The organism is Rhizobium etli 8C-3 (assembly GCF_001908375.1).
Lineage (GTDB): Bacteria > Pseudomonadota > Alphaproteobacteria > Rhizobiales > Rhizobiaceae > Rhizobium > Rhizobium etli_B.
The window spans coordinates 1-57,671 of sequence record NZ_CP017243.1 but is presented as its reverse complement, the minus strand read 5'-3'; the positions used below and the strand labels follow the sequence as shown (position 1 = coordinate 57,671).

Here is a 57,671-nt window from a genome sequence, read left to right as displayed (position 1 = left end):
TGGACTTCTCTGCGCTGGTGCCATCGGCCGGCACGCTTCTCGGAGAAAAATTCCACGGCGACGGCTTGTCCGGCACACCTTCCAGCGGTGACGGTCCAATGACGGGAAAGACAAAAAATGAGCGAGAGAATGAACAGCGTCGTTGCTCCTGGCCGCGTTGCGGTCATCACGGGAGCTGCGAAGGGCATCGGCTTGGCAATCGCGAGGGCTCTCGCGGCCCGCGGCATGAAGCTCGCGCTGCTGGATCTCGACGCCGACGCACTTGAGGATGTTACTTCGACACTCGACACGGACATCCTGATCGTGAGCGGCGACGTATCAGATTTGTCGGCACTGACCAGGTTGCGGGACGAAACGATTTCGCGGTTTGGCGACGTGGCCGTCCTAGTAAACAACGCGGGCATAACGCAAGGAGCCGGCCCTTGGGACAATCCTGCAAAGTGGCGACGCCAGATCGATGTAAACTTCGGAGGTGTTCTGGCCGCGCAACACGTCTTCGTGCCCTACATGATCGAAGCCGGTCGCCAGTCGGCCGTTGTCAACCTCGGCTCCAAGGAAGGTATTACGACTCCTCCAGGTAACGCCGCATATTCGGTGGCAAAGGCAGCTGTCAAAGTCCTGACCGAACAGCTGTCGCACGAGCTTCTGAAGGAGACGGGAGGTCGTGTTTCGGCTCATCTCCTCGTCCCTGGCTACACGTGGACACCCATGAACATCGCACTCAAGCCGCAGGGCATTGCGAAACCCGATGAGGCATGGACCGCAGAGCAACTGGTGGAATACTTCCTGGTCCGTCTGCTCGACGAGAATTTTTACATCATCTGTCCGGATAACGCGGTTACGTCTGCGATAGATGCCAGACGGATCCGCTGGGCGGCCGATGACATGATTCTGAACCGACCCGCGCTTTCACGTTGGCACCCCGACTGGATGGATAAATTCGCAGCCTGGTTGAAGGCAGGCCACTGACGGTGGAATGTTTGTAGAGGAGAGTAATCCAATGCCCAGACCCTATGTAATCTGTCACATGATGTCGCCGCTGGATGGCCGATTGATCGTCAATGATTGGGCCGAGGCAACCGGCCATTCGGTCGATGAGCTCGTGAAGATCTATGACGGCCTGCATGAGAAGATCGGTGCCGACGCCTGGCTTTCGGGAAGAGCGACGGGAGAAGAGTTCGCGGACGCCGTCGACCGCCCCTATCAAGCAACCGGCACAGCCGCGCGACCGATCCATATCGCCAACCCGGACGCCGGCGAGTTCGCTGTCATCGTGGATAAGGACGGTCGGCTACGCTGGGACAAGAGCGACATTGAGGGAGCTCACCTTGTGGTCCTGACAGGATCTGACGTGGATGATGCTTACCTGGCGGGCCTCACCCAGGCTGGCGTTTCCTATATCGTCTCGGAGAAAGATGGCGTCGATCTGAAAAACGCGCTTGACCTTCTTGGAACCGAGTTCGGTGTGAAGCGCTTGATGCTGGAAGGCGGGGCGCAAACCAATGGCCATTTCTTGAAGGCGGGTCTTGTTGACGAGGTCAGCCTGGTCATCTTCCCTGCGATCGGAGGCAAGTCGAATACACCGGCCATATTCGAGGGCGGCGAGGATGGGCTTGCCGGCAGGGCGAGGCTCACGTTTATCAGCGCCGAAGCCGCTGGCCTCGGCTCCGTGCATCTGAGATATCGCGTTGGACGTCCATAAGAGACGTCCGTAGGAGAAGATTGTGGAAGGGCTCCCTCCTGCCGTCGTCGAAATGATCGTCGAGGAGCAGGGCGCGATACTCCTGAGCAAGCAACCTTGTTTCGAGATCATCGCGCAGCGCAGAGAGCCGGAAGAACTGGCGTAGTCTGCCCGTGGTGTCTCTCCGATTAGGCGGTGTGATGAACGGTATGTGACGCCGACATTAATGCCCGCGGCGGTGACCGCGATATGAGCGTCAAGGCGTTGCTCGAGTGCAGCTCGACAAACAAACAAGGTGAGACGCGTATTGCCGCACGTAACGATGCTCCCCACAAAAATGTCGGGCCTACTACACCTGCTGTCAGGTTTGTCAGGTGCGCGCCATGGTGCTGTTCCGCCCGACTTCCTACCGCGCTCTCGTGGAAGTCCTTGAAGCATAGGCACAAGATTCCTTCTGAGGCTCGATCCGGCCAGAGTGGCATGAGTCTTGAAACTTTCTCGTCGCGCGGCGGCAGCTGTCTTCTCCCGAGAAAGCGCGCGAGTCAAAGTCGAATTGCAGGTGAACGCATGGTGACGCAGTAGAACTTTGTGGATGCGGTTCGACCCGGGGAGAACAAAACTCCGGGCAGAGGTTTGGGAGGGTTGTTTGTCTGTGTCTGACAAAATTGCGATCTTCGGTATGGCGAGCGTTTTTTCGGTCACCCATGCGCTATTCGCAGTCGCTCAAGAGGCCAGGGCCGTGACTAACCCCCTGGCCTATATGCTGCAACCTATCACAAAATCCCAGGGGATGCTGAAAACCTTCGAACAAAGCCGGGAGACATTTCCGGGCGAGGTTCTGCTCGATATGAACGCTACCTATCTCGACCGACAGATCTACAATCCGGCCACGGCGCGCTACGACCACGTTAAACTGCGCGGCTATCAAGACGCCCGCCAGACCGGCTTATCCGGTGCCGACACGCCATTGGTTGGACCGACCATCGATCTACGGCCCGGTCAGACGGTGCGGGTAACGCTTCACAACCTGTTCCCTCAGGATTCCACCTGCGGCATCGGCGGTGGCAGTGCCAATACCCCCCATTGCTTCAACGGTACCAACCTGCATTCGCACGGTCTCTGGGTAAATCCGTCTGGCAATGGCGATAATGTGCTGATCTCAATCCGTCCCGGCGTTTCGTTCCAATATGAATACAACATCGCCGTTGAGCATCCCGCCGGCACCTTCTGGTATCACCCACACCTACACGGATCAACCGCATTGCAGGTGTCGAGTGGCATGTCCGGGGCGTTGATCATCCGTGGCGATCGCATGCCGACACCGACCGAGACTGGCGATATCGACCGCCTATTGAAGCAGCCGGGCGGCTCCGATATCGCCGAACGGGTTTTGGTGCTACAGCAGATTCAATATGCTTGCACCGATAACAATGGCGACATCACTTATGATTGCCAGCCAGGACAGGTGGGCGGCATCGAAAGCTACGATCAGTTCGGACCTGGCAGTTGGCCGGCTTCGGGCCGCTTCACCAGCGTCAACGGCCAGGTGCTTGGTCAGTTGGCATTAGCGGAGGCTGGCTCGGTCGAGCGGTGGCGGATGATACACGCCGGGGTTCGCGACACCATCAATTTCGAAATCCGGCGCAAGACCGGGACGACCGCGTTCCGCACGCTTGCGGCAGCGGACACCGACAGATGGATCGATCAGAATTGCGGCAAGGATACTATTCCGTATGGGGTGGTGGCCCAGGACGGGCTGACAATGGCGCAGGTGCAGATGCGGCAGCAAGCGATCCTGCAACCGGGCTACCGCGTTGACGCGCTGGTGGTGTTGCCAGGAGCGGGTGACTACTGCATCATCGATGGCGCCGCACCGGCAGCGGCCAGCGTCAACCAGGAGGCTCCAAGCCGACGGCTTCTCGGCATAGTCACTGCAGTAGGCGGCCATGCCGTCAATGGCGAGATCGGCACCTATCTGCAGGATTGGCTGATTTCGGCGGCTGAGCGCACGATGTCACAGAATGTCGCCGGCAAGGTTATCGATGACCTCAAGAACGAGATGTCGCTCTCAAGCTTTATTCCCCATCCGGACATCGACGCGGGCGAGGTCACCGGCGAGCAGCAACTGGTGTTTAACATCGATGTGAAACAGCCGGGTGCCACCTTCTTCGAGGTTGACGGCAAACCTTATGATCCCAACCGCATCGACCGGACGTTGCCGCTGAGCGGAGTCGACGAATGGACGCTCCGCTCGGATTTCGTCAGCCACCCATTCCATATCCATGTCAATCCGTTTCAGATCATCAAAATTGTCGATGCGGCCGGCAACGATGTCAGCGCGCTTGGCGCCGATGACGACGGCGATCCGCAATATCCAGGCTTGAAAAATGTCTGGAAGGACACGCTGTGGATCAAGAATCCCGGCACCGATCCGTCGGCGCGCTACACGATCACCGTGCGGACGCACTACCAGCGCTATATCGGCGAGTTCGTTCTGCATTGCCACATCCTCGATCATGAGGACCAGGGCATGATGCAGAACATCAGGATCACCCTGCCGGACGGCCAGGGTGGCACCGTTTCCGGCCATCATTAGGGCGTCGATCGCCATTGGGAGGAACTATGAGCTTCACTGGCACTTGGAGTTATCGCAGCCTGATCAACAATCCCGATTTATCGGTTGATTTCAATGCACTGGAATTTGGCCAGGGAACGCTGGTGCTGACCGAGTTGGCTCGGCGCAAGGTCGGCGGAACCATTGGTGGGCCCGGGTGGTCGCTGGAATTGACCGGTACGGTGCGTCCGGGAGACCCTGTCGAGCTGCAATTCACTGGAAAGGGCGATGTGGCCGGCGAGACCTGGATCTACAGCTATCGCGGCTACATCGTGCCGAACTGGCCGAATGGCGTCGATCAAAGGGACGCCATTGTCGGTAGCATCGTCCGCGACGTCCCGCATTCGCATGGGGTCGCCGCAGCCGGCTACGTTGCCTCCTGGTATGCCGTGCGACAGTGATGCTCCAGCATTTGCCGCAGCTCGAAGACATTCGGATCAACATTCACCGGCCAGGGTCTGGGTCGACGGACCGATGCCTCACATTTGAACCGCGTGCTCTGGCGGTTCAGCGGGATGTGCTGCCCGAACTTGTCGAACACGATCGTCGCCAGCAACTGAGGGCCGATGAAGCCGCGCGGGCGTCGCATGGAACGGTGCGGGAGCCTGACTGATCGCCTCGCAATCGCGGCAGGTAAATTTCTCGCGCACCGTCTCGATCACCTTGAATCGGCGCGGGATATCCTCCAGCGTTTCCGTCACGTCCTCGCCCAGCTTCGACAGCCGCGAGCCGCCACAGCAGGCACATGCCGTCGGCGCTTCGATGACGATGCGTGCGCGCTCGACGTCTTTGGGCCACGCCTTGCGCACTGGACGCTTGCGGGCGAAGGCGCGCACGGACTGCGTTCTGGCCGCGGCCTCTTGGACGCTCAGTTCGTCCTCGGCGGCCTACGCCACGAGCTCTTCGAGCTGCAAATTCCAACTGATCGATCAGCCGCTGCGTGCGCTCGCGGCGCGGCCCGTGCTTCTCGCGCTCCAGCTTGCCGATCAGCAACTGCAAATGCACGTTGAGCGCCTCAATGTTCGACAGCCGCGCCTTCGCGTTGGCCGCTTCCGCCTCAGCTTGCAGCCGCGCAGCAGGTTCGGCCAGCAGCGCCGGATGAGCGCTGGCAAGGTCCGATGGCAGGGTAAGCGGCGGCAATGTCATAACGACATTGAATCAGATTTCTCAACAATCTCAATGTAAAAATTCAGTCAAACCCGGCTGGGGCGCCAGGTTTCCTGCCGTGCGCGCCAGTCAATTCCCTCCAGCGACAACGGATGTTGATGCCCCTCCTGGTGAGGCTGAATGATTCTCAGATCGAGTTGATGAATGGTACGGTTGCGAAGGTCGCGAACCGCGTTGACGACCGCCGGGGAATTTTGGAACAAATATGCTCCGGTTGATTGCTGGTCGATGAGCAGGCGCTTCCGCCTGATTTGAACGTAAATCCAATTGACGGGAATATCGAGCCTGGCGGCAAGTTGTACGGCGCTGAGCAAACTAGGTTCGTGTGTCCATCTGTTGCGCTGTGCCTTTACCTAGATGCCCGCTGCAAGGCGGAGGCGTTGCACAGTGATTGGCAAAACCTTCTCCTCACAATTGGGCGAATGGTGTCCTTTGCGCGTCAGTATTTCAGGCTTCGACATATCCCTGTGTCGCAGACACGGGTATCAGCAAGGTCGATCCACCACGATGTTCAACCTCATACGACGGCGCGAAGTTGCCGCCTCTACGTCCCACCTCACGGATCACATTAAAGGAGCGTCCAAATAACGGATGGCTCGGATCCAGCACCTCGATCTTGTCCGGTGATGATTCGTCAGACTCACAAGCAGGGATATTTCTGTAGACCTTCGAGCAGATAACCGAGCTGCGCCGGTGTGATCACCACCGTGCCGTCAGCGGCTGACGGCCAGATGAAGCGGCCGCGCTCCAGCTTCTTCGTGAACAGACAAGCGCCCTGGCCGTCACGCTAGATAAACCTTCCTCGCTCCAATTTTTTCGTGAACAGGCAGGCCCCCTGGCCATCGTGCCAAACGACCTTGATCAGATCGCCGCGTTTGCCCCAAGGCGGCGCATCCTCGGATGCTTACTTTTGTCCGGAAAGCTTGCCGTTTTGGCCGCATTGAACTCATCAAATAAGGATTTGCGCCGCGCGGACGAGCACGCGGCGCTTTTATTCGGCAGGGAAAGCAGCTTCGTCTAAGCCTTTGGCCATATTCGATGAATTCTTGCTCCACAATCTCTGACGGGCCAGCGCCGGCAGGGCAGAGGAGATTAATCCTTCAAGAGGCTTTTGTTCTCAGTCGTCGGCACGTACTGGAAAGTGTCTTGTCCTTGCTCAATGGCCGGACCGGAGCCGCCTTCGTAAGCGAGGTTCCAGCTCGTGACTATCTCAGTGTTGTTGCCGTTGACCTGTGCGTAGCCGGTCCATCCGGTTGCGGAATTGCAGTTCTCCGTCGAATTGTTCCAGCCGACCGAAAATGCGATGAACGTCCCGTTTACCCTTCCTGTTAGCGGATAGGGCGAGTTCTGGCATCCGGTGCCCTGGGCTCTGTTTACATATTGGCCGGAGACGTTTCCGAACGAGTCGACTTGAATGATCATCGTCGAGCCGGACTGGTTCTGCCAACTGCTGGAAGCCGATGCGATGCTTGAAAAATCCTTGAAGTTGCTTGCATCGAAAGCAAGAGCTGAGGTTGCTACAGCAAACACAAGTGCTGCAACTGCATTAGTACGGATCATGGTTTTTCCTCCTGATGTGCGCCGACCGTCGGCGATCGTACCGAAGGTTGCATATAAACTCGTAATAATCAATCAATCCGAGTAGCAATTTCCCGGGTTGAGAAAACCGAAAGACGGGCCGCGCGTTGCGTGGCGCGGCCCGAGAACGAGCATCAGGAGTGAAGACTTACACGATGCAAATTACGAACGGGATAGCGCAACGCTAATATCTTGACCATCATTGGAACGGACAAACTGCATGGCCGCAACCCCGAGAGCTACCTCACGGACGTCCTAACCCAGATCAAAGATTAACCGGTAGATAGGCTTGAAGACCTGTTGCCGTGGAATATGCTTCCGACGGTCTCCACTGCGCAAAAGGCCGCCTGATGGCTCGTTCGATGCATATCTGCACGATCGAAGACGTGGCCACCATGACCGGCGAGAACCTCGAACTGCTCAGAGAGATCGTATCCATCCGAGCAGGGCCGCGGGATTTTGGGCGCCGCGCGTAGTAACTTCGGTTCATGGAGATCGGATCGAACTGCACGGAGATCGGGTGAGAATCGGCGCCGACGGTACGCCATCACATGACCGCGACAGACCCGATCATCCGCCAACACTTGCCGATCGTGCATGAGGCGATGCATCACGTCACCCATATGACCGTGCGCAACCGCGGCACCTTCGGCGGCAGCGTCGCGCATGCGGATCCAGCGACCGAGATGCCGATGATGACACGGTTCCTCGGTGGGACGGTCATCGCCTCCTCTCAGCGCGGCAGACGCGAAATACCTGCAGCCGATTTTTTTGTCGGATCGCTGGTCAACTCGTTGGAACCGGACGAGTTTGTAATTCGCGTCGAGCTCGACGCGATGAGACCGGATGCCGGATGGGGATTTGAGGAGTTTGCAAAACGCCACGGGGACTTCGCACTCGCTTGCTTTGCGACGACGCTGCATTGTGTAGATGGCAGGGCGTCTGACGTTCGCGTTGGCATGATGGGCGTTGGTGAAACCCCGCTGCGGCTTGAAGAGATCGAGGGCATCATCGAGGGGACGGATGTTTCCGAGCCGGTTCTCGATACGGTGGCGGATCGCCTGGCTGGAATCCTCACGCCCAACACGGATATCCATGCCTCTGCAGATTACCGCAGGCATCTCTCAGGCGTCCTTGCCAAACGGGCCCTTCGCGCCGCCTGGAGCCGCGCGAACCACGAAAGGCTTCAAGCAAGATGAGTGAGAAGACGATCACCGTCAGCGTCAACGAAGCGTATATGACGCGCACGATCGAAGCACGAACGCTGCTGAGCCACTTCCTGCGCCAGGATCCTTTGCCTGACCGGAACCCATGTCGGGTGCGAACATGGCGTTTGCGGTGCCTGCACCGTCATTCTCGATGGAAGGAGCGCACGCTCCTGTCTGATGCTTGCAGTGCAGGCAGACGGGAGCGAAATCGAAACCATGGCCAGGGAAGCGTCGATACTCGGACGAATCCAAGAAGCGTTCCGCCAGCATCATGGCCTGCAATGCGAATTTGTAGGCCCAGTTTCATCGTTGGCGATCATCGACCTTCTTCGCCACCATCCGCTGGAAACCGATGATAAGATCAGGGAAGCGCTCTCAGGAAACATCTGTCGTTGTACGGGCTATGAAAACATCGTCAACGCCGTCCGCGAACTGGCTAGCAAGAGAGGACCTTTAAGATGAAGATGCATTTTCTCGAGGCCGGCCGGCTTCGTATGCGCCGGTCCATTTACGTCCCTGGGGCGCTGAAGGAAGAAGCGATTGAATTGCCGGTTCACGCCACCCTGATGCGCCATCCCCAAGGCAACGCGCTGTTCGATAGCGGATGCAATCCAGAGGCCGCCATCGATCCAGGCGCGCGATGGGGTGGGTTAAGCAAGGTTATGACCCCGATCTTTTCGCCAGAGCGGACGGTCGTTCATCAGTTGAAGACTCTTGCTCTCGATCCCGAGGACATAGATGTTGTGATCTGTTCACATCTGCATCCCGATCATTGCGGCTGCAACGCGTACTTTCGGCGCGCAACGATCCTCTGCCACGAAGCGGAGGCGCAGGCCGCCACGGCAAGCGGTGCAGAAAATCAAGGCTATCTTCGAGGAGAATGGGACCAGCCCCAGGGTTTCCAGACCTTCAATGCCGAGCATGACGTCTTTGGCGACGGGCGCATCGTCTTGCTGCCCATGCCGGGTCATACCCCCGGAATGACCGTCGCCCGTGTCGAGCTGGAAAAAGATGGTTCATTTATACTCGCTTCAGATGCTGCCCCGCTCCAGGCGAGCGTCGACACCGGTATCGCTCCGAGAAATACTTGGAACATCGAACTCGCCGCAGAGGCACTCGCTCGCCTGAAAGCTCTTCGGGAGCGGGGAGCTTCTATCATTTTCGGCCACGACGACGCGCAATGGCAAGAGTTGCGAAAGGGTGTGGAGTTCTACGAATGAGCCAGCAGGACCATTCCGTCGAGCTGCGGCCCAAACTTGTCGGCAAGCGGGACAAGCGCACCGAAGATCCACGTCTGCTGACGGGTGTTGGTCAGTATGTCGATACATGGCGCCGCGGTATGTTGCATATCGCATTGCGACGCTCCGACCAGCCACATGCCCGAATCCTGAACATCGATGTCGGCGATGCGTTCTCGGTGCCCGGCGTCGTCGCGATCTATGACGCGAGCGACCTGGAAGGAGAGATCAAACCTGCCATACCGACCTCGCGTATGCCTGGTTATTACGCCACCCCCATATGGCCACTTGCACGCGGGAAAAGGTGGCCGTTCTACTGGATCGTGTCCCAGTACGTGGCGTAGGTGACGGTAGGGAGTAAAGCCGAGCGCCCGCGCGTTTCATTGCGCTGTAGCGGGTGATCGGCTTTGCGGGCGGCCATCCTCATCAGCGGCTGGAGATAGATCAGATAACCGCCCACGGTGACAAGGATGCCGATCTGGAGTAGCGGCTCGGAGATGCTGGTCCCAACGAAACTGCCCACCGGTTCCGCTTCCGCAAAGATGATCGACAGCTCAACCCCCTCGAGCGTGGATTCCGATGGCGGCGTCTCGGCCCGATGCAGAACGCGCGCCCCGAGCCAAAGCGTGCTTTTTTCGCCCACCCAGCTTCTTTAGAGGTTGGAGGTGAATTTTATCGCGCCCTTCAACACTGCGACCGCGAGATAGAGGGATACGAGAAAGAGAAGAGACCGGTATGACGCTTGCTCGGTCGCCTCATTGACGATCCGGCGCTGGAGTTCGAGAGGCGCCGCGCCGATAACGAAAAGAGCCAGGGACAGCCCTGCGACCAACGCCTGATGACGCCTTCCCATCAGCCAGATGAAGCCGAATAGTTCGGAGAGCATCGAATCCGTCGCGCCTCCGGTCTTTTGCGGGACGCGGCCGGACAATTAAATCCTGGAGGGCCAGATGTTCATCGCGCACTCACGGGTCAGAGAGAGCGCTCGACGCGCCCGGTTCGGGAGTCGTGGGATGGCCTCACCAGTAGGACGCTCACGACCGTCCCCACCATGAGGATCAGGATGATGAGGAGAAGCCTCGACACGACGGCGTCTGCGATGACCCTGACAAACATGACGGAAACTCCAGGGACGATTTCATAGTTTGAGAGAGCTCACCATGCGGTAGCCAGGGTGATGTTGTTTACCACGCCGCCGACGCCGCGGATGCTTTCCGCCGCCACCCTGGCCGCCGAGCATTCCAGCTCCGTCTCGACCTCTCCCCTCAGGGTGACTGCCCCGTTGGAGACGGTCGCATTGACGATGGGGAACCTTATTTCGAACTCGGTTTCCAGGCGGCCACGAACGGCCGTCCCTAGGGCCTCGTCGCCGGAAGCAGTACACTGCCGTCGAACATCGAGAAGCGCTCGCATCAAGTCGTGACGGCTGATTATGCCGGCGAGTCTGCCGTTCGGTGTTTGATGTCGTGGGCCTGCAGGAGTTCTGCGAGCTGGCTCGCGGTTGCGCTCGGGGCGGCGCTGACGACGGGCGTCGACATCACGTCCTTGACGCGCCAGCTTCGGGCCTTCACATAGTCCGCCAGTGCATCTTCGCGGTCGCGCGTATGCGGTACCGCCCGTCTCGCCCAGGATGACGCCACCCGGCGCAGCAGGTCTCCCCGGTGACGATGCCGGTGAGCCGCCCTTCGCCATCGATGACGGGCACCGCGCCGATCTTGCTGGCGTTGACGATCTCGACGGCTTCCCTGACGTTGTGTCCCTCGTCGAGCGTCGTCACGGGGTCGTCATGATGTCTCTAGCAAGCATCGCGCTGTCTCCTTTTCGATCGGACAATTACGGAGCCAACTTGTTGAGCGCATTGACGTGGATCAAGGCAGACACGAAGCCGCGGGAGGCATTCTTCACGCGTCGTCGTCTCTGAAGCCTTCCGACGAAGTGCGGCGTCAGGCTCGCCCGCATTGCAACTTATTGAGGATCGAGGCGTTACGGTTCGGTCTCGTCCTCGCGCGGCGTACCAAATTCTTCCCGCGCCGTCGCAAGGAGTCTTATGCAGCAACCCGTCAAGCTGGTATCCGTCGGCACCGCCGTTCCGCCACATGTCATCGACCAGCGTGACGCGGCGCGAGCCTCGCACACCGCGTTCTCATCGCGATTTGACGATTTCGAAAAGCTGGCAAGGGTGTTCGAAACCTCGGGAATTCGGCGCCGCTATGCCGTCCGGCCGATCGAGTGGTATCTCGAGACGTCGGGATGGCCCGAACGAAACCTCGCTCATATCGAGGGCGCGGGTGCAATGTTCGTCGCCGCCGCCAGCAAAGCTCTCGTGTCGGCGGGCATTGCAGCAGGCGATGTCGACACGATCGTAACCGTCTCCTCGACTGGTATTGCGACACCTAGTCTGGAAGCGAGGGTAAGCCGAGAACTGGGCTTCCGGGACGATGTCGAACGGGTTCCCGTGTTTGGCCTCGGCTGTGCCGGCGGAGTCTCTGGGCTTTCAATCGGGTCACGGCTGGCGGCATCCCGGCCAGGCTCAGTCGTGCTGGTGGTCGCCGTCGAGACCTGCACGTTGGCATTTCGCATGGACAAGCTTACGAAGGCGAACATCGTGGCGACCGCCCTCTTCGGCGACGGGGCCGCCGCCTGCGTGGTGCGTGCTAGTGAGACCGGTCTGGCCGAGGTCGAACTTGCAGGCCAGCATACGTGGCCCGACACGCTAGACATCATGGGATGGAGCGTCGATCCGGAGGGTCTGGGCGTGATCTTCGATCGTGCGATACCACCGTTCGCCGAAACTCATGTGCTGAAGGGCGTAACGTCCATACTCGCCCGATCAGATCTTGCTCCTGCCGACGTTGACCGGTTTGCGTGCCACCCCGGTGGATCAAAGGTTATCACCGCCTTGGAATCGGCGCTTAAACTAAGCCAGGGAACCCTCGACCAGGAACGTGAGGTTCTCTCGGACTATGGGAACATGTCCTCGCCAACCGCGCTGTTCGTACTCGAGAAGCTTCTTGCGCAAGGACTACCCAGGAGAACTGTCCTGACGGCGATGGGACCGGGCTTCACCCTTAGCTGCCTCTCGTTGACGGCTGCAGCATGACCCGGCGATCATTCTCCAGGACGTATTAAGATCGCATCGTTTGCAGAACGAACAGGACTCGAAACAGATAGCTGACGCTGCAAAGGCTGCGATTGCCGTGGGACACCCCAAGTCGAAGGCGAGGTTGCCACCTCGCACTCGAATCCTTTCTCCTGCGTGCCGGCGTAGCTGCGGCAGTATGGCTGGTGGTAGTCGCTACCCAATCCGGTCCTCTGTCGCACTAGGAGGAGCGTGCCCAGCGCCAATTCTGGATTTCCGGCAAGTCTTCTCCACGCTCCCGTACGAACGCCCGGTGCTCGTCGAGCTTTGCATGCAAGGCTGCCGTCACATCTGGCACCTTTTCGGCGAGGCCGGGCACGCGCGCGATCGGTCGCGATGTCTATCTGCGTGTATCTGAACCATGCGATCCAGCCATGGCACTGAATGTGCATCGGCAAACAAAAGCGGATTTACAACCAACGTTGTCAGATACGTCTCCCCCAAGCGGCATTGATGTCTCGGGGCCAGTGTCTCTCGATTACGCCTGTCATCGATCGCCGACCTCGGCAGGCCACAAGGAGTGGGAAACTTTGATCTCCTACGCACTTTGCTCATCGCTTCCCATTCCTAGCTGCATTGAAGCGTGGGGCAGAGTGACTTCAAATAGGCGCTTCAGCGGAGTCCACCGACCGAGGCACTGGATGTTCGCAACCAACTGCCGCTTTTCCGGAAGATGATGAGTTAAGGTGGCAGGAAACGGAATAAGACTGGTTGACGAGAAGCCCGGGAAAAACAACAGAAACTGGTTCGAAAGTTCTTGTTCGTTCATCAGCGCTTTTTGTTGGATTGTGAGAGCACGGATCCTGCCAACTGCTTGGTAGCAGTGCTGTATTTCGTGCTCGATAGAACCTGCGAAGCCTTGTCCTCCATCGCAGCTCCTGTCTGCTTTGAGGTGCCCGCCTGCAAGGGCTCTGTTGCAAGATCGACTCCGACTATGTCCTGATGTACCCGGCGATCCGCCCCGGCAGCTACGTCCTCATTTCCGTGACCGACACCGGCACCGGAATGACGTCCGATGTGATGGAGAGGGCTTTCGACCGTTCTTCACCGCGAAACCGACGGGCTCGGGAACGGGGCTTGGGCTGAGCATGGTCTACGGTTTCGCAAAGCAATCCGCAGGGCACCTGCAGCTCTACAGCGAACTTGGCGAAGGGACGACGGTGCGCCTCTTTCTTCCACGCGCCGACGCCGGAAAGGATTCTCATCCGAACGAGCAGCGGGCTGAGGAAGCCCCGCCTCGGGGCACGGAAACTATCCTGGTGGTCGAGGACGACGCGAGAGTTCGCCGAGTGACGGTCAGCCGCCTGCAGACGCTTGCCTACTTCGTGATCGAAGCTACGAACGGGATCGACGCGTTGAAGGAGCTGGAGGCGGGGCATGACGTAGCGCTCCTGTTCAGTGATGTGGCCATGCCGGGAATGAACGACGACGAACTGGCCCGGAATGTCCGGGAGCGCTGGCCGAGGGTGAAAATTCTCCTGACGTCGGGCTTTTCTGAACCCCATGCCGCGGACAAGGAGATCGAAGCGGGCGCCGGCTGGCTGAAGAAGCCGTACACTGCATCGGAGATGTCGACCCGTCTCAGGCTGCTGCTCGCCGCGAGGCCTAATAGCGATTCTGCTCGACAGCAGGATTTCAATTTAGAAAAATCAAACCCGAACCTCAATCGCGCTGCCGTTGCGGGGACTCATATCTTTCTTCGCGGAAGATCCCAGCCTACGTCGCCACCCAAGGTCGCTCTCCAAGAACATCAATGGTCGCCTTGTGCTCGCGACGGAGGCTCTGCAACGGGTGGTGCGGAATTTCGTTCCGAAGACGAGATCTGCGCGCAAGTCGATCAAGGAAATTGGGCTCTATGCGAAGGGCGCTCAGCGGCGCCCTTGCTGCTGAGTGTGGGCAGAGCAGTAATGTCTAGCCAATCCCGATATTCGATCACCCGACCGTCAGTCGGTCGTCGAGAGTGCTGATCCCTGGAGCGGACCATGCAGCGCGCTCCGCCGCCTGCCGTTCCGACCAGGTCTTCACCTTGCCGGAGAGGATTACCTTTCTGCCTTGGACGTCGATTCTGATTGCATCGGCCTCAAGAGCGGCGTCGCGCTGGAAAGCATCCTCGATGCGTTTCTTGACATCCACCGCCGTAATATGCGGCTTCAGCTCCACTAGGTTGGACACCCCTACTACGCCGGCGAGATCCCGCACGGCGTCGTAGGCCGCGTTCTTTTGATATTGCCACTCGACCTCTCCCCGCAAGGTGATCCACCCTTTGAGGACCCGCACCTGCACCGAATCCTTTGGCACGGAAACGTTCCAGTCGAGCATTTTGACAGCGCGCCGGGCGATGTAGTCGTCGTCTGTTTCCTTCGGCCCGAAAATCCGGACCTCGATATCGGCAGCTATTCCGCGCACGCCCTTGACGCGACTAACCACGCGCTCTGCGGCTTCTTTCTCCGCGTAGGTGCGCACGTGACCAGTCAGTGTGACGATCCCGCTATCGACCGCGACGCCGATATCAGCCGCGTCGATGCTGGGCTCGAATTCCATTTCGTCGAGAATGTTCTGTCTGAGTTGAATGTCGTTCATGACAACCTCCTTCAGGTTTGCGACGTGCCGATCGTGACAGCGCCGCAGATTTTCGTCGTTGATCTTCATCAAGCACGAGAGCGACCTTGGAATTTCAGCGGACAGAACACGGTCTGCGGGCTGCTACTGGGTCTGCACGTCAGCGGCCACGAAGAGGCGGTGGCCGTTCCTCACGACGGTGATGAGAGCACGGGCATGCTCCTTCACGAGTATTGAGAGGAGTTGCCCGACGTCCGTCACCGGCTGCTGGTCGAGAGCGACGATAACGTCGTCCGGCTGCAGGCCGGCCTGTGCCGATGATTGCACTGTGGCGTTATAACATATTGCCAAAGTCTATTTATGGGAACTGCAGTATCGAAGCCAGAAGTGCACCTGTGTTGTGGAGTCGTTAGCGGCCGTAGCCGCGCCATGACCAATTCAAAATCAGCATCGAAGGTCACCATTCCGCCTTTAGCGTCATCACTGGCACAGATATTCCTGATACTCTGTGAAGCACATCTCGCCGCTCAGTTAGAAGCGTATAAGCGGATACGGCGGAATGGCGGGGACTCCATATAGTGCGGGATCAGGCGTTGTTACACACGTGGAACCAGGATGCTGAGCGCGAACGATTCGTACGGCGCGATGAGCCTGCGCCATTAGTGCACGTCGCGCGAGGCCCGCCGCTTTATTTGATATTCAAGAGCAACGGCACCTAAGACTTATGTTCGAAAAGGTAATGACGCTAACGTGATATCGACGATCGACATAAGATGGGATCGCGATGCGCCATCGCGTGCGAGGGTCGACATGCCCTGCGCAACAGCCATGATGAGCCCCGCAAGCGCTACCGGATTTACGTCTGGGCCTATTTCGCCTTTATCTATGGCGTAGGAAATTCGAATCAGTAGCTGTGCCTCAAGATGGCGCCTGATGCCGGCAAGCATCTCCTGCAGATCCATCGAGTCTTGTGAACAGCTTATGACCGACGTTGCCAGCAAGCAGCCCCGAGGGGTTTCCTCTCCGGTAAACTTGGTAGCCGCATTGACAAGCAACTCGTGGACGACCTCCGTGAGCGACTTTCCGTCGCTGACCACGTCCTCAACTGCCGGCCCGCTCGCGAGATAGAGTTCGACAGCCTCCAGAAACAACCGCTTCTTGTCTCCGAAGGCGGTGTAGATGCTCGACGGTTTGACCCCGAGCGCGGCGGTCAATGTGGCGAGAGATGTCCCTTCATAGCCGTACCGCCAGAACAGCACCATCGCCTTTTGGAGAGCAGCATCCCGGTCAAAGGACAGGGGCCGTCCACCCTTCCTAGGCGCATGATAAAGGTCGTCAATCATAGTGATCATTATTAAACTCTTGACGGCTGTGTTCAAGTCCCATAAATGTGTTTCCTAGTGATTGATAGGAAATTAAGATATGCAAAAGCTTACTGGGAAAGTCGCGATCGTGACCGGGTCGTCGAAGGGCATTGGCGCTGGCATTGCTGAGCGCTTGGCTGCGGATGGCGCCTCTGTAATCGTGAACTACGCCCGATCGTCGGACATGGCGCAGGCCGTCGTCGATAGAATTACGGCGGCTGGCGGCTCCGCATTCGCAATCAAAGCCGACATCTCCAACCCGGCCGAAATTTCGTCCCTCGTTCGCGCTACCATCGAGAAGTTCGGAAAGTTGGACATTCTCATCAACAATGCGGCTGTCTATAAAATGGACAGCCTTGAAAGCCTAACCGCTGCGAGCATCGACGAGCACTTTGCTCTTAACGTGCGCGGCCTTCTTCTTATGACGCAGGCCGCGGCTCGCGAATTGGGTGAAGGAGGCGTGATCGTTAATATCAGCTCCGGAATGGCGCAAAGTCCTTATCCTACTGTGCACGCTTACTGCTCAACGAAGGGAGCGGTCAACACGCTCACGCGGTCTCTCGCGCTTGAGCTGGGATCTCGCAAGATTCGGGTAGTAGGGATCGCCCCCGGTTTCACCGCCACGGAAGGCAACGCCGATATCCGAGACGTTGCGTCCGATGGCTACTTGATCGGTAAAACGCCGCTAGGTCGAATAGGCGAGCCTACTGACATCGCCGCAGCAGTCTCCTTCGCGGTATCTAGCGACGCGGATTGGATAACGGGAAGCACGATCGACGTCGCGGGCGGCATGATCTTTTAGATATTACCATCGAGCGACCGCGCAACGGTCGTTCTCAATGCGATCGAATTCTATTATCCTGGGTCAAGGGATAGCACGCAGTTAAACTCATGGGGTCGTCCAATCGCAGCCGGGCGCGTCAATAGTAAGTTGTGTCGAAGCAGCGCTTCCGGGTGCATTGTTGTCATCGCGTTCCATATCGCTCGCCGCATGAAGGAGCTTGCCGGCCCGAGCGAGATCACCTTCACCGTCTTCGACGAGATCGGCTATGCCGAAGCGGCTCCGGCTCAGTGAGCCGGCCGTACACTCATGTATGATCGCCCGGATATGTCCGGGTCGATCTTAGGGACGCTTGAGTTCGCCAGCCGGTGCAAGATTTATGGTGAAAAATACAATAATAATGTGCACCATTGTGGCAACCTGGGGGAACGACATGAGGAAACTTTTAATTGGACTTGCCGCCATCGTCGTGTTGGTCTGCGGTGTAGCTGGGACATATCTTTATCATCTGTTTGAAGAGCGGAGACTCGAAGAGACACTTGCGTTGCAAGAGCGCTCGCTGGCCCTCACCGAAGCCATTCTACAAACCGGGGCCAAGCCAGACGACTGGAGCAACCGCATCTTTCTACCCGAGCGCGCGCTGAGAGGACTTGTAAGCGGGCTCAATGGGATCGAACGCGTCGTTCGCCTCGGCGATAAGGATCCCGAAGGACACTATGATGGCGCAGTCATAGTGCGGGTCGAAGAAGCGGTGCTGAGCACGAACGATGGCTCATTTCATGCCAAATTATCGCTTTCCGCTCATTATCAAGCCGATAAAAAGACGTCTTGGTGGGCAGGAACGACAGCATTTGCTGAACTCGATACCATGCTCCTTCCGCTGCCCGACAAGGACGACAAAGGCCGGAACGCAATCCGCCTTCATCTCGTCCCGTACGCAGTTAAGCCTAAATTCAATTGGGGAAATTTATCATTAAGTTCGGGGGACCTCTTAGCCGAACTAATCGCCGACGGAGCTTTTACGGGTTGGGGCAAGGAACTCGTTATTCCGGGGCCAAGCATTGTGAGTGACTTAGAACTGGACATTGGCAAAGCGAATTCCAGTCACAACAAGTTCGAAGTGAGCGGCGGGTATGATCTTGCGATTAAGATCAATCGCGACAAGCTTCATAGAAGCATTGCAGCCGAAATCCCCGTATCGACGACAAACGGCATTTGGATGCTCGGCGGAAAAACTATCGACGAGGTCTTCTCGCACTTGGCCGAAACAAAAGAAACGACTTCTGAAGCGCTTGAGCGCCGCAGGAAATCGGTTTCCGACCGTCTGCGCCCTTTCCGCGACGATCGCGATCTCGTCTATGTCCGAATCCACAATACTCCGATTTTAGAGATGGCTTCAGAGCTCCGTCAGGCAACGACGGGCTCGATCAGCAGTTCCAATGCGAGCGGAGAGATCGCTCACCCAGCCTTGCTGAAGGACGACCTCTTAGGTGAGGTCAGCCTTGTCGTCACGCCACGTGGGCCGTCATTTCTCTCCGGATTGTTCGACGTTCAGCCACCAGACATCAAGTGGGTGCCTGGGGTTGGCCTTCAAACCGCACTTCGAGTAGATGCAAGCCTGAAAGTGGAACTGCACACCCACACGAATGCCGCCTTTGTTGGAGGAGGTTTTGGCAATGATATCGATCTTCACGCCAAAACGTCACTCGATCTTCCAGTCTCGATAAAAGTGGCGAAGCAAACGGTCGCCGCCGGCTCGGCGATTGTTCTGATACCCGAGCTTGCCTGCCGACGTATAACCATTGGCGTTACCCCGAGCGCGCCTAGCGACATCGCGGCGAATGCGTGGCTTACCATTCATCAGTTGAGGATTGACGTTGAGCGCAACATCGGCGGCGGGAAACAAGCGCCTTCAATTTTGATCTCCAGCCTCCCGACATTCTACCCCTTCGGCAAAAACGAGGAGCCAAGGCCCGACGAACGCGAGTATACGAACTTCGGTCGCAGAGGTGTTGAGGTCGCATGGGATCCGAAGGACGTCGTGGTGGGGGCGGATTATCTTGAGCTCTCCGCAGGTTACTCGATAGTTCCAAAAACGGGTGATGCGGGTCCGGTTTCGAAGGAACAGTTTGACGCTTTCAAGACAGCCCTTAACGAAGCCGTTCCCGCTATTGCCTGCGAGCCCGATGACAACTTCATTCTTAAGTCTTGGAATGTCACGCTACTAGATAAGAACTTGCTTGCCAAAGCAATCATGGACGCCGTTCGGGCGGGGCAGCATGTGGCGGAGGAAACGAAAAAAGAATTGACCAAGCTCTACGAGCGGCCTTTCGACTCCCTCAAAGATCTTCCTGACAACGCCTGGCGGGAGGGGACGAAAGGCGTTCAGGGCGCAGTCGACAACGCCAAAGCTGCAGCAGATGCCGCCGCGAAGGCTGCCGCCGATCTCGCGAAGGGGATCGCCGATGCCGCTCAGAAAGCAAAGGATGATCTTGAGCGTTCCGATCTTAACCCTGGGAATTGGCATTGGTGACACTATCAGTTCCGCGAAACTTCGACCAAGTTCTCTTTGTCTGAACGCCGATGTAACTGCACCACCCGAAGAGAGCGAAATAGACGTATATTTGTATCGGTTGATAGATCCACGGCATATTCCCGGTGACGTCTCCGATACAAAACATGCTCGGTGATCCGGAAGCATACCTAAGAGCCCGTCTCGAAAGGGTTGAGTAGCTGGCGCGGTCGTGATTCCGAATTGGGTGTCGAAGCCTAATCGGAGAGACCTGATGTGGACGCCAGCTACCCGTCGCCAGCATAACCGAGAAAGCCTGCGTTATGAAACCGATCTGACGGATCGCGAGTGGAATTTGATTGCGCCGATGATGCCGGCTGCGGCGAAGACGGGACGTCCGCGCGGATGGCCGCTGCGCGAGATCATGAATGCAATCTTCTATGTCATGCGCGGCGGCATCGGCTGGCGGCTTCTGCCGTCCGACTTTCCGCCGAGAAGCACGGTGTTCCGGTGGTTCTGCCGGTTCCGCGACGACTGCCTGTTCGAGAAGATCAATCACCAGCTTCTGATGCAGGATCGGCAGCGATGCGGACGCGAGGCCTCGCCCACGGCCTCGGTCATCGACAGCCAGACGGTCAAGACCTGCGAGAGCGGCGGGCCGCGCGGCTATGATGCGGGCAAGAAGATCAAGGGCCGCAAGCGCCATGCACTGGTCGACACCGACGGTCGGGCGCTGGTGCTGTTCCCGCATCCGGCCAATATCCAGGACCGCGACGGAGCGGGCCCGGTGCTGCAAGCCTCGCGGCGGCCATTTCCATTTGTCGGCAAGGTCTTCGCCGATGCAGGCTACCAAGGCCCGCGCGTGGCCGAAGCCACGTCCATTGCAGTCGAAATTGTCAGGCGAAAGCCCGATCAGATCGGCTTCGCCGTGCAGCCGAGGCGATGGGTGGTCGAGCGCTTCTTCGCCTGGATCAGCCGTAACCGCAGGCTATGGAAGGACGCCGAGGCGACCATCGAATCCGCCACCGCTTTCCTCTACGCGGCAGCCGTCATGATCCTCGTCAGACGCATCGCACGCCAATCATGACCAGTTTCGGCACGGACTCTTAGTGGCACGGTTTTTTACCTGCTCAGTGCCGACCATAGCTCTGTCGAGGTTTTTAGACGCAAATGCTCGTCACCCTTGAGATCTCCATGATCTCTTTGAAAAGTACCCGATTGCCCTATCGTCCAAGAGGTCAGCTTCAATATTGAAAGCCGCCGCCACGATGTCGTCCATTTCCTTGGCTCGATCAACCGTTGCGTAACGCGCTTCGAGCCTTTGCTGTTGCAGGTCTATGGTGTCCTTCCAATAGCGGGTGCCTTTTATATCTGCGTGTGTGTCAACGAAGCGGGCAAGGGGTCCCCCGGCCCCCCAGCCAACGAAACCTGGACATGCGCGGCAGAACTCGTAGAGTTTTTCGTCACGAGTCGCGATCCACACATCGTGCTCGATCACTCCAAACATGAACTGCTCTCGTGAATTATTCACGATATCAGCGGCGGAGATCAGTTTTAGGTCATTAGCACCGTTCAGCGCGATACGGTGTAGCTCTTGGACCCGGGTCAAGCCTTTGGCGCCGCCCTTCTTCAGTTTCGTGAAATTGTTCACAGTGGCCGACTTCCGCGTCCTCACAACGTCAGTCATACCCTTTTCAGGAGCGAATACGTATCGCGCGATCGACAATTCCTTCAGGCTGATGAGGTTAAGGACTTCCTCGCAGTAGTCGATGTAGAGCGTGAATTTTTCAAACCCGTCCAACGCTTCCAGGCGATAAATAATGTTTAAGGCCAGCAGTGACGCATAAGAGCAGGCGATGGTCGTCTGACGCTCCGGTGATAGTGCACTGAAGGCCTCGGGCTCAAAACTTTCGCCGGCGAAAGGAACCTTCACTGAGTTAGGGTCATCCCGGAACTTGGGCAGGTAGTCTCTGCAAAACCTTTCGAACGCAGCCTCGACCGGAGCCCGTCGCCCCGGCGGAAGCTCCTGGTAGGCAGCAGCAGGCGATATGAAAACGCCGTATTTTGACGTCGTCTCGATCAACCTTGCCAGATCGACAATGCCTGCGTCTTTCAAGTCCTTATGCCGCTGCGATCCGTTATACGCGATTTCAATCGTCAGCAGGATGTTGGTGTCCACCATCACATTTGTCTGCCTTCGGTTCCGGTAATTCTCGCGGATTAAGCCTTTGTTGATCTTAATTATTTCGGGAGAGCTGGAAGAGGATTTGAAAGTGTGTACGGTCATATTCTCTGTTTCTGCATTGAGCGTCTATTCATTTGCCCGGTCGCCATACATTCGCCACCGCCAATACACCTAAGTAACAACCTTACGTTACTAATTCTCTAGGTTCTTGGGCGACGAGACGAGCTTCGCTCGCAGGTCCGGACTAATCATCACAGTGCCTGAACACTGCGCGACGTTCTCAGCGAGAGCGTCGCATTGCGGGAGCCTAAATTCTCATTCCGTTCGCCCTTAGCGTATGCTTCGCACGCCTCTTGTTCCCCCAATAAACGACGAGTTTGGTGAGTGGTACACGACGCTGATCGAGGCCGTTCAGGACGATATTGTAAGGGCAGTCGGGGCTTCTAGAAGCCAAACGGCAGCAACTTCCTTTCCCTCCCCTTCTCATCCGACACCTTGCACAACAGAATGGCCCAGAAGGCCGTGCCCGCAAGATGAAGCGACAAAGACAATTCTCGAAGACTTGGCGCTACACGAGCTGCGCGTGGCCCGAAAAAACTCAGCAGGATCTGGCACGCGCACTCTATGTGAAGCAGCCGGCTGTCGCAAAGCTGGAGCAGCGTGGCGATATCTATGTCAGCAGCCTGCGACGCTATATGGAGGCTTTGGGCGGCACGTTCGAGATCACCGCGAAATTCCCCGACGCCTCGGTCAACATCTAGATTTTCAGCGAAGTGGCCACTGAGAAGTAACATCGCTTTGAACCAATAGCGCCTCCGACCAGACATTTACCCAGATCGCTCAATGAAAATTCCGGCTCTTCACCTTCAGCGTATCGATATGAAGATCGGGTGTGAACATGTCCCGCGGAACGACCGGCTTTAGCCGATCACGTGAATCCGGCCCACCCCCATGGGCAAACTCGTCGCCTCTCCCGGTCGGCAGCCTGAACTCCGTATCTCGATCGGCAAGGCCAACCAGATCGGCTGAGAGATCGAAGAGTTGCTGGGCGACGAGATGGACCACCTCCCCTTCTCGCTGGATCCGCCCGTTGATCGCCATCATTGAGGATCCCAGTACGATACGCCGACGCTTCTCGAATAGCGACGGCCACACAACGACGTTGGCCGGACCCGTCTCGTCCTCGATGGTGATGAACATCACACCCTTGGCCGATCCCGGCTTCTGCCGCACCAGCACGAGTCCAGCGGTGTAAACCCATCGGCCATCCCGAGCATTCATCGCCTCGGCACAGGTGATGATATTGCGTACCGACAGGCCCTTGCGCAGAAAGGCGACCGGATGCTGGCGCAAAGTCAGCCCGATGTGGCTGTAGTCCTCGATCACGTTGTGGCCGTCGTTCATCTGCCGAAGTGCCACCTCCGGCTCCTGTTGCTCGGCAATTGCTGTTGCCTCACGTTCGGCGGCGGCGGCAAACAGGGGTAACGGCTCGTCGCGCAGCGCCTTGATCGCCCAAAGCGCATCGCGTCGTTCGAGTTTCAGCGATGGCAGAAAGGCGTCGGCCTCCGCGAGTTGAACAAGCGCTTCGGTCGGCACGCTAGACCGGCGCCACATGTCATCGACTGAGGCGAACGGGTTGTTCATGCGCGCTGCAACGATCCGTGCGGCGTCCGCGACAGCCAGCCCTTTCACCTGCCGAAACCCGAGGCGCACAGCATGACGATCGCTGCCTCCAATCCTTTCCAGCGTGCAGTCCCATCGCGAGCGGTTGACGCAGACCGGCCGCACCTCGACGCCATGCTTGATCGCGTCCCCGACGATCTGGGCCGGAGCATAAAATCCCATTGGCTGGCTGTTGAGAAGGGCTGCACAAAAGACGTCGGGGCAATGGCACTTGATGTAGTTCGAAGCGTAGGCAATCAACGCAAAGGAGGCCGCATGACTTTCCGGAAAGCCGTATGAGCCAAAGCCCTCCAACTGCGAAAAGGTCTTTTCGGCGAACTCGGCCGAATATCCGTTCTTGACCATGCCTGACACCAGCTTGTCCTTGAAGCGCGAGACGCCGCCGGTGAACTTGAAGGTCGCCATGGATTTGCGCAGCTGGTCGGCCTCACCACCGGTAAAGCCGGCACAGACCATGGCGACGCGCATCGCTGACTCTTGAAACAGCGGCACGCCAAGTGTCTTGCCGAGCACCGCCTCCAACTCGGGTGTCGGATACTCGACGGGCTCCTTGCCTTCGCGACGACGGAGATAGGGATGCACCATGTCGCCCTGGATTGGGCCCGGCCGCACGATCGCCACCTGAACAACGAGATCGTAGAACGTGCGCGGTTTTAACCGCGGCAGCATCGCCATCTGCGCACGGCTTTCGATCTGGAAGGTGCCGAGCGTGTCAGCCTTGCGGATCATTGCATAGGTCGCCGCATCCTCTTGGCTGATTTTCGAGAGATCAAGATCCTGCCCTTTGTGCTCGCGGATGAGATCAAAAGCCTTGGCCATGCAGGTGAGCATCCCGAGCGCCAAGACATCCACCTTCATGAACTTCAGAGCCTCGACATCGTCCTTGTCCCATTCGATGATCTGCCGGTCTTTCATCGTCGCCGGCTCGATCGGTACAAGATCGTCCAGCCGGTCATGGGTGAGGACAAAGCCGCCGGGGTGCTGGCCGAGATGACGCGGCGCGCCCATCAGCTGCTGTGCCAGTTTCAGGGTGAGCGCTAAGCGCCGGTCGTCCGGGTTGAGATTGAGTTCCCTGATGTTTCGGTCGGGAATTTCTTCCGACCAGGACCACATGCCTGACGACAGCGCCTTGATGACATCTTCAGGCAGGCCAAGCGCCTTGCCGACATCGCGGATTGCGCCCTTGGCCCGGTATCGGGTGACGGTCGCACAAAGTGCCGCCTTCTCCTTGGTATAAGTCTTGTAGATCCACTGGATGACCTCCTCGCGCCGTTCGTGCTCGAAGTCGACATCGATATCCGGCGGCTCGTCGCGTTCCTGGCTGACGAAACGCTCGAAGAGGAGATCATTGGTCGAGGGGTCGATCGATGTGATGCCGAGAATATAGCAGACGGCGCTGTTGGCCGCCGATCCCCTGCCCTGACAGAGAATGCCCTGGCTTCTGGCAAAGCGCACGATCGAAAACACCGTCAGGAAGTACGGCGCGTATTTCATGGTGCGGATGAGATCGAGCTCGTGGCGTACGGTCTTCAACACGTCCGGCGGCAGACCTTCCGGGTACCGGTCCGGCGCACATTCCCAGACATAATGCTCGAGAGACGCCTGGGCGTCCTTGCCCGGAACGATGGCTTCCTCCGGGTACTGGTAGGTCAGCTCCTCAAGCGAGAACTTGCAGCGATGCACGATTTCCAGGGTTCGCGCGAGTGCTTGCGCGTAGCGCGGAAACAGGCGTGCCATTTCCTCCGGTGGCTTGAGGTAGCGGTCGGCGTGGCGTTCGCGCTCGAAACCGACATCGTCGATCGTGGTGTTGTGCCGGATACAGGTAACGATGTCCTGCAATTGCCGCCGGCCCGGCTCATGAAACAGCACATCATTGGTGACGACGGTTCTGACCTTGAACCGAGCCGCCATGTTGGAAATCTCATGCAGCCGCAACTGGTCGTTCGGTCGCCGACGCAGACAGAGAGAGACGTAAGCGCGATCACCAAACAGCTCAGCCATTTTTCGAAGCTGGATCGCGCAAAGATCATCCGGCAGATCCGGCACCAAAATGCCGATCATCCCCTCGGAGTAAGCGACGATATCGTCCCAGTGCAGGATGCAGTTGTTCTTGCCGCCGCGCGATTTGCCCAGCGTGATGAGGCGCGTCAGGCGCGAATAGGCGGATCGGTCCATCGGATAGACCAGCACAGACATCCCATCCGCGAGATCGAGCCGACAGCCGACGACCAGGCGCAGACCCGTGGCGCGAGATGCTTCCAGGGCGCGGACGATCCCGGCCAGCGAATTGCGATCGACGACGCCGAGTGCTTCGATGCCGAGCTGTTTCGCCGTCTCGAACAATTCCTGTGCAGAGGAGGCGCCGCGCAGAAAGGAAAAGTGGGTCGTGACCTGCAGCTCGGCGTAGCTCATGCGAAGATCCCGTGGCAGAACCAGCGATGGGACCCGGTCTCGGGATCCACTCCGTCGCCGGAGCGGAACACCCACAGGCGCTCGCCTGCCTCGTCCTCGATGAGAAAGTAGTCCCGCACCGCCTCCATCTCGGCGTCACGCTGCCACCACTCCCCGAAGATGCGTTCCGGGCCGTCGGCGCGTTTGACCTTACGGCGCTTGCCGCGCCAGACGATGGAAACAGGCGGCCGGTCCGGCATCAGCGCAATCGCCTCGATCAGTTCGGGTCGTGGCAAAAGCCGGACTGGACGGCGCCAATGGCTCACCCAGGCAACAGGGATCGGTTCAGCAACGGGACTGATCCGCCGGACGGAACGTTCCGGCACATCGGATGCAACCGGCGCGACGCGATAGACCCGCTGGCCCCGATTTCCATAGATATCGATGAGCGGTGTCACATCGGTGATGTCATCCTCGACCAGAGCAGAGACTTTCTGCGCCTCCTCCAATGGCTCTACCATGACGGCGACAAGGGTGAGCCTCTCGATCCCGAAACCCGGCTCGATCTTTTCCGTCCGGTCCCGAAACAGTTTCGTCAGCCAGGCAACGTCGCGGGCAGGTTTGGCAGTGCCTGCGCGAATGGCTTGTCTGGTGCCGTCGACCTTCTCGACGATCAGGTCGGCGCGGCGCACCCCAAGGCCGCGCTTCTGAAGCTCATCGACCAGTTGGACGACGAGGCGGCCGACATATTTGTTGATCGTTTCGGCAGCGCCAATTGGTTCAGCGAAGGCTTTCGAGACTTCGACCAGCTCAGGCGTCCGGATTGGCTTGATCGGCTCGGCGATGCGACAGAGCATCTGGTCGAGACGGCGCCCAACCTCCGGCCCAAAGCGCAACGTCAGCGGCGCGCGCGGGGTATTGGCAAGCTCCCCGATCGTCTGAAATCCGAGAATGCGGAGATCGCTGACAATCGTTGCCGGCAGGCGCAGGAGCGATATAGGCAGCTTTTCGACGGCCCGCACTGTCTCACCCGGCGGAATGACAATCGTCTCGCGCTTGATTGCGCGGGCGCAGGCATGGGCTGCACCCCAGCTGTCGGCGACCGCCACGCGGGCAGTCAGCTTCCTGCCCAGAAACTGGTTGGCGATCTTTGTCACCATTGGCAGCTCGCCGCCCTGCAGGTGGTCGGCGCCTTCGGTGTCCATCACGATGCCGTCGATCCCGTCAATCGCGACGATCGGCGAATAGATTGTTAGTGCCCACAGTGTGATGCGTTCGAGGGCTACCCGATCGGCTTCGATATCCGCGTCGACCATCATCAGGCCATGAAACAGCGACTGCGCCTTTGCCGCCGGCATGCCGACATGCACGCCTGCCACCCGGGCAGCCGGGTCGGCAGCCGAAACCCATCGCTTCGACCCGCTTCTTGCGATCACGGCAATTGGCTGTTCAGGCGAAATGGAGGGATCCGCCCGCCGAATACGATCCGTCGGCAGATCCGGAAGATAGATCGAGACGACCCTTGTCATCACACGCCCTCACGAGAAACTCAGCACACTCACCCGCTTTCACGCGCATCAATTCAAGAAACCATTGAGGCCTGCCCACCCCCGGTACCGGCAGCTCTTCCGATGGCATCACACTGACCCGCCATCTGGTTGTTGACGCCGTCGGCTGGCCAAAATCATTCGCCTCGGTCTGCCGTCGCCATCGCCGGACGGCAAGAGCCATCGTCCCGGTTCGCTCGGCGGCTAGCTGCAATCGGCGGGAACTGACCATCGGCAGGCGGACAAGTTCGCCGACGACCGCTCCGAGACCGCCGAACGACAGTCCCTCCTCCATATTGGCCAGAACATCCTCTTCCCTGTCGGACTCGACAAAAATCACCCGGTCGGGATGGAGGCCCACCTGGGCAAGCGCCGGAAAGAATAGATCCGGTCGGGTCAAACACCAAACGACGGGGCCTTTGGTTCGCGCGGCAATGCCGGCCACACAGAGTGCCGCCGCCGCGCCATCAACAGTACCGGAACCGCCGCCCGCGAACTCATGCAGCGCTCCATGGGCGAGACCACCGCCCGGCAGGACCGCATCGATCTCCGACAGACCGAAGGGCAGACAGCCGGCACGTCTGGCCTGCGCACCCTCCATTGATGCGATGCGCTCGCGCAGATTGGCGATCACATCGGAAACCTCCTCAGGGGCCCTCGTGGCACGGGCAGCATTCATCGTTCACGGCTCCCTTCAAGGTCGCGTTGGCGGGATCGACATCATGTCGGGCGGGCGATATGTTCACTATCTGTTCTTGTGCCAGCAAAGAGTCAAGACACATTGAGCGTAGGAATATTCGCCTAGCATTAGCGATCTTGAAGATTGCGAACGGAATCAATCGCGTAAGGCCGAAAAGAATTTTTGGCGCAGTTTCCGGGCGTTTGGGCCCTGCCGGTGGATAGCGGGGAAAGAAGTCAGTTCGTCGCAATGTTCTTAAGCTTTTTGTGCTGCACTTCAGCCATGACAAAGCCTCCCAGGTCAAACCCACCTAGAACAAAGCCGCTTCTTCGTGACGGCGAAGCTCCGATCCGCTCGAAGCCACGCAGGAAACGCAATCCGGCACAGCCACAGCTGCTTTTCGATCCCATGCCCGATCGGGTTGAGCCAGCGCTGGCTGAGCTGAAGGCACATCCGCCAAAAGGTGATCAGTGGAGCTGGGAGCTGAAATGGGACGGCTATCGCCTGGCGGTCCATATCGAGCCGCAAGGTGTGCGCATCCTTACACGTGGTGGCCATGATTGGACGCATCGCTTTCCTGATATAGCAGAGGCCGCTCGGGCGCTCGGGCCGGCGACGATGATCATCGATGGCGAGGCGGTGGTGCTTGACCAAGAAGGGCGACCGGATTTTGAGCTGCTGCAGCAATCGCTCGGCGCTTCTGGAAAGGCCGCTGGCAACCGCGCCTCGGACGCCATTCTCTACGCCTTCGATCTAATTTATCTCGACGGCCATGATCTGCGCGGGATCGAATACCGCTCGCGCCGGCATCTTCTTGAGGATACGCTCACCGAGAAAGATGGCGCCATCCGTCTTTCGGAGACGTTCGACGCGGATCCCGCTGTCCTGCTTGAGAACGTTTGCCGCCTTGGTCTCGAAGGCATCGTCGGCAAGAACCTCGATCAGCCCTATCGCTCCGGCCGCACCGGCGACTGGGTGAAGGTCAAATGCGTTGAGAGCGAAGCCTTCATGATCGTCGGCTATGAGCCATCCACGGCGTCGCTTGGCGGCTTCGGGTCTCTCGTGCTTGCCGCCTACCGCGACCATGATCTTGTTCATGTTGGGAGCGTCGGCACGGGCTTCAAGCAAGCCGAGATGGATAGGCTGCGCAAGACGCTCGACAATCTGCGCTGGAAGCAAAAGCAGCCACCTGTGTCCTTCGCCGGGAAAGCTGACATCGTCTGGGTCGCGCCGACCTTGATCGCCGAGATCGAGTTTCGGGCCTGGACCGGAGACGGCAAACTGCGGCATCCATCCTACAAGGGCTTGCGGGAACGTCAGGACAATGCCGACGTCTTCACGCTCGACTAGCGAAATCGGTATCGTCCGTTAGATTGTCTTCCACGACCTTGCGAACGTGGATGGCGTTGGATGTGCAATCTCTACCGGATGGAAGACAAGGACTGGGTCGCGAAGTGGGCCCAGGATGCCGAAAGCCTGATCAATCTGATGCCGGCCTATCAGATGAACCCCGACCAGATGGGGCCGGTCGTCCGCAACACGGCTGACGGAAGAAAGCAGCTCGTGCATGCGCGCTGGGGCCTGCCATCGCCGATTTTCGTGCAAAAGAAGGCTGCGGAAGCTCGGGCGGAGAAACTGAGAGCCAAGGGTCAGGCAGTCGAAATGGACGAGCTCATCCGCATGGAACCGGACCGGGGCGTGACCAATGTCCGCAAGCTTAACCTTCCCCACTGGACACGATGGTTTGGCATCGAGCATCGATGCCTGGTCCCGGTCACAAGCTTTGCCGAACCGGATCCGGCAAGCCAGGAAACCGGCGGCAAGGTACCCAATACCTGGTTTGCCCGCGATGAGGCGAAATCGCTGATGTTCTTTGCGGGCATTCATGTGCCGCAGTGGAAAAGCGTGCGGAAGGTCAGGGACGGCCTGACCACTGACGACCTCTATGGGTTTCTCACCACGGATCCCAACGATCTCGTCAAGCCCATCCACGAGAAGGCCATGCCGGTACTGTTGCTGACAAAGGAAGAAACCGACATCTGGATGCGGGCGCCTTGGGACGAGGCAAAGCACCTCGCTCGACCACTACAGAATGATGCGCTCATCATTTCTTCACGCGAACCATACGGATCTACGATCGTGTCGAAATCCGGAGAGCCGGTGGAACAGGGTAGTCTGCTTTGACGCCTGATCTCAGACCACGAATCTGTCGTAAAACGAAAAAGCCTGCAGCGGGAGGAGGTGCGGCAGGCTTTTCGAAAGAATTGAACAACGGCTGGGAGGAGGAGTGCCGCTGTTCCGTCAGACGTCCCTTGGGAGGAGGGGTGGGTCGCCTGAAACACGAAGCCCTGCGGGAGGAGGTGCATTGCTTCGATGCCCTGAGGATACCAGAGGCTTCTTTGATCGCCAGCATTCAGATCGCAATGCAGCCATGCGTATGCTGCATTGCAACATAAATCTTTTGCTTATTTTTCGGCCACTATGATGAAGGCACAGCTTTCTGCGTACTCGGCTCAAAGCCGAGAACGAACTCGATCACCTTGGTGGATGACATTTCGCACGGCTTCAGCAGCGAGCCTGATGCAGCCAATCGATAGAAGTTGAAGCTGATGATATCTGTTCCGCCAAGCTCCTCGCCATAGAGCCAAGTCCGCTTTCCGTCCTCCGACCGCTTGACGGTCACGCCCCATGCTCGACCACCGAAATTCCCGTGAATATAGCCGTCAGATAGTCTGGCAAGCGCGGCTTCAAATGAGGCAGAAACAGCAGACGCTTCTTTGCTGGAGGTCAGGGCGCCAGGCATTCGTCACAAATCCCACAGCCATCGTCATCCATGCTCGATGCCGGGCGCAACTTTCGACAGCAGGGACAGATTGCTGCGTCCGGAGTGCAGGTGTCTTCCCGTTCCGGCGGAAGAATTTCGATGCACACCTTCGACACCATATCGGCCGCGCTTTGATCCATGGCGATGCTCCAATTCAGGCCCATACCAGAGATAGTGAGCATCGACGCCTGCACAAGCCGGCAGGTTGCTGCCAGGAGCGTGCCGATCCCAGCCATATCGTCGAGCGACCTTCTTGACGATCTCCTTGCGACCTTGTTCATTCCTGTCATGTTCAAGCCCGCAAACGCCGTGCAGATCAAAGTTTCCATCGACGAGATCCAGCCGCAAGTCTGGCGTCGGTTAGTCCTGCCCATCGACTGGAATCTTCAGCACCTGCATCTCGGAATTCAGGCTGCCTTCAACTGGTGGAACTATCATCTCTACGAGTTTCGGATTGGTGGTCTACGCTATGGTGATATCGAGGTCCTCACAGAGGACGCGACCGACGACGATCCTCGCGTCTTCGATCAGACAGAGGTTCGCTTGCTGGACTTTGAAGAAGGTTCTGTCTTCAGCTATAACTATGATTTCGGGGATGGCTGGCGGCACACCGTTGCGGTCGAGGAATTCCTGACACTCGCGCCTTCGCCAAAACAGGGAAGCTGCATTGCTGGCGAAAGGGCGCGGCCACCCGAAGATGTTGGCGGCGTTTCCGGCTATGAGCGCTTCCTGGAGATCATCGCCGACAAGGAAGATCCGGAATATACTGAAACTATCCGGTGGTGCGGCGGCTACTTCGATCCGGAATGGCTCGATCTTGCGGTGGTGGACAAGGATCTCCGCAACGCTTTGCGCTCGTCAAACGGCGCCTGTACCAACCAAAACCCAAACCCATGTCCACGAAATGAATTGGATGAGGTTCAAGATAGACGCCTTGAAGGGATATGAACCAACGACCCGCCAGAATTTCGGATGCAAGGCGGTAAATAAATCAGCCAGATCAAGCATCTGGTCTGCTATGGGCTGTCCGGAAGGGGACCGCAACCTGTCAGGCCGTTTGTTGGAGTGCAGCGGGTAAAGCAAACGTTCCGCGTTGAGAGCGGCTCGCTCACGCTCCTCAGGGGCCATTTGCGACAACCCTCGATGCTGCGCTAGAGCTTCGCCGAAGCGACCATTCGCATACTTGCTCGCTTTATGATCTTCAGTCGGGCATCAGGAAATAGAATTCCTAGGTGCAAACGGACAACCGGCGCGATAGGTAATGAAGAACAAGACCGTTTATGAGTTCCTGGCCCCATGTCCGATATTTCCAATCTAATCCTGTCCCTGACACCCGAAGATGGCTCCACCATTGGCAACGGGGCGATGCTTGCGCTGCTGCGCGAGCACATGCCGGACCTTGCCGAAGACGACTACATCGCCGCGCGCGATGCGCTGATCGATGAGGGCGTGCTGGGGAGTGGCCAGGGACGTGGCGGGTCGATCTTCCGTGTCACGGATGAACCGGACGATGATAAAGACGACCTAGACGAGGATGAGAGTGACGAGGACGACCAGTTCGAACTGATCCACACCGAAGAGGCCGCCTCGCGTCAGCGAAGGGCCAAGGCCGGGAAGAAGGTCGCGCGCAGGGCGGACGGGCTCGTGGAGGTGCTGTCCTACCGCCACGGCGAGACGCGGGTGAACAACCCCGAGGTCGGGATGGTCCATGCCGGTACAGATCCAGATGGCGACAAGACGGTCTGGGCCTATGACCCGCATCTCGACCCGGTGCTGAATTTTGACTCTGCGCGCGCGGGAATCGAGAAGCTGATCGACGACGCGCTGGCCAGCGAAGATCCCGAGCGGATGGAGGACGCGCTGCGGGAACTGAAGCGGCTGCAGGCGCCCTATTTGAACTGGACTGGCAAGGCAGAGCGATTGAGCTTCGAGGTCGATACCGTCTCGCTCCATGTCCATGAACGGGTGGACCCGGCGACGATCCTCGCCAATGCGGCGAAGCGGCTGAAGGGCAAGGATGCGCCGACCCAGTGGCGGCAGCCGGACCTGTTCGCCGCACCGTTCGAGAACCTGCCGCTGCGCCAAGCACTGGATTTCTATCACCATGAAAAGGGCTGGTCGAACCGGCTGGTGGCGGGCGACAGCCTTCTGGTCATGAACTCGCTTCTGGCCAAGGAGAGCATGCGCGGCAAGGTGCAGATGATCTACATCGATCCGCCCTATGGCATCAAATACGGATCAAACTTCCAGCCCTTCACGAACAAAAGAAAGCTGTCAGACTCGGATAAAGATGAGGACCTCAACCAAGAACCCGAGATGATCAAGGCCTTTCGGGACACGTGGGAACTCGGCATCCATTCATACCTCACCTATTTGCGTGACCGCTTAATATTGGCAAGAGAGCTGCTGAACGATAGTGGAGCAGTCTTCGTGCAGATATCTGATGAGAATGTACATTTGGTCAGGGGAGTGCTTGACGAAATATTCGGCGTTACAAATTTTGTCTCGCAGATATCATTCTCGAAAACAGGATCTGTGACTGGCAGCCACCTCGGAAAGGTTTGCGACATCCTGTTGTTTTACGCGAAGAACAAAGATCGCCTGAAGTACCGAACTCTCTATGAAAAAAAGCCGGATATGGATGGCGACTATTCTGAAGACCCGCTGAAATCGGATGGCTTCAGAAGTACGACCACCTGCCCATACAATTTCATGGGAAAGAGCTGGCCGTGCGGCGCGAATGAACATTGGAAGGTGCCGATCGAAGGACTTGATCGCGCGGCTAAAGCTGGGCGGATAGTTCCGAAAACTACGTCGCTTCGTTTGAAGAAATTTGCGACTGATTTCGAATACAAGGTGTTTCACTCAGTTTGGCTTGGGTTTGGTGGCGCATCCAACATGCAATACGTCGTCGAAACCAACACCCGCATTGTAGAGCGCTGCATATTGATGACGACAGATCCAGGTGATCTAGTGTTAGATATTACCTGCGGCTCCGGAACTACGGCGTTTACAGCTGAAAAATGGGGGCGCCGCTGGATCACTTGCGATACCTCACGTATTGCCATCACGCTCGCAAAGCAGCGGCTGATGACTGCCAGCTTTGACTACTACATTCTAAAATACCCGCACGAAGGATTGAAGGGCGGATTTGATCATGAAACTGCAAAGCGCATTAGCCTGGGGTCGATTGGCAGCAATACGGATATCGACAAGATATTTGATGAAGACCATCCCAAAATCGCCGCGGCGCTGGCCGATCTGATCAGTGCGCTGGCCGCCACTCCACCAAAGCCACTCAAGCCCAGCCAAGGCGTGCGCAAGGGTGAGCCAGTAGACTTCGCCAAAGGTGACACCCTGCACGAATGGGAAGTGCCGTTAGACTGGCCCGACGCATGGCCCGATACAGCCCGTGCGCCCTTCGAAAGCTTCCACAAAGCCCGGCAGGCGATGCTGCGCCGCATGGACCAGAGCATAAGTGACCACGCCGAGCAGGAAACGCTTTACGACAAGCCGCGCATCGACAAATCCAAATTGCGCATCTGCGGGCCATTCTCAGTCGAGGCGGTGCCGGCGCCTACCGTCCTGTCGCTGGACGACAGCTTGCCCCCACAAGAGGCCGACGAAACCGTCGCCCGCTCCGGCGAGACGTCGCGCCAAGCGCTCTGGCGCGACGAACTGCTGAAGACCGGCGTGCGTGGCAAGGGCGGCGCCATGCTCCGCTTCGCCGAATTCGAGACGCTGCCGGGGCTGAAACACATACACGCCAGCGGATTGCTGGCCGAGACGGGCGAACGCGTCGTCGTCAGCTTCGGCCCCGAGCACGCGGCGCTGGAGCAGCGGCAGGTGGAACTGGCGCTGACCGAAGCCGAGACCCTGCGCCCGTCGCCGAAATTCATCCTATTCTGCGCCTTCACCTTTGACCCTGAGGCTGCGAAAGACATCGCCGAGGTGAACTGGCCGGGCGTAACGCTGCTCAAGGCGCAGATGAACACCGACCTTTTGACCGAAGACTTGAAGAAGGGCCGCAGTTCCAACCAGTCCTTCTGGCTGATGGGCCAGCCCGATGTGGACCTGCGCAAGCGCAAGGACGGGCTGTGGGAGGTTCAGGTCAACGGTTTCGACTATTTCGATCCGCGCAAGGGCGATCTGGTCTCGGGCGGCACCAAGCAGATCGCCATGTGGTCGCTTGACGTGGATTACGACAACCGATCCTTGATGCCGCATCAGGTGTTCTTCCCGATAGCGGATGCGAAGGGCGGCTGGAACCGCCTGCGCAAAACCGTGAGGGCAGAGCTGGACGAAGACCTGCTGGAGCAGTTCCACGGCACCGTCTCGCTGCCCTTCGAAGCGGGCGAGAACCGACGCATCGCGGTCAAGATCGTGGACGACCGCGGGATCGAGTCGCTCAAGATCATGTCGCTGGAGGGATAAGCCCATGTCCCTCATCATCAATTCGCCCTTCGTTTGCCCGGCGCAGCATTGGGTCGAGGCCAAGGGCGGCAAGCTGGAGATCAAGCCCGAGCGGCGGCCGGCAAGCTACGAGGTCTTTGACGCGCGCAACAACACCAAACGCACAGAGGTGCTGGATCTGGTGAACACGATCCGCATCCGCGTGGATCAGTGGCGCGAAGACGGCTGGCCCGGCGTGACCATCGTCACCCGCAAGCTGTTGGAGCACTGGCACGACCACGAAGCGCGACAGCATCCGTTCTATTTCTGCCAGCTTGAGGCCATCGAGACGCTGATCTGGTGGGTCGAGGGTGCGGCAGGCTACAAGCAGGGCATCGCGATCCCCGGCGATGGCGGAGTATGGGAGCGTCTCTGCAACAAGATGGCGACGGGCGCGGGAAAGACCACGGTGATGGCGATGATCATCACCTGGCAGGTGCTGAACGCGCTGACCTATCCGAAGCGGAACAAGGATTTCAGCCGTGCGGTGTTCATCGTGGCGCCCGGCCTAACCGTGAAGGAACGGCTGCAGGTGCTATTGCCCAGCGAGGGCAGCTATTACGACGAGTTCAACCTGTGCCCGTCCGAGGCCCTGCGCCAGAAACTGAACCAGGCGGAGGTGATGATCGAGAACTGGCACACGCTAATGCCGCTGAAGGAAGCGGACCGCTCGGTGGTGAAGAAGGGGCGCGAATCCGACGAAGCCTTCACACGGCGCGTGCTGGGCAAGCTGGCGGCGCACAAGGACATCATCGTCATCAACGACGAGGCACACCACGCCTATCGCAAGCCGCCCGAGGTGAAGATCAGCAAGAAGCATGCCGAGGAGCATGGCATCGACCTCGACGAGGCAACGCGCTGGATCGAGGGGCTCGACCGCATCCACAAGACCCGGCGCATCCAGCGCTGCTTCGACCTGTCGGCAACGCCCTTCGCGCCGACGGGTAAGAAGAGCACCGATACTGCGCTGTTCGACTGGATCATCTCGGATTTCGGCCTAAACGACGCGATCGAGGCCGGGCTGGTGAAGACCCCGCGCGTGGTGGTCAGGGACGATGCGGTTCCGGATGCTAAGACGCTGCGCTCGAAACTCTACCACATTTACCGCGACCCGACCGTTTCCGAAGATCTGAACCGCAAGGCCGAAGCGCATGAAGCGCTGCCGAAGCTGGTCCAGGACGCCTATACGCTGCTCGGCGCCGACTGGCGGGAAACTCGGGCGCAATGGCAGGAGGCCGGGCATCATTCCCCGCCGGTCATGCTGACGGTCTGCAACCGCACCGAAACCGCAGCCCGCATCGAGACCTATTTCAACAAGGGCGATGCGCACTGGCCGGAATTGCACGCACCGACCCGAACGCTCCGGGTCGATTCCAAGGTGCTGGAGAAGGCTGAGATCGGCGAGACCGCGACCTCCGACAAGGATTACGAGGCGCGGCTGAAGGCAATCATCGACGCTGCGACCATCCCCGAGACCCGCCGCCAGCAGTTCCGCGCCCTGAAGAAGGAAGAACTGCTGCGTGAGATCGTGGACAACGTCGGAAAGCGGGATGGGGCCGGACAGGATCTGCAGAACGTCATATCGGTTGCGATGCTGTCGGAGGGATGGGACGCCAAGAACGTCACGCACATCATGGGTCTCCGGGCCTTCACCTCGCAGCTGCTCTGCGAACAGGTCGTCGGGCGCGGATTGCGTCGGGTGTCCTATGACACGGACGAGAATGGCCTGTTCCTGCCCGAATACGTCAACGTTTTCGGTGTGCCGCTTTCCATTTCGGAAACAGGCGAAGGCGGGGAAGCTCCACCGCCTCCGAAACCGACCACTCAGATCGAAGTCCTGCCCGAGCGGGCCCACCTGGAACTTCGCTGGCCGAACGTGCTGCGGGTTGAAACGGTCGTGAGACCACAACTTGCCATGGACTGGGGCAAGGTAACACCGCTCGTGCTCGACCCTGCCAGCACGCCAATCAGCGCGGAATTGGCCCCCGCGCTCGGCGGCGCGACCGACATGGGCAAGGTGACAGCCATCGACCTCGAGAAACTGCCTGACGGCTTTCGTCTGCAACGTCTCGTCTTTCAGGCAGCACGGAAGGCCTTCGCCGAACTCAGCCACGGTTTTTCGGGTAACTACGAGTATCTCGCAGCGCAGCTGGTCAAGATCGTTGAGGCGTTCCTCAACTCCGACCGCCTCGACATCCCGTCGCTGTTCCACTCCGACCCGCTTCGGCGGCGGATTCTGATCGCACTCAACATCGACCTCGTCGTTCAGCATGTGCTGAGCAACGTGACAGAGCAGAACACGGAACGTCTGACGCCGGTGTTCGACGAGGAAAACCCGATCGGCGCCACCGGCCAGATGCGGACCTGGTACACCACCAAGCCGTGCTTTCCGACAACCAAGTCGCATATCAGCCACCTGGTTGGGGATTCATCCTGGGAGGGACATGCAGCGAACATCTTCGAGAAGCGCGACGACGTCATCGCTTATGCCAAGAACGATCATCTCGGCTTCCAGATCTACTACATGTGGGCGGGTTCGCGGCGACGCTATGTTCCGGACTTCCTTGTGCGCCTCACAGGTGGGACGATGCTGGCGCTGGAAGTCAAGGGCACTGACAGCCCTCAGGACAAGGCAAAAAGGCTCGCGCTCGACGAGTGGATCGGGGCAATCAATGCTTCAGGTGGCTTCGGTCGCTGGGATTGGGACGTAGCGTTCGCGCCCCATCAGATTGAGGACATTATCCGTAGGACAGCGGGCCATCGGTTTGCCGCACATTCCCTAGTCAGGCTGCGGCGTGCTTTCACGGCCGCGAGAATCGATATTCCCGCAGGCACAGAAGGAGTCATCGTCGATAGCTATCCGTCGCGAGATGCATACGAGGTTGAGGTTTCGCTTGCCCCGGCTTTGACAGTAACGGTCTTCGGGAGTGATCTGGAGCCGATCGATGCATGACACCCCGCCTTGGCAGCCATTGGGCGAGCAATCGTGGATTGAGAACCCCCAAGACCTTCGCATTGCCGACAATAAGGTCGCTGACTACCTTCTCAACAACAACCATTCAATAGGAGCAGCGAAGGCCAAATTTTTTGAAGGCGTTGGCCACAAACGTGAAGACATTGAGTCATTTAAGGAAACGATGCGAGAGCACGCTGCTTGCAATCCTGTCGCTTCAGTAGAGAAACATGCCTTCGGAATGAAGCTAGTCGTTGACTGCTTTGTCGGGATGCCGAATGGCCGCAGTTATTGCATTAGGACGGTTTGGAATGATCACGGAGACGGCCTACCACCTATTTTGATTACCGCGCATCCAATCGATTTAGCCTAAGCAGGCGCTATTTCGGGACGAGGAATCAAACCAACATCCACGCTGGGTGACTCGAATGAGTGCGCAATGGAGACCAATGACTAGGCGGGACCTCAAGGGTTCCATCTGGCTGAACAAACTGCCATTCACTGACGGAAGCATACGGGCGTAATGAACCTATAGAAACAGACAGAGATTACTGAAACGAACGGCTGATCTTGGAATTGGAGACCAGGCACCCTTTGGGCCCGGAGACGGACCAACCGGTCTTGGCGTGACGGTCGAGATCTGCAGATCTCGATAGAGATGCGGCCTGTAATCAAGCAGCCCTAACGATTTCCATACAGAGTCCCACGGAGCGATATTCAACCCGGACGTTTTTGACGGGCCGGCCCGCACTGCAGGTGGGGCTCGAAGCGCTTTATCGCATGTGGTTACCTGCGCTGGCTCAGCACCTTAGTCGTGTCAGGTAGTCCGCGCATAACCCTTCGTGCAGCCGCTGGTACTCCTTGTCAGTTGCTTGATGCTGAAGGCATTGGGATATCCCAGACGACCTCCGCCAGTTTACTCAGAAACTCCTGACGCTCTGTGACAGCTACCGCATTCCAAGTTTGCCAGCTTTCAAGCTTGCGCACGGTTGCCGTAATCCTGTCGTCCTTGCCCACCTCGTGCGCTGCAGCATCCGCCTGACACTTCGTTAGCAGAAATTTCGACTGCTCATACGCTACGATTTTTCCGGAATACCGGCCGTTCTGAAGCGCCCTGTTGATCGCTTTCTCGATGAGTAACAGGTTGCCGAGACACTGGCGAATATGAATATCGGCGGCACCCTCGCCAAACTCTTCCATAGCCTCGAAAGAAGCATTCGATGCCAAGATGTGCTCAATGTCGTTGCCGCCGGCCGTGTAGTCGGACAGGCGGTCGCGCGATGCACTCGAGCCGTATGCCTGCAGGTCGATATACTGCGTGAGCTTTGCCAGTAGATAGCGGAGACGGAAGCCGCGGAGCTGCCAGGTCTTCAAACCAAGCAACGTCCTCCGGAATTCAAGGGCCAGCGTTTGACGCTCGGCACGCAAGGTTTTCTCCAAAAACAGTTCAAGCTGCGCATCAGAGATTTTGTTGAGCTGATGCGCAGCTTCGATAATACGTCTCTCATACTCTTTACCTGACGTGCCGGTCAGTAGCCAAACGAACATGGTTTTCTCCAGATCGTCGGCAAGTTTGCTGAAATTCGCAGGGGACAGGGAGCGACCAGCAAGCAGGAGAATAAAGTGCTGCTTTATGGACTTTCCTCCGAGCAGACGGGTGTTGATGATTCCTGCCTCTTCTTCGCCAGCGACGTTCTGTCCCTTCGCGAAGTGAGCATACGCCTTGGCAGCGTCAAGCAGCTTTCCGGCAAAAGCGAGCGGTTTTTTTTCGTGATTGGTTTGCTCCGCGTTCTTCCGAAACCAATCGTAGATCGCGTCTTCACGAAGCCTTCCGTCTACGTCATGCGCCGCAAGCAGATAGTACCTCAAGAACCGTAGCGGCTTTTCGTTCGCCTGATAGATAGCATCGGTGAGCTGTTTCCACACAGCTTTCAGCTTGCTAAACTCCTCACCTTTTGCGTTCATGAAAAGGAGGTTCTTGAGCAAGTCCATGGCGTCGAGGCCGACGCCACGATCATTGATCGTCTCAAATATTTTCAACGCCACGGCTACGGTCGGAGTTTCGATCCGGATGATCTTCACCTTGTTGGTGAAGTAGCCGTAGAAACGGCGTACTTCGGCTGGATCGTTTTTAAGCGTGGTCTCAATAAATTCCTTGATTGTCAGATATGCATTGTAGAGATTTCGGATTGACCTCGTTCCATCGCTGGGGGCGTCGGTGCCTGCACCTTCCGCATACCTTCTTAGGACGTCGCCCGCATCTTCGTATTGAAGGTCGAGCCTTAGACTTTGCGTTGTCTCGCCCTGCCAGTTGGTGGAGCTGTAAATTATCTGTCCGGGAAGTTCCTCTGGAACATCTGCCTTTAAAGCGACCAGCTTATCGCGGAGCGCGCATAATGTGAGATAGGCGGTTGTAGTTCGCTGCTGACCGTCGATGAGGTCGAAAACATCGCCGGCCTCGCGACAAACAACAACGGTCCCGATGAAATACTCAGGCGCGTCGTTCTTACTGGCATTCTGGTACTCGCTGTAGATGTCGCTCAGAAATTGTTCGACCTCTTCGCCACCCTCACCGCGAGGGTCCGTCTCACCCCAAACGTACTCCCGCTGATAATCGGGAACGCGGTAAAAGTCTTGGAAAAGAGATTTAATGTTTCGGTCTTGCGGATCGATCTGTTTGTTCATGCATAAAGCCCCGTGTGATAATCTGCTTGTTCCCTTTCAGGACAAGATTAGTCAACTCCCCTACGCGTTAGCGCGCCCAGGCATTTCAAAAGCCCTTGGACGCAGAGTCACCGTGAATCAATGTGCCGACTAGCTCGGCCGGTGTTCCGGGTTGAGGGTGGAACCACAACTCTATGGGAGTGATCGGCCCGTTGACTTTTGTGACAATCTCGATCGCTTGGGTGATCAGACGTTCTGGAAGTTCGCCATAGAACAGGTAAATAGCGCGATGGTAGCCTACGAGGCGACAGTATTCAGATAGCGTTAGAATATCCTTACATATGCCGCCAAGCCGCGCAGAACCAGGTTTCACCTCAATGATGGCATGATTGTTGTCCATCGATCCGGGGATGTGAACAAGCAGATCCGGCGACGCGAGACGGGCGCCGGTTGCCTTGATCAGAGCGTGTCCTTGTTTGTCTACTTCACCGTTCAACACGAACGCAGTGTCCGACGGCCAGATCTGCCGAAGTTGGTGATATAATTCATAGCAATATACGCGTTCGCGAAATTTGGGATCGCTTCCATGGACTGGTAGATGAAAGTAGAGGCCTCCGATGGAAGCCGTAGCCTGACAAAAAACGTCGTTAAGTTGCTGCACCTTAACCTCAACACTTTCGAGGAGATTGGCCGGCGTTGCGCCGGCGGCCATGGCTTATGTTTCAGGGATCGCGCGTCACTGGAGCCAATCGGAACATTGTGCCAACTACGGGCATATGGATCCAGAGTTCAGAGCAACGCCGTCCGGTGATTGATTCCACCGCACCTGCATAGGCAGCAAGTTGCGGCGCGTGGCCAACGGCTCGTTCTTCCCAAAGCTCGAAACGGCCGGGAAAGCTCTTGTGGTCGATAATAGCGAAATCAATCCCGGTTTCGACCAGCATATCAATACGGCCCTTGAGAAGCTGATCGGCTGCGGGTGACGTGACGGGCACTTCAGCAATGCACCTGGTCACCGGCCATCGGCCGCGGCGCCAGGTTGCTAGTCGGTCACTGGCGATAAGCGCATCATCTGCTTTGAAGCCAATCACGTTCCAACGCGTCAGGATAGACGACGCGTCGGCAAGGCGCTGACTTCGGTCGCGGTCTGGATCATCATAGCCGATGATGGAATGGAGCGCTTCGCCTAGCGCTGCAATGTCGGCGATCCCGTGTATCGGGAGCCTTCCGCCAAGGTCAACCCTTTCGACGACCTTCCAGCTTCCACCTACCGCCTCGCTTGGTTTCAGAAACAAGGGCGGACGGACCTGCGGCTCGGTCGTTCGCGCTCGCACGTAGGTGGGCAGCCTGCCACGCTCCGTCAATTCGCCACTCGTCGCAAGCGCCTTCACATTGACTGTGAAATTCTGGTTCCCAACCCCAAGCTGGTTATCGTCGTTCTGGGGAGGAACGACATGCGCTGCGGCCTCCGGCGCATTGAGCAGGCTCAGCCAATTGAGCGGGCCTTTCGCCGGCGGAGCAAAGATCAGATAGTCGCGGGCTCGCGTGGCGCCAACATAGAGAAGCCTGGTGTCTTCCTCGACAGCGCGTTGCAAAGCACGCCGCCCCGTCTCTGAGTTCGCTACCTCAACATCGATCGTGCCGCCTTTTCCACTCTGACCATACGGCCACGGCCAGAAGCGAATCCACCGCTCCGCCAGAGGGTTGCGCCAATCAAGCTCGCCGGTCGTCTCGGCGACCGGCTCGAACAGCCGCGCCTTCGATTCCCAGGCAAGTCCGGTCAAGATCGTCATTGGCCATTCAAGGCCTTTCGATCCGTGATAGGTCATGACCTGGATCGCATCACTGGCAAGGCTTGGGGGGCGCTTCGGCTCCGCTCCGTCGAGCGCAAGCAGCAGCCCCTGCAGGGTCGCAGGCGAGCCGGATGCAGCGCACTCTTCCTCATAGGCGCGTGAGAAACCGCGCAACGCCTCGAGGTCGTCGAAGCGCATCGCGGTATCGCCCCAGCTCTCGATATGGCTCAACAGTGCTGGCAACGCGAGTACGGCGTCGACCAGTTCGGCCGGCGTGAAATTGAGCAATTGACCTGCGAGCCTATCAAGCGCATCCGATATCGGCACGGCTGCCCGGAGCGCTGCGTCGGCATCATCAGAGGTAGCAGCCTGCAGCCATGCATTGGAACCGGCATCATCAGCGAAGAAGCGGGCGAGCTCCGCGAGGGCAAGGCGATCCGTCGCGTCAGCCACGCGCCGACAAGCGGCGAGCACGAATTCCACATGGGGTGTACGCGCAAGTCCCGATCGTTCAACTGCCACCGGAAGTCCAGCACGGCTAAGGGCGAGGGCAAAACGTCCGACATCGGTATTGGAACGGCAGAGAATGGCGATGTCACCTGGCGTGATTGGCCTGTGATCGTGCTTGTCGTCTTCGACAAGCCAGTTGTCGGCTTCGGCCAGACATTGCCGGATTCCCTCCGCGAGGGCTTGTGCCTGCTCGTCGACTTTGCCCATCAGCCACCACCATCCTGCTGAAGGCTTGTCAAAGCCAGCGTCGGATCGCGCCGCATCCGAAAACGCGTGCTTCGCCGCCGGCAGTCCCATCCGTTCGAAGACCGGCGTAAACATGGCATTGAAGAGATCGACCAGGCTTTTGCGGCTTCGCCATGATTTGGACAGGACCGGATTGTCCTCGGGCTTCCCCCCAGCGCCGAGAAACGCAGCCTGGGTCAGCTCGGTGTCGGCGCCGCGAAAGCCGTAGATGGCCTGCTTCGGATCACCAACCCAGGTGCTCTCGTCGACCAGCTCCCCAAGAAGTGTGAACACGGCAAGCTGCAAGGGACTCGAATCCTGGAACTCATCGACGAAGACACGGCTGACACGTTCCTTGAGCCTTGCGGCCAGGTGAGGTGTTTTGAGGATCTCTAGCGCGAGAGCTTCCTGATCCGTAAAATCCAATAGCCCACGCTCGGCCTTCCAATCCTGGTAAGCGGTCAACGCCTCGGCGGCGCAATGAAACGTCTCCGTGATGAACTGCTCGCATTCGAACCGGAGCCGCGGATGCTCGCTGTGCCGCCCCGCCGCGGCGATAAGATGGATCAACGCCTGATTATAAGGCTGTCCGTCCTTGGTGGGCGCGCATTTCACCTTGGTCAAACGCGCCCAAGTCGACCAACTGAGCGTTTCGCCGCGTAAAATGCGTTCATGCGCCGCCCTGATCGTCTCGACCGAATCCGCTCCCGTGCTGCTCACGATGGCCGGGCGCATTTCGAAGGCATCCTTCAACGCGTTGGCCAGTGCTGCGTCGAGGTCCGCGGCGTCTGCCGCGGGAGGTGGAAAGCATGCCAGAAAGGCCTCAATTGATCGCTGCGCCGACGAGGCTAACTGGTCAGCCTCAATTCCATTTGCCCGCGCGAGGGTCGCGATACTGCGCACAGTCCGGCGCCAGTCAGGCGGTTCTCCCGTCCCCGGCGCACGAGGATCATTGTAGCCGAAGTGGTCCGCGAGTTCGTTCAGGACCTCGGCACGTGCGGCGATTGCACCGTCCGCGGCCACGCTGAACACCAGCGACATGTTGGATTCACCGATGACAGCGGTCGACGGCGAGCGCCCCAGGTCGATGACAAATTCGCTGACGATTTGGCTGCAAACGGCGTTGACAGTGCCGAAGCGCGCACCGAGCAACTGGGCAGCTGCGTCCGCCTTGCCTTGCTCAAATAGTTTGGCACGGGCGCGTTCGACAAGTTCATCCGCCGCCTTGATGGTGAACGTCGTCGCAAGGATCTGTTCGGGCGTACGCACCAGAACCTCGTCGGCGATGTCATTGACGATCCTCGTCGTCTTTCCGGCGCCAGCGGCGGCGGTAATGGTCGTCAGTCGCGACATCAAACAAGCTCCTCGTAGACGCGACAGAGGCCGCGCAAATTGCAGAAGCGGCAGGGTTCTTTCGCTGCATCAATCGCAAGCCCAGCAGGTCGCAGATCACCTGTATCGGGGAAGCCGGCCGCAATCAGAGTCCCCTTCGTGGTGAGATCGTGCCAGAGACGCCAATCGTTTTTCACATGGCCAAGCGTAGCGAGGTCATCTATATCCGCTTCAATAGGATTGCCGGTCAGAATGGAGCCCGGACCCGCTACTATGCGTCGCTGGCGCAGCAGAAAATAGCCTCCCGGAGCACCCGTCCCGTCGCTGGCCGAAAGCCCGCGATAGATGGCTAGCTGGATGGCACGCCCGGACGCGACTTCCTCCCTATATCGCCGTTCGGAGCGGGTCCATTTGAGGTCCAGAACTGCGATCCGGTCGCCGCGACGAACCAGGAGGTCGAGTCTGCCCTGAAGCAGGAGCTGCCCCTGGATACCTTCCCGATCGAGCTCCGACCCGACGATCTCCAGACCTTGAGCATGGAGCAGGCGAACAAGCGCCTCCAAGGCACGTGGCACCATTTCGCGAGCGGCCGCGAGTTCTCCGGCATGTTCGGGCTGGAGGAGCGGAGCTGCGATCTCGGGAAGCAGGCTTTCGAAATGCCTGATTGCTTCCGTCCTGATACCGGCTTCGGCCGGTGGTGCGCCCGGAAGGAGCAGCCGGCGGGCGATCTCGTGGGCGAGATTTCCGAAGAGCTGGTCGGTGCCTGGGATTTCTGCAAAACGACCCGGCCGAAGATTGAGAATATCCTGGGCGAACCAGCTCAATTGACAGTTCAACATCCGTGTCAGCGAAGTCGCGCTCTCACGACGGGTGTCGGTAAGGCGTGTCGTTCCCGGCGGTATTGTCCAGACTGGAACCCCTGCTGGCGGCTGCACTTGCCGTCCAACAAGCTGGCGAGGAAGTATCCTGCCGGCGAGCATGGCATCGGGTTCACGCAGCAGCCGTTCCGCCTTGAAGGTGATCGCCGCCCCGCTTTCTTTCAGCAGAGGCCGCAAACGATGCGCCATTGGATGAAGGGTCGTCTGCGCGTCGCGCGCAAGCGCTGGGCGCACGAGAATGAGGTTTCCGTGGCAACGCCGGATGACACTGCTATGGGCGGCCTCGATCCGACGCGCAATCGCTGGTGAAGCATCGATCTCCACTCCATTGGCAATGAGCGCTTCACGCTCGGCATTGTCCCATGGTGTGATGGCAATCTTTTCGCCAGGACCGACAAAGTTCCACCAGATGACACGCAGGGCCGAGGACCACAATGCTCCTGGCGCCTTGATGGCACGAACAGCACCAGCTTCCGCAAAATGGTCCGGATTGGGAACGCCCTCCGACAGGACTTGCAAGACAACCCGCTCGAGAAGGAGGGCGGGAATGACCGAAAGCTCCAGGCGGCTCAGGGCGTCAGACACAGCAGCCGCAGCATTCGAAACTGCCATCAGCAAGCGGTCGCCATCGCCACCGTCCGAACGCATCGCCCAAGCGGCCACTCTCCCGCAGATCGCCAACGCCTCCGACAGTGGCATCCCCTCGCCTCTCGCAAAGCGCCCGACCTCCGTCCATGCGCGCCATTCCGCAAGCGTCGTGTCGGTTTTACGGCGCGCTGTATCCGCGTCGGATCGCGTATTGATTTCGAGCAGGCGATCCTCGATTTGGACCCATGCTTCGCGCCAGACGCGGCCACCGACCCCCGGCTCTTCGCTGAGCGCGCGTGCGAGCCGACGCGCGGCCCAGGCCGCAACAGGTGGCCTGGGAAGGAGAAAGAGGTTTAATAGCGCGCGGGGATCGAACGGCTGCCACGCGGCGGCGAAAGCCAGAGGAAGAACCTGCAGTGCTCCACGCCAGGGTGATGAGGCGGAGAGCCCGAGGGCTGGAATGCCCCTCGCCCGCAAAGCATGGTCCAGGAGCGCCGTATCGCCGTCGGAAGCGAGAATGACGCTTCCGCGCAGGTCCTCCGACGGCAAGGCTGCTAACCAGTCGGCGATCGTTTCAGCAGCCATGAGCTCCGTATCGGCTTCCACCATTGTAAGAGTGCCGTCGCCTGCCAGTGGCTGGACGGGCTCCCCTGATAGAACCCTCTGCACTATGCGCAGGTCAGAGCCCTCTGCCGCCAGGTCGGGCTGCTCGTGTTGGAAGATCGTGACCCCGACGGATTCGAGAGCCTTAACAATGCGTGCCCACAGTGGCGGCAAAAGATCCCGCCGGTCTGCCAAACCGAGTTGGTGAATTCTTAGGCCAGGCCTTGTCTTAAGGACGTCGAGCAAAGCTATGGCGCGATCTTCCAAGCCCGCCGGCAATGTTGGCTCGACTGCCTCTGCGGCAGCGAGATCGTCTAGGCGATTGCTACCGGTCGCGGTACCGTGCCAGCCACCGCCCACCAGCGTATCGCGCCACTCAAGGAGGGTGGCGGCCGTAGACCAGGGATCCCTCGAAAATGACGAGGCCCAGAAACGATCGCCACCGCAAGCACGGAGCTTTGCGAGATAAGTCGAAATGCGCACCGCCTTCGAAACGCTCGGTGCAAGCATTCCTAGCTGGGTTTCAAGCGTCTGAACCAGACCCAAGGGTCCAACGACATCCTCATCCAAACTTCCGGATGCGTCGTGCGCGTCGGGATAAACTCGACCATCTGCTGCCAAGCCGAAGATGAGATGCATGTCCTACCCCTGATTCCCCCTACCCCAGATTGCACTATGCCGGCTCTCGACGCGAGTCATTATCACTGGAGCCCGACGGTGGACCGATTGGGTAGCCCGAGCGAGAACTTTCCGCCTTCCCGTCACCGCAAGCCACTAAATGTCAGAAGGACGCAGGTCTTTGTTCGCCTGCGTCCGCCGCCTGTCAGTTGAAGAACTTTCGGAAGATGGACTTGAACCAGCCAAATAGACCTCCGGCTGTTGGTCCCATCGTTTCTGCAATAGGGGAAGGCGCGGGCGGTCGCTTAAGAAGCCGATCCTTCTCTCGGCCGGCCTCGATTGCAGCCCGTGACATCTTGTTGGCCCAAACTATCATCCCTTGATCGATGACGTAGTGCGAAGCACAGGCAAAGTCGTGATTGCCGATCGATGGCCAGAGCGATGCGTTGTCGCCGTGCATAGTTAACTTGTATTCGGTCGCGACCAGAGGCGTCGATACTTCCTCACCGCACCCGCACGCGCAATTGTGGAGTGCGACGCGACACTCCCGCGAAACATACAAAACCCCGTCGTCGAGAGTTTCAGGTATCTCCGCTGTGAAGACTGTTCTCAGCCTTTTAATCCGCGTCATATCGCAGCCCTGTTCGAGATATTGTTCCCCTCGATCATGTAAACCGAATTCATCTCATTACGCTCATCACGAAAATAGTCCGCCCACCGCTGCCAGCGCATGATGGCCATGATTGCGTTTAGCGAGTTGATGGCCGCGATCTGGATATCCGTTCGGTAGACATCGTCATCTTCTACGTCATCGCCGAAGGGAAGCAGCCTCTCGACCTCGCTCCAGTCGGTGCCTGGGCGGATGAACGTCGCCCTCGCGCATCCGTCCAGCCTGCCATCCTCCAGGCCAACGCCGATCCCGGTGTCGATAAACGGGATCGCCAACCGGACCAGTCCCTCAGCGATTTCGCGCCGCGACGAGCCCTTATCGATGCAGACAAAGACGAAGTCGAAGCCCGAGAGCTCGTCAACATTGCCATATGTAACGCGGACCGGGTGGGAAACGATGCCCTTGTGAATACGCGCGTAAACCTGCGTGTAGTAGTTCACCTTGAAAGGGAACTCCTTGAGCAATTCCCTTTCAGGCGAGCCAGGCGACCGGAACAAATTGTGATTAAGAAGCTGATCCCCGTCATACAGGTGGATCTCCGTGACCCATGTCTTGGCAAGAAGGTCGAGCAGGTAGGACCCGGTCCCGCCAAGGCCTATGATGGCGACCCGTCCCATAAGCTTTCGGTTTACCGCGCCTATACGGTATCGGGCCGAGGCAGAGTCAGGAATTGCGAATGGACTGTCGTCATTTGAGATCAACCCGCGGGCATGCGTCCTGGCGTTAGCCGTTCGGTCCAAAGATCTCGCGGCACCGCCGATCAATCCCTCGTAAGCTACTACCTTGTCGTAGATAGTCTCGTAGCGATGAGTGATCTCCGGCTTCGACGACAAATAATAGCTAACATCAATATCAGCGAAGCGCTGCTGAACGGCACCGTTGACGATATTGTTCATCGGCTTTCCATCGCGATGACATGGCATCCCACCTGCGAAATACATGGTGTGATCGCCCTGCGGCGTCGAGGTCAACCCAGAGGACGCTTCAAGCGAAAGGGCACAGGTGAGGACGCCGCGGGCCAAGGAGCCATCGACCGTCACATAAGGAATGCTACGGACAATCAAATGACCGTTGCTCACCTCAAGCTCGAAGCCTTCGTCTTCGAGTTGCTTCAGAAACGGGTCACGACTTATCAGATCGACGGACATTGAACACCATCCCATTCTTGACCATGATAGATTCACCCTCAACGAGATCACCCTCTGCACCACCGACCCCATGAAGGTAGGTCGTGGTGTAGTTGAAGTTTTCGAAGTCGGGATTCGGGTAAGCAATCGCGGCGATTTCGCGATAGCTATGGCGACGCTTCTCAACGGTCCGCGGCCGCCCGTTGACTTTAATTGTCACGGTTTTGGGTTCGCGGCTACGGACGCGCTCGACGCCCTTACCGCTCAAATCGATTTTGCCATCGACCGGGATGATTGTGTCACCATCACTATCGAGGACCAGTTCGCGGTCCTCATCAATGTCCGCGTAACGATAGAGATCGGCGGCAGCGATTGCTCCCTCGCCCCACTCCCAACCGCGTTCGTCAACAGTGAAGTTGTAAACCCGATCGCTTTCGAAAGTCCGGAATACCGCAGTTTCACCCGGGGCGAACTTCACCTCATCCTCAAGGCCAATCGAGCGCCCGGATTTCTCAACGATCTGTATGAGGACAAACTCGCTCGCAGGCACTTTGCCCGCGGTCTCCCGAATCTGACTGCCGTCCATGACTTTATCGCCGATGCTATAAATCGCGCCATCGACAGTGAACTCGAATTTCTTGTTGTCTTTTACCATAACTGCGCTCCGTTCTCCGGCGACTCTTGATCGTGATTCGTCAGTGGACTACACTGCGATTCTAGTCCCGATATGGACTAATCTATATCGGGACTTATTTGAAATACAAGTCCATATTGGGACTTTTCGGGAGATTCATGCGTGGCTAATATCGAACCCGTCGCCGCAGCGGCCGAAGGGCGATCATCGATTCCGGCAGTCATGGAGGCATTTCAAGGACTTGCGGAGTTGTGGGAGCTTTCAACCGAAGACCAACTTCTCCTGCTGGGATCGCCTGGCCGATCGACCTTCTTTAAGTGGAAGAAAGAAGGAGGCTCAATTCCAAGAGACACCGTCGAGCGAGTCTCTCACCTACTCGCGATCCATAAGGCCCTTGAGATTCTACTCCCGGACAGCAGAGCTGCTGACACTTGGATCCGAAGACCTAACCAGTTTTTCCGCGGGCAGAGTGCTCTCGACGTTATGCGCGGCGGCCAAGTGATGGATATATTCCGTGTCAGACAATATGTGGACGCGCAGCGTGGCGGCTAACTCTTTCACTGTGATCGACGTCAAGCAAACGTTCTTTACTCTCATTCCGTCGCGATTTCCGACGATTGATGTTTTTGCGCGGGTAGCGAATGGTCGGAGTAAGGAACTGGCTGAGATTGAGTCCCTAACCAATCCGCGCCTGAAAGACCGAGAGCGCATTCTCCGAGGTGGAGCTACGATTGTTGATGATAACGCCCCACTTCTTCAGAACTGGAATCATGCCCCATTCACATATCACAACCCGGAGGGCTCGCGGTTTTTCGGCCCCGAAAATCCGGTGCTAGAACTATTTAGCGACATTCAGACAGCCCTTTCTGTTTCCATTTGGAAACGAGAGAGGTTCCTGTCTCGCACTAGCGAGGCACCGATTGGACTTGAGATGCGAGAATTGTCGCGCACCGTGAAAGGCCGCTTCGTTGATGGTCGCGATTGGGATCCGGACCTTGATATTGACACGAGATACAAGCGCGGTCGGCATATCATGGATGCCGGTTTCGACGGCCTGCTCTATAGGCCGCCAGAGCGAGGTGCCGGCTTTTGTGTCTGCGTACTTCGGGGTGAGGTCCTAGATCGGGCCGTTCAGGGCAACCACTTCAAGTTCGTCTGGGACGGAAAACTTATCAGTCGGATCTATTCCTTTGGTTCCGGGAAAGAATATGTACCTGACGATCTGCGGGGTAGCGAGAACGTGATAGCGGCTTAAGCTCGATGCCCCAACCAGGTCATCAATTGTGCAGCGCTTGTAGCAATCCTTGTCGTTGCGTTCATAGTGGTCTAGGATAGCCTTGCTTGCTAGCCGATACTATCTATCGCACTTTTCGAAACACTCAATGACGTCTGCCTTTGTTAGACGCACGCTCATCGTCCCTTTGCCTCAGTCGCTTACACTAGCGGCCCACGACCCTGCACGGAATGCCAACAATCGCCCGGTGACCTTAGACCTTAGTGCACTCCCCATGCCCGAAACCTCCCCCTCCCGGTCATCTCCCTGAGGCCAAGCTCCAAAACAATCCGCCGCGCCGCCTGCGGTGTGACGTCGAGCGTCTTCGCAACCATCCCGGCAGAGACCAGCGGTTTTGCCATGACCAGCTCGACCAGTTCTGGCAATTTTGAAGAGGTTCGGCGTCCCTCCAGCTTTCGCTCCATCATTTTTCGCGCCAGCGTCAACCGGTCATGTTCTTTCATGCCAATCTCCGCGGCCGCGATCAGCCCCTGGGCAATCGCGAGCAGTCGAGTCTTCCGATCGCGACTGCGGCGCCGATCGACGGGTATCGTTTTGAGCCCGAGATTGACGGCGGCAAGATGGGCGCCGGTAGTGATGCCGGCCTGGCGCAGGATCGAGGCGGCAAACAGCCGGCCAAGCCAGGGCGCGTGCTGCAGCACCGACAACTCATTCCAGGCATCGAGGGCGACGATCGCCTGCAGCACGGCCGGCAAGTTTTCGGCCTGGCGCAGCGCGCCGCGCCATTCGTCGAGCCGAGCATCTTCGTCCCAGTCGAGATCATAGACGAGAGGGTCTCGCTCGCGGTTATTGGCCGGGGTCCGACCGGGCTTTTTGGCTCGTTCGATTGCGGCGTCCGAGCGCGCGAGCAGCGCATCGATTGCAGCATAGTCGACGCCCGGCAGATCTTTGACGTCATCACCATCATCACCCTCCCCTTCTGGCTCGATCGGGGCCTTGGGCCTGATGACTCCGGCCGTCTCCGCCTCGCCCGCGGCGGCCGACGTGGTTTCCGATGTCTGCCTCAGCGTCCGCAAACCTTCGGCGGATAGCGCCCAGTCAGGCGCCTGGCCGCAAATGCGTCGGCGAGTGCGCAGCACGTCGCGGGCGATGGTCAGTTCGTGAGTGGGGGTGCGGATATCGCGGGTGGCGTCGTGGAGGACGAGGTCTTCGAGATGGACGAGTTCTCCGTCGATCCACAGCGAGGCGCAGGCGTCGGCAAAGTTTTGGCGTTCTAGCCAGCCTGATCCTACCACGGAGCGCTCAATGCGCTCGTCCAGACGCGTCAGAGCGACAACAGCGTCGAAAGCCGGCCGCATTAAGACACTCAGGCTGATTTTCGAGAGATCGTAAGCCATTGAAATTATGGTAAATGATGTCTTAAACGAAAGCTATAAGGTCACTGCGGTTCCCCACATGCTATAAAAGAGCCCGTGGCGGCTCGCCACCGATAAGTACCGCTTATCGGAAGTGATTGCTATAACGCCGCAAATTAGGGTGTCGGTCACCATGGATCGCAGGAAATGCGCGGTTTTCCAGGCTTTTCGGCCGATTTCGTCTGGGATGACCGGACTCCCCGAGACAGAATTCGGCCGCCGCAGTTGCCCCGCATAATCCCGACCCTTCTTCCGGCATAATGTGCCGGCGACCTCCCGAGGGCCCCTGCTCTCGCGGCATCTCCAAAACGGTTGTTTTTCCGGCCTTTCCGCCACAGGAGCCCGCTGGCGCGGGTTTGTCAGTGCGGACGCTCCGTTGCTTATCTCGGGCGGCGATTTGAGTCTGGCGGGCCGCTATTTGATGCCTAAAACACGCTTGCAACTGTTCGATTTCTAACGCATGCCTTATCTGTACAAACTACTTCGAGACAGGGCCGTTACAAGCGCGATGGCAAAGCCACAAACATTTGACAACCAACAATCTCCCAAGCGGCTGATCGGTTATGCCCGGGTGTCGACGGATGAACAGGTCCACGATGCCCAGTTGGACGAGCTGCGTGCAGCCGGCTGCGATCGGATCCATCAGGAGCATGGTTCCGGAGCATCGCGGGCTCGACCGGTGCTGACGCGATTACTCGCTGAACTTAGCGCCGGCGACGTCCTCATTGTCGTGCGCCTCGATCGACTGGCCCGATCCGTCAGTCATCTCTTGTCGGTGATCGAGGACCTCGAGGCCCGCGGCGTGCATTTCCGGTCGATCCGCGATCCAATCGATACGTCGACCCCGCAGGGCATGTTTTCCCTTCAGGTCCTCGGCGCCGTCGCGCAGCTCGAGCGGGCGCTAATCGCTGAGCGTACCAAAGCCGGCATTAAGGCGGCGAAGGCACGCGGCAAGCTTCCTGGAAATCCCGGTCTGCGAGAACGACGGCCGGAGGCGATCAAGGCAATCTCGCAGGCACGGGAGAAGCTCTATCTCGATGAACTCATTGCATCGGCGCAGACGTGGCTGCCGATGGTGCGTCAACTCCGGCCGCAGCACAGTTGGGACAATGTCGTGCGGGTTCTCAATCGCCGTGGCCACGACTGGACCGTCGAACGCCTTCGTCGCGCTGTTCATCGCATGGTACGCGAAAAGCTCGCGGAGAAGGAACTCCTTGCTCGATCCCCTCGCCGGGCTCCCGAAGACTATCTGATGAAGCTGGTGGCGGCAATTGCCATTGCCGATCCCAACCTGTCGCTGCGCGACATTGCCGCGCAACTGGACCAGATGGGAGAACGGCCTGTGCGCAGCGGCAAGAACTGGCAACCGTCCTCGGTGCGGGTCCTGCTGGACGAAGCCCACCGATTTGGCCTCATTCGCCGTTGAGGGCATGGTTCATCCGACGCCCGATGGCAGAGAGTCTTTTCTTGTCGCTATTCGACTGCATAGCCGTCAGGTCCGGCCTTTGGGGATCTGTAGCGCCAGGACCGCTAGTCGCTATCGCTCCGCGGTTTCAGCTCAGCGCCTACATCCTCGCCGCGGAGCCGGCTTCCTCCGCCTGCTCGCCCCCTCCCCCGGAACGTGCTGAAGGCTTCAGCCGCGGTGATTATGATCCGCAGAGGCGCGCGGGCCATGACCCTCGGCGGCGCGGGTAAAAGCAGAGGACAGCCGCTCCCCTCGCTACCAAAAAGCCGTCTCGGCTGCACGACGAATTCGGGCGCGAGCCGGAACTCAGTCAGACAGTATTTGTTTCTTTTACAATCCGTCCGCGTTTCGGCGTTCTTTCAAGGATGCTCGACAATTTGATTGAGCCATTTGTCCGCGCCGCCAGCTATATTTCCTACAAGAATGATTACGGCCGAAGATCTGCAAACATTCGTTTTACGACCAGCAAATTTCGACTGTCCTCGAAGCCTGGGAGGTCTTCGTCCTGAAGCATCCTGCGGAGACCGCCGTTAAGATTACAAAGCAATGTCTCCTTTCAGTCGTGACAAACACCGCGATTGTTCGTTCGAACACGAAGCCGCTCAATCGGCTCCGTGCATCAACTGACCTTACTACACCAGCCGCATAGAAGGGCTGTCGGCCATTCTACCCGGGCAACCATGACCAATGCCCTTAGAACGTCATGTACGATCAAAAATGACCGCCAAGACCCCGCGACCCATGGCGGCGACAGGACGGTACCTATCTCTACACAACCGATCTTGTGAGAGGTGGCGCGAGGAGCGGGTCATGCGCCGTCCATAGTAGCGCCCGAAAATGTCGCTTCTTTTCAGAGTGTTGTAGCTGTGGTCAGCTGACCACCGGAAAAGCAGCTGTTGGCAGTGCGTCCCACCCCAAAAGACTTGCTGGCCCACGACAGCAGAGTCTGGCGAAAAACCTCGATCAGTGGACCCGCTGACCTAGCACTCAATCCTCTCCGGCAGCGACTAGAGCCTGCGCGCTCCGAGTACGCCAAGTGGCGGAAACGCGAAGCTTTCATCTCGCGCAGCGTTGGAGCCGGTTGCGGCAATGGTATCTGCATCACGTGCCCGGGTCTGGTCCGAGCGATGAGTGCGGCCGGAAGTGGTTGTAATCGTCGGCCCAGCAATGGCGCTTCGGGCATAATCGCAGCCGAGGAACAGGCTTTGGTTGACCATCTCGTCCCGCATCCGGCCGTTGAAGCTCTCGACATTAGCGTTTTGCATCGGCTTCCCGGCGTGATGCCGTGCGACTCGACACTATGATCCTTCGACCTGGCAAGGATGGCATTCGAGGTGAATTCCGTGCCGTTGTCGGAGACGATCATCCCCGATTTGCCGCGCCGTTCGATGAGGACCGACAGTTCGCGAGCGACGCGACGACGCAAGATCGAGGTGCACGGGATCGCCGCCAGGCATTCGCGGGTCACGTCTTCGACGAAGTTGAGCACGCGAAACCGCCTTCCGCAAGCGAACTGGTCGTGAACGAGATTCAGCGAGCTTCGGGCATTGGCCTTCGCTTCGACCAGGATCGGGCCACGCGTGCCGACAGCGTGCCGCCCCGGCTTTTCTGCTTGCGAACGGAAAGTCCTTCTTCGCGATAGAGCCCGTAGATGCGGTCGACCCCAACGTCGCTCCCCCCCCCGCCGAAGCCGCCGGTCGCCGGTCGCCGGTCGCCGGTCGCCGGTCGCCGGTCGCCGAAACGCCATCGCTCATTGGCGAGGTCGCGCAATAGGGCGACTTCTTTATGATGTGGGCGCACCTGCCCGACCAACGCTTCGATCTTTTGTCGCGCGTCATGCATGACCATGCACTCATCGGCGGCTCTAAACTGCGTGATGTCGTAGAGACAGTTCGGTTCTGCGACACCCAAACGATCGAGCTGCGCGAGCGCGCCGACCGTCCGGCGCGGCAGGCAACGTTGTGCCTGCGCTTCGGCCAGGCGACGATCAGGCAACCGCAAAACCTGCGCGAAGAAGGGCTGCCCGACGGGGTTAGGCTCAGTTGGGTCGAGGTCGTCGAACCGGACGCACCCGACGGTGTCGAGCCCTTGCATTGGCTGCTCTTGACCACCCATGCGCTCTCCAGTGCGACTGACGCCTGGCAGATCGTCGCTTGGTACAAGCAGCGCTGGATGATCGAGCAGTTCTTCCGGGTGATGAAGACGCAGGGCTTCAAGATCGAGGACAGCCAATTGCAGTTAGCGCCGCGGCTGGAAAAGCTCGTCGCCATCGCCGCCAAGGCCGCGGCAATCGTCCTCCAACTCGTGCAGGACCGCAGTGGCGGCGATCCTCACCCGGCAAGCCTGGCAGTCAGTCCCCACGAGATCAACACGCTCGCCGCCCTCGAAAGCCGCTTCAAGGGCAAGACCAAGCTGCAATCCAATCCCCATCCCAAAGCTTCGCTCGCCTGGGCCGCTTGGATCATCGCCAAACTCGGCGGCTGGAACGGCTATGCCTCCTCCAAGCCGTCTGGACCCATCACCTTCTTCAACGGACTCAAATACTGTGCCGATGGCTGGGCCTTGCGAGATAGGTATATGCCTCAGTCGTTCGGTGGAGAAATGTTCCACTGGATCATTTGCTTTTGGTCACGAACAAAATCCAGCGACCAGCGGGCAGAGCCTTCGCGTTGGCCAGGATCGGTGCGCGCGTGCCTGCAAGTTCGCTTACGGAAGGGGGTTTCGCGTGCTCAACATCGTCGATGACGCGACGCGAGAATGCCTCGCGGCGATCCCCGGACACCTCGATCTCCGGTCGTCGCCTCGCTCGAAACTCGCAATGATCTCTCCGACAACGGCACCAAACTCACCTCGAATGCCATTCTTGCCTGGTCAAAAGACCATAGGGTCGAGTGGCTCATTGCGTCACCTCGCCCAAGATAGCGGTTGATGAATTCTCCCAGTGTTGTGGAAGTGCCGCCGCGAATCAGCCCCGTAGATTCCGGGGCTGCGGATGGCAGCAGGTACTTGTTCCTATTGCGTCCTATCCATGCGGCGCCATCGCCCACTCGCGATTAGCCGGCACAGCCGGCCGCCTTGCGATTTGCCGCGCCGGTGCCAATGAATTGATGAAAGGCGGCTGCCATTTCGTGCGAAGACTTCGCTCCTGGTCTTGTTCGTGCGCGACCTTGGGCGCGTTCGTATTGAGATCACGGTCTACTGTTCCCCTAAGAGGCGTCATTTGGCTCGGGAGCCAGACGGTAACCGGCACAATGCCTGCGACAAGCCGCCTTTGAAAGTTGGTGTTTTCCAAGGGGTTAGCTTGGTGGTCAGCTGACCACAACCGAAATCCTCAACGGCAGGAATAACGATCAGCCGCAC

General features: G+C 58.5%; 50 protein-coding genes and 7 pseudogenes. 28 read left to right on the top strand and 29 right to left on the bottom strand.

What is annotated here, in order from left to right; translation table 11 throughout:
- Positions 1-117: 117 nt before the first annotated feature.
- The 5 genes from AM571_RS22810 to AM571_RS22795 all read left to right on the top strand — a co-directional run bounded on the left by AM571_RS22810 (position 118) and on the right by AM571_RS22795 (position 4,696).
- Positions 118-969: an SDR family NAD(P)-dependent oxidoreductase gene (locus AM571_RS22810; protein ID WP_004674382.1), complete on the top strand. Its 852-nt coding sequence runs from the start codon at positions 118-120 to the stop codon at positions 967-969.
- A 31-nt stretch (positions 970-1,000) separates the two neighbouring features.
- Entirely contained in the window at positions 1,001-1,702 is a 702-nt protein-coding gene (locus AM571_RS22805) for a RibD family protein (protein ID WP_004674381.1), read from the top strand.
- 22 nt (positions 1,703-1,724) lie between these two features.
- Positions 1,725-1,847, top strand: a complete 123-nt coding sequence (locus AM571_RS38050; protein WP_009982859.1) for a hypothetical protein — start codon at positions 1,725-1,727, stop codon at positions 1,845-1,847.
- Positions 1,848-2,327: 480 nt separating this feature from the next.
- The gene (locus tag AM571_RS22800) at positions 2,328-4,277 is read left to right on the top strand and encodes a multicopper oxidase family protein (protein ID WP_018446454.1); all 1,950 of its coding nucleotides are present in this window, start codon (positions 2,328-2,330) and stop codon (positions 4,275-4,277) included.
- A gap of 26 nt (positions 4,278-4,303) precedes the next feature.
- The gene (locus tag AM571_RS22795) at positions 4,304-4,696 is read left to right on the top strand and encodes a hypothetical protein (protein WP_004674379.1); all 393 of its coding nucleotides are present in this window, start codon (positions 4,304-4,306) and stop codon (positions 4,694-4,696) included.
- Positions 4,697-4,738: 42 nt separating this feature from the next.
- On the opposite strand, the pseudogene AM571_RS22790 reads toward AM571_RS22795, so the two are convergent.
- The 4 genes and pseudogenes from AM571_RS22790 to AM571_RS22770 all read right to left on the bottom strand — a co-directional run.
- A pseudogene (locus tag AM571_RS22790) lies at positions 4,739-5,441 on the bottom strand (IS66 family transposase zinc-finger binding domain-containing protein); the annotation flags it as partial.
- Between the two features lie 47 nt (positions 5,442-5,488).
- Positions 5,489-5,776, bottom strand: a complete 288-nt coding sequence (locus tag AM571_RS22785) for a hypothetical protein (protein ID WP_010031604.1) — start codon at positions 5,774-5,776, stop codon at positions 5,489-5,491.
- Between the two features lie 326 nt (positions 5,777-6,102).
- Positions 6,103-6,342, bottom strand: a pseudogene (gene tnpB / locus AM571_RS38045) (IS66 family insertion sequence element accessory protein TnpB); the annotation flags it as partial.
- Between the two features lie 212 nt (positions 6,343-6,554).
- Positions 6,555-7,022 (bottom strand): avidin/streptavidin family protein, encoded by a 468-nt coding sequence (locus AM571_RS22770; RefSeq protein ID WP_004674376.1) that lies wholly within the window; start codon positions 7,020-7,022, stop codon positions 6,555-6,557.
- A gap of 195 nt (positions 7,023-7,217) precedes the next feature.
- Here AM571_RS22770 and AM571_RS38470 point away from each other — a divergent pair.
- From AM571_RS38470 to AM571_RS22745, 5 genes and pseudogenes are all read left to right on the top strand, one after another.
- Positions 7,218-7,391, top strand: a pseudogene (locus AM571_RS38470) (transposase domain-containing protein); the annotation flags it as partial.
- A gap of 200 nt (positions 7,392-7,591) precedes the next feature.
- A complete protein-coding gene (locus tag AM571_RS22760) occupies positions 7,592-8,239 on the top strand; it encodes an FAD binding domain-containing protein (protein ID WP_004674374.1) in 648 nt (215 codons plus the stop codon).
- A 186-nt stretch (positions 8,240-8,425) separates the two neighbouring features.
- Entirely contained in the window at positions 8,426-8,710 is a 285-nt protein-coding gene (locus AM571_RS22755; protein WP_004674373.1) for a (2Fe-2S)-binding protein, read from the top strand.
- Complete coding sequence (locus AM571_RS22750) at positions 8,707-9,468, top strand: N-acyl homoserine lactonase family protein (protein ID WP_004674371.1); 762 nt, start codon at positions 8,707-8,709, stop codon at positions 9,466-9,468. The genes AM571_RS22755 and AM571_RS22750 overlap by 4 nt, the downstream gene beginning before the upstream one ends.
- On the top strand, positions 9,465-9,830 hold the full coding sequence (locus tag AM571_RS22745; protein ID WP_004674370.1) for an aldehyde dehydrogenase large subunit: 366 nt from the start codon (positions 9,465-9,467) through the stop codon (positions 9,828-9,830). The genes AM571_RS22750 and AM571_RS22745 overlap by 4 nt, the downstream gene beginning before the upstream one ends.
- Here AM571_RS22745 and AM571_RS22740 read toward each other — a convergent pair.
- The 5 genes from AM571_RS22740 to AM571_RS22725 all read right to left on the bottom strand — a co-directional run bounded on the left by AM571_RS22740 (position 9,800) and on the right by AM571_RS22725 (position 11,263).
- Positions 9,800-10,129: a hypothetical protein gene (locus AM571_RS22740; RefSeq protein ID WP_009992643.1), complete on the bottom strand. Its 330-nt coding sequence runs from the start codon at positions 10,127-10,129 to the stop codon at positions 9,800-9,802. The genes AM571_RS22745 and AM571_RS22740 overlap by 31 nt on opposite strands.
- Before the next feature lie 9 nt (positions 10,130-10,138).
- The gene (locus AM571_RS22735) at positions 10,139-10,372 is read right to left on the bottom strand and encodes a hypothetical protein (RefSeq protein WP_004674368.1); all 234 of its coding nucleotides are present in this window, start codon (positions 10,370-10,372) and stop codon (positions 10,139-10,141) included.
- Between the two features lie 86 nt (positions 10,373-10,458).
- Entirely contained in the window at positions 10,459-10,602 is a 144-nt protein-coding gene (locus AM571_RS37055) for a hypothetical protein (protein ID WP_010033181.1), read from the bottom strand.
- A 39-nt stretch (positions 10,603-10,641) separates the two neighbouring features.
- Complete coding sequence (locus AM571_RS22730; RefSeq protein WP_004674366.1) at positions 10,642-10,899, bottom strand: BON domain-containing protein; 258 nt, start codon at positions 10,897-10,899, stop codon at positions 10,642-10,644.
- 154 nt (positions 10,900-11,053) lie between these two features.
- Positions 11,054-11,263, bottom strand: coding sequence for a CBS domain-containing protein (locus AM571_RS22725; RefSeq protein ID WP_008534154.1), 210 nt, complete (start codon positions 11,261-11,263; stop codon positions 11,054-11,056).
- A gap of 270 nt (positions 11,264-11,533) precedes the next feature.
- Between AM571_RS22725 and AM571_RS22720 the strand changes: the two genes are divergently transcribed.
- Entirely contained in the window at positions 11,534-12,586 is a 1,053-nt protein-coding gene (locus AM571_RS22720; RefSeq protein ID WP_004674362.1) for a type III polyketide synthase, read from the top strand.
- Positions 12,587-12,806: 220 nt separating this feature from the next.
- Here AM571_RS22720 and AM571_RS37050 read toward each other — a convergent pair.
- A pseudogene (locus AM571_RS37050) lies at positions 12,807-12,953 on the bottom strand (hypothetical protein); the annotation flags it as partial.
- 210 nt (positions 12,954-13,163) lie between these two features.
- Positions 13,164-13,394 (bottom strand): hypothetical protein, encoded by a 231-nt coding sequence (locus tag AM571_RS22710; RefSeq protein WP_004674360.1) that lies wholly within the window; start codon positions 13,392-13,394, stop codon positions 13,164-13,166.
- Positions 13,395-13,713: 319 nt separating this feature from the next.
- Here AM571_RS22710 and AM571_RS22705 point away from each other — a divergent pair, with 319 nt between their 5' ends.
- A complete protein-coding gene (locus tag AM571_RS22705; protein WP_004674359.1) occupies positions 13,714-14,592 on the top strand; it encodes a response regulator in 879 nt (292 codons plus the stop codon).
- Here AM571_RS22705 and AM571_RS22700 read toward each other — a convergent pair.
- From AM571_RS22700 to AM571_RS22690, 3 genes are all read right to left on the bottom strand, one after another.
- Positions 14,558-15,205, bottom strand: coding sequence for a BON domain-containing protein (locus AM571_RS22700; RefSeq protein ID WP_004674356.1), 648 nt, complete (start codon positions 15,203-15,205; stop codon positions 14,558-14,560). The two genes, AM571_RS22705 and AM571_RS22700, sit on opposite strands and share 35 nt — an antisense overlap.
- 123 nt (positions 15,206-15,328) lie before the next feature.
- Positions 15,329-15,511 (bottom strand): PDZ domain-containing protein, encoded by a 183-nt coding sequence (locus AM571_RS22695; protein ID WP_010030806.1) that lies wholly within the window; start codon positions 15,509-15,511, stop codon positions 15,329-15,331.
- A gap of 395 nt (positions 15,512-15,906) precedes the next feature.
- Positions 15,907-16,563, bottom strand: a complete 657-nt coding sequence (locus AM571_RS22690; protein WP_018247134.1) for a TetR/AcrR family transcriptional regulator — start codon at positions 16,561-16,563, stop codon at positions 15,907-15,909.
- A gap of 43 nt (positions 16,564-16,606) precedes the next feature.
- Between AM571_RS22690 and AM571_RS22685 the strand changes: the two genes are divergently transcribed.
- The 4 genes from AM571_RS22685 (at position 16,607) to AM571_RS22675 (ending at position 20,928) form a co-directional block, all read left to right on the top strand.
- The gene (locus AM571_RS22685) at positions 16,607-17,350 is read left to right on the top strand and encodes an SDR family NAD(P)-dependent oxidoreductase (protein ID WP_018247133.1); all 744 of its coding nucleotides are present in this window, start codon (positions 16,607-16,609) and stop codon (positions 17,348-17,350) included.
- Between the two features lie 129 nt (positions 17,351-17,479).
- A complete protein-coding gene (locus AM571_RS36515; RefSeq protein WP_155774532.1) occupies positions 17,480-17,623 on the top strand; it encodes a hypothetical protein in 144 nt (47 codons plus the stop codon).
- 139 nt (positions 17,624-17,762) lie between these two features.
- The gene (locus AM571_RS22680; RefSeq protein ID WP_225881307.1) at positions 17,763-19,862 is read left to right on the top strand and encodes a hypothetical protein; all 2,100 of its coding nucleotides are present in this window, start codon (positions 17,763-17,765) and stop codon (positions 19,860-19,862) included.
- Between the two features lie 253 nt (positions 19,863-20,115).
- Positions 20,116-20,928: an IS5 family transposase gene (locus tag AM571_RS22675; RefSeq protein WP_018247132.1), complete on the top strand. Its 813-nt coding sequence runs from the start codon at positions 20,116-20,118 to the stop codon at positions 20,926-20,928.
- A 90-nt stretch (positions 20,929-21,018) separates the two neighbouring features.
- On the opposite strand, the gene AM571_RS22670 is transcribed toward AM571_RS22675, so the two are convergent.
- The gene (locus tag AM571_RS22670) at positions 21,019-22,128 is read right to left on the bottom strand and encodes a hypothetical protein (protein WP_018247131.1); all 1,110 of its coding nucleotides are present in this window, start codon (positions 22,126-22,128) and stop codon (positions 21,019-21,021) included.
- Between the two features lie 431 nt (positions 22,129-22,559).
- On the opposite strand from AM571_RS22670, the gene AM571_RS22665 reads away from it, so the two are divergent.
- Positions 22,560-22,787 carry an XRE family transcriptional regulator gene (locus AM571_RS22665; protein ID WP_004680466.1) on the top strand — a complete coding sequence of 76 codons (228 nt, stop codon included), beginning with the start codon at positions 22,560-22,562 and terminating at the stop codon, positions 22,785-22,787.
- A gap of 79 nt (positions 22,788-22,866) precedes the next feature.
- Here the strand turns inward: AM571_RS22665 and AM571_RS22660 are convergent, their stop codons facing one another.
- From AM571_RS22660 to AM571_RS22650, 3 genes are read right to left on the bottom strand one after another with little or no spacing between them, the layout of a single operon-like run.
- The gene (locus AM571_RS22660) at positions 22,867-26,121 is read right to left on the bottom strand and encodes an error-prone DNA polymerase (RefSeq protein WP_004680467.1); all 3,255 of its coding nucleotides are present in this window, start codon (positions 26,119-26,121) and stop codon (positions 22,867-22,869) included.
- Positions 26,118-27,629 carry a Y-family DNA polymerase gene (locus AM571_RS22655; RefSeq protein WP_004680468.1) on the bottom strand — a complete coding sequence of 504 codons (1,512 nt, stop codon included), beginning with the start codon at positions 27,627-27,629 and terminating at the stop codon, positions 26,118-26,120. The genes AM571_RS22660 and AM571_RS22655 overlap by 4 nt, the downstream gene beginning before the upstream one ends.
- Positions 27,550-28,326 (bottom strand): ImuA family protein, encoded by a 777-nt coding sequence (locus tag AM571_RS22650; protein WP_004680469.1) that lies wholly within the window; start codon positions 28,324-28,326, stop codon positions 27,550-27,552. Before AM571_RS22650 ends, AM571_RS22655 begins: the two co-directional genes overlap by 80 nt.
- 282 nt (positions 28,327-28,608) lie before the next feature.
- On the opposite strand from AM571_RS22650, the gene ligD reads away from it, so the two are divergent.
- Both ligD and AM571_RS22640 read left to right on the top strand, forming a co-directional pair.
- Positions 28,609-29,676 (top strand): non-homologous end-joining DNA ligase, encoded by a 1,068-nt coding sequence (gene ligD, locus AM571_RS22645; protein WP_018247130.1) that lies wholly within the window; start codon positions 28,609-28,611, stop codon positions 29,674-29,676.
- A 60-nt stretch (positions 29,677-29,736) separates the two neighbouring features.
- Complete coding sequence (locus AM571_RS22640; protein ID WP_010031308.1) at positions 29,737-30,510, top strand: SOS response-associated peptidase family protein; 774 nt, start codon at positions 29,737-29,739, stop codon at positions 30,508-30,510.
- 295 nt (positions 30,511-30,805) lie between these two features.
- Here AM571_RS22640 and AM571_RS22635 read toward each other — a convergent pair whose 3' ends face one another.
- A complete protein-coding gene (locus AM571_RS22635; RefSeq protein WP_004680472.1) occupies positions 30,806-31,129 on the bottom strand; it encodes a hypothetical protein in 324 nt (107 codons plus the stop codon).
- Complete coding sequence (locus AM571_RS22630; protein WP_196776362.1) at positions 31,114-31,431, bottom strand: hypothetical protein; 318 nt, start codon at positions 31,429-31,431, stop codon at positions 31,114-31,116. The genes AM571_RS22635 and AM571_RS22630 overlap by 16 nt, the downstream gene beginning before the upstream one ends.
- 7 nt (positions 31,432-31,438) lie before the next feature.
- On the opposite strand from AM571_RS22630, the pseudogene AM571_RS22625 reads away from it, so the two are divergent.
- The 4 genes and pseudogenes from AM571_RS22625 to AM571_RS22610 all read left to right on the top strand — a co-directional run bounded on the left by AM571_RS22625 (position 31,439) and on the right by AM571_RS22610 (position 38,928).
- Positions 31,439-32,058, top strand: a pseudogene (locus AM571_RS22625) (plasmid pRiA4b ORF-3 family protein).
- A gap of 388 nt (positions 32,059-32,446) precedes the next feature.
- Entirely contained in the window at positions 32,447-35,584 is a 3,138-nt protein-coding gene (locus AM571_RS22620) for a site-specific DNA-methyltransferase (protein WP_004680475.1), read from the top strand.
- Between the two features lie 4 nt (positions 35,585-35,588).
- Positions 35,589-38,555, top strand: coding sequence for a BPTD_3080 family restriction endonuclease (locus AM571_RS22615; protein WP_004680476.1), 2,967 nt, complete (start codon positions 35,589-35,591; stop codon positions 38,553-38,555).
- The gene (locus AM571_RS22610) at positions 38,548-38,928 is read left to right on the top strand and encodes a DUF6883 domain-containing protein (protein ID WP_004680477.1); all 381 of its coding nucleotides are present in this window, start codon (positions 38,548-38,550) and stop codon (positions 38,926-38,928) included. The genes AM571_RS22615 and AM571_RS22610 overlap by 8 nt, the downstream gene beginning before the upstream one ends.
- Before the next feature lie 491 nt (positions 38,929-39,419).
- Here AM571_RS22610 and AM571_RS22605 read toward each other — a convergent pair whose 3' ends face one another.
- The 7 genes from AM571_RS22605 to AM571_RS22575 form a co-directional block, all read right to left on the bottom strand.
- Complete coding sequence (locus AM571_RS22605; protein WP_004680478.1) at positions 39,420-41,240, bottom strand: DUF262 domain-containing protein; 1,821 nt, start codon at positions 41,238-41,240, stop codon at positions 39,420-39,422.
- A gap of 85 nt (positions 41,241-41,325) precedes the next feature.
- Positions 41,326-41,931, bottom strand: coding sequence for a hypothetical protein (locus AM571_RS22600; RefSeq protein ID WP_004680479.1), 606 nt, complete (start codon positions 41,929-41,931; stop codon positions 41,326-41,328).
- 10 nt (positions 41,932-41,941) lie between these two features.
- Positions 41,942-45,100 carry a UvrD-helicase domain-containing protein gene (locus AM571_RS22595; protein ID WP_004680480.1) on the bottom strand — a complete coding sequence of 1,053 codons (3,159 nt, stop codon included), beginning with the start codon at positions 45,098-45,100 and terminating at the stop codon, positions 41,942-41,944.
- On the bottom strand, positions 45,100-47,787 hold the full coding sequence (locus AM571_RS22590) for a PD-(D/E)XK nuclease family protein (protein WP_004680481.1): 2,688 nt from the start codon (positions 47,785-47,787) through the stop codon (positions 45,100-45,102). The genes AM571_RS22595 and AM571_RS22590 overlap by 1 nt, the downstream gene beginning before the upstream one ends.
- A gap of 184 nt (positions 47,788-47,971) precedes the next feature.
- Complete coding sequence (locus tag AM571_RS37575; protein WP_010034424.1) at positions 47,972-48,397, bottom strand: DUF6527 family protein; 426 nt, start codon at positions 48,395-48,397, stop codon at positions 47,972-47,974.
- Entirely contained in the window at positions 48,394-49,584 is a 1,191-nt protein-coding gene (locus AM571_RS22580; RefSeq protein ID WP_004680483.1) for a ThiF family adenylyltransferase, read from the bottom strand. The genes AM571_RS37575 and AM571_RS22580 overlap by 4 nt, the downstream gene beginning before the upstream one ends.
- Positions 49,559-50,218, bottom strand: coding sequence for a multiubiquitin domain-containing protein (locus AM571_RS22575; RefSeq protein WP_004680484.1), 660 nt, complete (start codon positions 50,216-50,218; stop codon positions 49,559-49,561). The genes AM571_RS22580 and AM571_RS22575 overlap by 26 nt, the downstream gene beginning before the upstream one ends.
- Positions 50,219-50,359: 141 nt before the next feature.
- Here AM571_RS22575 and AM571_RS22570 point away from each other — a divergent pair, with 141 nt between their 5' ends.
- Positions 50,360-50,749, top strand: a complete 390-nt coding sequence (locus AM571_RS22570; RefSeq protein WP_018247128.1) for an MbcA/ParS/Xre antitoxin family protein — start codon at positions 50,360-50,362, stop codon at positions 50,747-50,749.
- Positions 50,712-51,452: an RES family NAD+ phosphorylase gene (locus AM571_RS22565; RefSeq protein WP_237358602.1), complete on the top strand. Its 741-nt coding sequence runs from the start codon at positions 50,712-50,714 to the stop codon at positions 51,450-51,452. Before AM571_RS22570 ends, AM571_RS22565 begins: the two co-directional genes overlap by 38 nt.
- Before the next feature lie 239 nt (positions 51,453-51,691).
- Here the strand turns inward: AM571_RS22565 and AM571_RS22560 are convergent, their stop codons facing one another.
- Complete coding sequence (locus AM571_RS22560; RefSeq protein WP_026188831.1) at positions 51,692-52,837, bottom strand: RHE_PE00001 family protein; 1,146 nt, start codon at positions 52,835-52,837, stop codon at positions 51,692-51,694.
- 517 nt (positions 52,838-53,354) lie between these two features.
- On the opposite strand from AM571_RS22560, the gene AM571_RS22555 reads away from it, so the two are divergent.
- Positions 53,355-54,272 carry a recombinase family protein gene (locus AM571_RS22555; protein WP_008534020.1) on the top strand — a complete coding sequence of 306 codons (918 nt, stop codon included), beginning with the start codon at positions 53,355-53,357 and terminating at the stop codon, positions 54,270-54,272.
- Between the two features lie 1,026 nt (positions 54,273-55,298).
- On the opposite strand, the pseudogene AM571_RS22545 reads toward AM571_RS22555, so the two are convergent.
- A pseudogene (locus AM571_RS22545) lies at positions 55,299-56,081 on the bottom strand (integrase core domain-containing protein); the annotation flags it as partial.
- A 15-nt stretch (positions 56,082-56,096) separates the two neighbouring features.
- Here AM571_RS22545 and AM571_RS22540 point away from each other — a divergent pair.
- A complete protein-coding gene (locus AM571_RS22540; protein WP_004672732.1) occupies positions 56,097-57,056 on the top strand; it encodes an IS4 family transposase in 960 nt (319 codons plus the stop codon).
- A pseudogene (locus AM571_RS36510) lies at positions 57,010-57,221 on the top strand (IS3 family transposase); the annotation flags it as partial. The gene AM571_RS22540 and the pseudogene AM571_RS36510, both read left to right, overlap by 47 nt.
- Positions 57,222-57,671: the final 450 nt, after the last annotated feature.

Bases quoted from the DNA above. Each gene is read 5' to 3' on its own strand.
- AM571_RS22795 (WP_004674379.1), top strand. From the start codon at position 4,304: ATGAGCTTCACTGGCACTTGGAGTTATCGCAGCCTGATCAACAATCCC.
- AM571_RS22755 (WP_004674373.1), top strand. From the start codon at position 8,426: ATGCTTGCAGTGCAGGCAGACGGGAGCGAAATCGAAACCATGGCCAGG.
- AM571_RS22675 (WP_018247132.1), top strand. From the start codon at position 20,116: ATGTGGACGCCAGCTACCCGTCGCCAGCATAACCGAGAAAGCCTGCGT.
- AM571_RS22810 (WP_004674382.1), top strand. From the start codon at position 118: ATGAGCGAGAGAATGAACAGCGTCGTTGCTCCTGGCCGCGTTGCGGTC.
- AM571_RS22620 (WP_004680475.1), top strand. From the start codon at position 32,447: ATGTCCGATATTTCCAATCTAATCCTGTCCCTGACACCCGAAGATGGC.
- AM571_RS22710 (WP_004674360.1), bottom strand. From the start codon at position 13,394: ATGAACGAACAAGAACTTTCGAACCAGTTTCTGTTGTTTTTCCCGGGC.
- AM571_RS22745 (WP_004674370.1), top strand. From the start codon at position 9,465: ATGAGCCAGCAGGACCATTCCGTCGAGCTGCGGCCCAAACTTGTCGGC.
- AM571_RS22650 (WP_004680469.1), bottom strand. From the start codon at position 28,326: ATGAATGCTGCCCGTGCCACGAGGGCCCCTGAGGAGGTTTCCGATGTG.
- ligD (WP_018247130.1), top strand. From the start codon at position 28,609: ATGACAAAGCCTCCCAGGTCAAACCCACCTAGAACAAAGCCGCTTCTT.
- AM571_RS22685 (WP_018247133.1), top strand. From the start codon at position 16,607: ATGCAAAAGCTTACTGGGAAAGTCGCGATCGTGACCGGGTCGTCGAAG.
- AM571_RS22605 (WP_004680478.1), bottom strand. From the start codon at position 41,240: ATGAACAAACAGATCGATCCGCAAGACCGAAACATTAAATCTCTTTTC.
- AM571_RS22660 (WP_004680467.1), bottom strand. From the start codon at position 26,121: ATGAGCTACGCCGAGCTGCAGGTCACGACCCACTTTTCCTTTCTGCGC.
- AM571_RS37575 (WP_010034424.1), bottom strand. From the start codon at position 48,397: ATGACGCGGATTAAAAGGCTGAGAACAGTCTTCACAGCGGAGATACCT.
- AM571_RS22595 (WP_004680480.1), bottom strand. From the start codon at position 45,100: ATGTCGCGACTGACGACCATTACCGCCGCCGCTGGCGCCGGAAAGACG.
- AM571_RS22705 (WP_004674359.1), top strand. From the start codon at position 13,714: ATGGTCTACGGTTTCGCAAAGCAATCCGCAGGGCACCTGCAGCTCTAC.
- AM571_RS22665 (WP_004680466.1), top strand. From the start codon at position 22,560: ATGAAGCGACAAAGACAATTCTCGAAGACTTGGCGCTACACGAGCTGC.
- AM571_RS22735 (WP_004674368.1), bottom strand. From the start codon at position 10,372: ATGCTCTCCGAACTATTCGGCTTCATCTGGCTGATGGGAAGGCGTCAT.
- AM571_RS22670 (WP_018247131.1), bottom strand. From the start codon at position 22,128: ATGACCGTACACACTTTCAAATCCTCTTCCAGCTCTCCCGAAATAATT.
- AM571_RS22750 (WP_004674371.1), top strand. From the start codon at position 8,707: ATGAAGATGCATTTTCTCGAGGCCGGCCGGCTTCGTATGCGCCGGTCC.
- AM571_RS22655 (WP_004680468.1), bottom strand. From the start codon at position 27,629: ATGACAAGGGTCGTCTCGATCTATCTTCCGGATCTGCCGACGGATCGT.
- AM571_RS22630 (WP_196776362.1), bottom strand. From the start codon at position 31,431: ATGAACAAGGTCGCAAGGAGATCGTCAAGAAGGTCGCTCGACGATATG.
- AM571_RS22640 (WP_010031308.1), top strand. From the start codon at position 29,737: ATGTGCAATCTCTACCGGATGGAAGACAAGGACTGGGTCGCGAAGTGG.
- AM571_RS22610 (WP_004680477.1), top strand. From the start codon at position 38,548: ATGCATGACACCCCGCCTTGGCAGCCATTGGGCGAGCAATCGTGGATT.
- AM571_RS22575 (WP_004680484.1), bottom strand. From the start codon at position 50,218: ATGGTAAAAGACAACAAGAAATTCGAGTTCACTGTCGATGGCGCGATT.
- AM571_RS37055 (WP_010033181.1), bottom strand. From the start codon at position 10,602: ATGTTTGTCAGGGTCATCGCAGACGCCGTCGTGTCGAGGCTTCTCCTC.
- AM571_RS22805 (WP_004674381.1), top strand. From the start codon at position 1,001: ATGCCCAGACCCTATGTAATCTGTCACATGATGTCGCCGCTGGATGGC.
- AM571_RS22700 (WP_004674356.1), bottom strand. From the start codon at position 15,205: ATGAACGACATTCAACTCAGACAGAACATTCTCGACGAAATGGAATTC.
- AM571_RS22635 (WP_004680472.1), bottom strand. From the start codon at position 31,129: ATGCCTGGCGCCCTGACCTCCAGCAAAGAAGCGTCTGCTGTTTCTGCC.
- AM571_RS22770 (WP_004674376.1), bottom strand. From the start codon at position 7,022: ATGATCCGTACTAATGCAGTTGCAGCACTTGTGTTTGCTGTAGCAACC.
- AM571_RS22680 (WP_225881307.1), top strand. From the start codon at position 17,763: ATGAGGAAACTTTTAATTGGACTTGCCGCCATCGTCGTGTTGGTCTGC.
- AM571_RS22580 (WP_004680483.1), bottom strand. From the start codon at position 49,584: ATGTCCGTCGATCTGATAAGTCGTGACCCGTTTCTGAAGCAACTCGAA.
- AM571_RS22720 (WP_004674362.1), top strand. From the start codon at position 11,534: ATGCAGCAACCCGTCAAGCTGGTATCCGTCGGCACCGCCGTTCCGCCA.
- AM571_RS22615 (WP_004680476.1), top strand. From the start codon at position 35,589: ATGTCCCTCATCATCAATTCGCCCTTCGTTTGCCCGGCGCAGCATTGG.
- AM571_RS22730 (WP_004674366.1), bottom strand. From the start codon at position 10,899: ATGCGAGCGCTTCTCGATGTTCGACGGCAGTGTACTGCTTCCGGCGAC.
- AM571_RS22760 (WP_004674374.1), top strand. From the start codon at position 7,592: ATGACCGCGACAGACCCGATCATCCGCCAACACTTGCCGATCGTGCAT.
- AM571_RS22600 (WP_004680479.1), bottom strand. From the start codon at position 41,931: ATGGCCGCCGGCGCAACGCCGGCCAATCTCCTCGAAAGTGTTGAGGTT.
- AM571_RS22590 (WP_004680481.1), bottom strand. From the start codon at position 47,787: ATGCATCTCATCTTCGGCTTGGCAGCAGATGGTCGAGTTTATCCCGAC.
- AM571_RS22540 (WP_004672732.1), top strand. From the start codon at position 56,097: ATGATGTGGGCGCACCTGCCCGACCAACGCTTCGATCTTTTGTCGCGC.
- AM571_RS22555 (WP_008534020.1), top strand. From the start codon at position 53,355: ATGGCAAAGCCACAAACATTTGACAACCAACAATCTCCCAAGCGGCTG.